Raw genomic sequence first — 42,663 nt, forward strand, 5'->3', positions numbered from 1 at the left:
ATCGGTGACGCGCATGCCCTGGATGAAGGTGCCGACCTTGCCGACTTTCTTCAGGGCCTCGTCGATCTGCGGGCCACCACCGTGGACCACGACCGGGTTCATGCCAACCAGCTTGAGCAGGATCACGTCGCGCGCGAAGCCGTGCTTGAGCTTTTCCTCGGTCATGGCGTTGCCGCCGTACTTGACCACAATGGTCTTGCCGTGAAACTTGCGGATATAGGGCAGCGCCTCGGCAAGGATTTCGGCCTTGAGGGCTGGGGCAATTGCGGCCACCGCGGTAGCGGCAGGCCCAGGGGTGTCGGCGTTCATGGCAAGGGACATCCGTGAGATTCAACAGGTATCATGGCAATTCTGACCGGTGGCGGGCAACTGGTTCCAGGTTTTCTGGCCCCGAATTCGCCACCTCCGGCCGCGGCAGGCGCAGATTTTACAAGAAACCGCGCCGCACGCGTGCGGACGGTGGCGCGAGGGGGCTCAAAACCGGTGCATGCGTCCCGCAGCGCACCATGCCGTTCTATCCGCGCAACAGTCTGTCAACAGTCGGTAACAGCTTCTAACCGTCGCCTCATCACGTAACAGCGCACGTAACAACGCACGCAACCGCGGCAAGAACATGAGCCTGCACCCCGACGACCTGAACGCAGTGCGCCCCCATCTGCTGCGCTTCGCGCGCCTGCAGCTGCGCGACGAAGCGCTGGCCGAGGACACCGTCTCCGACACCCTGGTGGCCGCGCTGGAGCACCCGGAGCGTTTTGCCGGCCAGTCCGCGCTGAAGACCTACCTGATCGGCATCCTCAAGCACAAGATCATCGACACGCTGCGCAGCGGCCGGCGCGAGGTCCGCCTGACCCTGGGCGGCGGCGACGACGATGGCGAAGGGCAGTCCGATCTCGACGCGTTCGATGCCCTTTTCACCAAGAATGGCCATTACCATACGCCGCCGTCCGACTGGGGCAACCCCGACCGCACGCTGGAGCGCCGCGAATTCTTCGAGATCCTGCAATTGTGCGTGGACAAGCTGCCCGCCAAGATCGGGCGGATTTTCATGATGCGGGAATGGCTGGAGCTGGAAACCGAGGAAATCTGTCAGGAACTGGAGATCACGACGACCAATGCCTGGGTCATGCTGTACCGCGCCCGCATGCGCCTGCGCGAGTGCCTGGAACTCAACTGGTTCGGGCACAAGGCGTGACCGTATGACCTGACCCGATCCGCCGGGCCGGAGCAGCCGGGCAAGCTGCCACGCCCCCGAGCGTCCCACCGAAGGAAGACATGCCAGATACGCCACCCCGCCGCTCCCTGCTGCCGAACTGCCGTGAAATCCACCGCCTGACGATGGAGGGGATGGACCGCCCCTTGAGCTGGATCGAGCGCGTGCGCATGCGCGGCCATATCGCCATCTGCGACGCCTGCACCAACTTTTCCGCCCAGATGCGCCTGATGCGCGCCGCCATGAGCCGGCTGGGGCAGGAAGACGAGCCGCCCAGGAACCAGCCATGAGCGATCCGCGCACCGTGCTGACCGGGCAATTGCGTCCCGTCGAGCATTGCAGCGCTTGCGGCGCGGGCTTTGTGTGCGGCTATGCGGCCGGCCTGCCGCAGTGCTGGTGCGCCAGCCAGCCGCTGCTGCCCGCGCGCCGCATCGTGCCTGGCCAGCATTGCCTGTGCCCCGCCTGCCTCGCCCGGCGCCGGCAGGACGCCGGCAGGGTAGCGGAGGAAGGCTGATCAACCCGCGGCCTGCGCGGGCGCGGGCCGCGGCGCGGCGCCCCCGGCGTACTGCATCACCACCACCCCCAGCACCACCAGCAGGGCGCCGGCCAGCCGGCCCGGCGTCACGGCTCGCGCCGCGAAACCGGCCAGGCCGAACTGGTCGAGCAGCAATGCCCCCACCATCTGCCCCGCCACCACCGCGGCGATAAAGCCGCCGGCACCCAGGCGCGGGGCCAGCACCAGTGCCGCCGAAATATAGAACACACCCGCCACGCCGCCGGCCCAGATCCAGGCCGGCCCGCGCGCCGCCGCGGCAAGTGCCGGAAAAGGCGCCTTGAGCAGCATCAACAGCGGCAGCACCACCGCCAGGCTGACCAGCAGCGAGGCCACGGTCGCCCACAGCGGGTGGCCCAGGCTGCGCCCGAGCAGGGCATTGGCGCCCGCCTGGAAGGGAATCACGGACCCGGCTGCAATCGCAACCAGCACGGGAACAAGGCCGGCATAGGCCGGGGAAACGCTGCTAAAACCTGGCATCGGGACATCTCCACAAAGGCTTGATCGATCGCCTCAGTGTGAAATATTGCACCGCGAATTTCCAATTCTCGTTTCATAGGGTTAATATGCGCCGCATGAATGATCTACGCGGTATCGACCTGAACCTGCTGGTGGTGCTGGAAGCACTGCTGGCCGAACGACATATCTCGCGCGCGGCGCTGCGGCTGCACTTGAGCCAGCCCGCCGTCAGCCATGCGCTGGGCCGCCTGCGCCAATTGCTGGACGACCCGCTGCTGGTGCGCGGCCAGGGTGGCCTGGTGCCCAGCGCGCGTGCCCACGAACTGGCCGGACCGCTGGCCGAAGCGCTGGCGCAGGTGCGTATCCTGCTGGGGCCGTCCGGCTTCCAGCCCGCCACCGCGCGCCGCAGCTTCCGGCTGGCCATGTCCGACTACGGCGCCATGGCGCTGCTGCCCGGCCTGCTGCGTGCGGTGCGCAAGGTCGCGCCGGGAATCGACCTGGTGGTCAGCCAGGCCAGCCGCGAGGCCATGACAGCCAAGGTGGCGGATGGCGAAATCGACCTGGCGCTGGGCGTGTTCGGGCCACCTCCGGAGGGTGTGCGCACCACGGCGTTGTTCGAGGAGACCTATGCATGCATGGTGGACGCGGCCACGGTACGCGGCCTGGGCAAGCTCGACCAGGTCGCCTACCTGGCCCGCTCGCATGTGCTGGTGGCCACCCACAGCGAGCGCGTGGACGCCATCGACGCGGCCGTGGCCAAGGCGGGCGGGCGGCGCAAGATCGCCTGCGTGCTGCCCCACTGGAGCGTGGCGCCGGCCCTGATCGCCGGCACCAACCTGGTCCTGACCACGGCGCGCCGCAGCCTGGCGGCGTTCGAGGAGGATCCGCGCTTCGCCGTGTTCGAGCCGCCCTTCCCGCTGCCGGGCTTTGTCTTCAGCCTGATCTGGCACGACCGCACCGATGCCGATCCGGGACACTCCTGGCTGCGCGACCGGGTGATCGCCGTCGCCGCCGGGGACGAGCCCGACGACGCGATCAGCCTGCGCAGCTGAGGCGTAAAGAGCAACGGGGACCCGGGCTGGCCCCCTTGCCCCATCAGTGCTTGTGGTCGCCGTGGGCACCGGCCGCCGGGGCCGCTGCGCCAAGGTCGCGCACCTCGGCGTCGACCTTCTGTTCGACCATCTTGCCGCCCTGCTCGAACTTGAGCGTGAGCGCCACCTTGTCGCCCTTCTTCAGCGGCGCCTTGAGGCCCATCAGCATCACGTGATAGCCGCCCGGCTTGAGTTCGACATCCTGCATGGCGGGCAGGTCGAGCGCGCCGAGCGCGCGCATGCGCATCACGTTGCCATCCATCTTCATCTCATGGACTTCGGCCGTGGCCGCCGCCGGCGTGCTCACGCCGACCAGCTTGGCGGGCGTGTGGGCATGCAGGGTCATGAAGACGCCGGTGGCGGTCTGCGCCGGCACGGTGCCGCGCGCCCAGGCGTTGCTGACATCGACCTGGGCCAAGGCCGCGGTCGAGCACAGCGCGGCGAACAGGGCGGCAGGCACCGCGGCGAGGAATCTGGCTTGCATCGGGATCATCTCCACTGAATCACTGAATGTCGCGAAAGAATCATTAGACCATGCCGGCCCAGGCCATGCCCGCCCGGCAGATAACCGCACAGTCTGGCAGCGCCCCCGGCACCGACCAATGCGGCACGGTGTCGCACACGGGGGGCCGGGCCCCCGTCGTTGTTAAACTCGCGGCATGGACACCACCGCCGCCGTGCCGCCAGCCACGGTCATCCCCCATCCGAGCACCGCACAGGGCGCGACCCCGGTCCGCCACAACCTGGTGAGCCTGCGCCGCCTGTTCTGGCTGCGCTGGGCGCTGCTGGGTGGCCAGGCGGCGCTGCTGGTGTCGTGCGAGGCGGTGGCTGGCGTGATCCTGCCCTACAGCCCGCTACTGGCGATCTTCAGCCTGCAGGCGCTGTTCAACCTGCTGACCGGCCTGCGCCTGCGCCAGCACACCGGCCGCGGGGCCAGGCCGGGCGATGCCGAGTTGATGGGCCAGTTGATGGTCGACCTGACGGCGCTGTCGGCCATCCTGTTCTTCACCGGCGGCGCCACCAATCCCTTTGTTTCCTTCTACCTGCCCGGCCTGGCGATCGCCGCCGCCATCCTGCCGTGGCGCCACGTGGTGGCGCTGGCCTTCTACGCGCTGGCCTGCTACAGCCTGATGCTGATCGAGTACGTGCCGCTGAACCTGCACAACCCGGACAACGCCATCAACTACCACCTGGCCGGCATGTGGCTCAACTTTGTCGCCAGCGCCACCATGATCGCGGTATTCGTGTCGCGGCTGTCCGGCGTACTGCGCCAGCGCGATGCCGAGCTGAACCTGGCGCGCGAGCAATTGCTGCGCGACGCGCGCGTGGAGGCGCTCAACGACCAGGCCGCCGCGGTGGCCCACGAGATCGGCACGCCGCTGGCCACGCTGGCGGTCATCGCCGGCGAGCTGCGCGCCGATGCGGCCGACCCGCGCCTCGGCGCCACGCGGGTATCCGCCTACCTGCCGGACCTGCAGACCATGGAGCAGCAACTGGAGCTATGCAAGTCCATCCTGGCCCGCCTGCGCGACGACCACGAGACCGCGGCGCCGCAGCGCATCGATGCGTGGCTGGATGGCTATGTCGAGCGCTGGCAGCTACGCCACCCGCATGCCCGGCTGGAAGCCAACGCCATTGGCGACGCCGCGGGCCTGCCCGTGGAAGCGGCGCGCGTCGGGCAGATCCTGACGATCCTGCTGGATAACGCCGCGCGCAGCCAGCTGGCTGCCGGGCGCGAGCAGATTCCCCTGCGGCTGGCGATCTCGCTGGACGACCATGGCACGCCGCCAACCCTGACCTTCCGGGTGACCGACCGCGGCCTCGGCATTCCGCCCGCGCAGCGCGCACGGCTGGGAGAAGCCCCGATGGCCAGCATGCATGGCGGCCAGGGCATCGGCGTGTACCTGGCGCAAAGCGCCGCCCAGCAGATGGGCGGCCGCCTGGCCTGGCACGACCACCACGAGGGCGGCACCGTGGCCGAGCTGCGCCTGCCCGCCCCCGCTCCGGAACCCTTGCCGGCGGCGCCTCCGCCAGCTTCACCCCTGACCACGAATCCGCGATGACCGACGCCTTGAACGATCCCGCCGCCGATGGCGCACAGCCCGGCGTCACCGATGCCGCCCCCTTCCTGGTCGTCGACGACGATGCCGTATTCGCCGGCGCCCTGGCACGCGCGCTGACGCGCCGCGGCTACGCGGTGCAGATCGCGCACAACCGCCAGCAGGCGCTGGCCCTGGCCGCGCAAACCCCGTTCGAGTACGTCACGCTGGACCTGCACCTGAGCCCGCCCCCGGAAGCCGGCAGCACCGCGCCGGCCGAGTCCGGCCTGCACCTGGTCGGCCCCCTGCGGGCGGCCTTGCCCGAAGCGCGCATCCTGGTGCTGACCGGCTATGCCAGCATTGCCACCGCGGTGGCGGCGGTCAAGCATGGCGCCGACGAATACCTGGCCAAGCCGGCCAATGTGGATTCGATCCTGACCGCGCTGATGGCGGGCGTATCGGAGGAAGCGGCCGAAGCCGCCATGGAAGAACCGGTGCCACTATCGGTAGCCCGGCTGGAATGGGAGCACATCCAGCGGGTACTGGCCGAACACGACGGCAATATCTCCGCCACCGCGCGCGCGCTCAACATGCACCGCCGCACACTGCAGCGCAAACTGGGAAAACGGCCGGTTTCGCGCTAGCGTCCGGGGCCGCGAACCGCGCTCAGAGGCGCAGTTGCACGTAGTCCCAGCCCAGATCGTCCTCCGGGGACAGGCCTTGCGCCGCCAGGTGCAGGGCATCGCTGGCATGGCGATCGGCCCGCGAGCCGAGATCGCCGGCCTGCACGGCCAGATCCGCCACCGCGGGGAGGTCCTTGCCTGCCAGCACCGCAAGCTTGCGTGCCACCGGCGCAGGCGCCGGACGGGTTGTGACCGAGGGCGCCGCCGCCGGCCGCGCGCACAGGAACACGGTTGCCGCGGCGAGGCCGCACAGCACGCCGAACGAGGACAGTAGCTCGCGTTTCATTTCGTTTCTCCTGCCTGGTTGGTTGGTGAATGGATGCATGCAAAGCGGTAAGCGCGGGGGCTGACCGGCTGGCCGGGTCACACGATCGGGCCGCCGCCACTTTGGCATTGCATTGCAGCACGCACCAGCGTGCTTACGAATGCTTACCAGCCTTACCAGTGTGAGTCACGGACCTTCATTTCTCCTTCACGCGCGCTGAACGGATGCGACAGACGACAAAAAGGGGCGCCGTGGCGCCCCTTTTGCCTGCGGCGGCTGGTGCCGCCCGCATGCCTTGCCGCTTACAGCACGTAGCGCGACAGGTCTTCGTTACCCGCCAGGTCGCCCAGGCGTTCATCGACATAAGCCGCATCGATGGTGACGGTCTCGCCCGAGGACTTGGTGGCGTGGAAGGACAGGTCCTCCAGCAGCCGCTCCATGACCGTGTACAGGCGGCGCGCACCGATGTTCTCGACCTTCTCGTTGACCGAGAAAGCCATCTCCGCCAGTCGGCGGATGCCGTCCGGGGCGAACACCAGCTGCACCTGCTCGGTGCTCAGCAGCGCCTGGTATTGCTTGGTCAGGCTGGCGTCGGTCTGGGTCAGGATGGCCTCGAAGTCGGACACCGACAGCGATTCCAGTTCGACGCGGATCGGGAACCGGCCCTGCAGCTCGGGGATCAGGTCGCTGGGCTTGGACAGGTGGAACGCACCCGAGGCGATGAACAGGATGTGATCGGTCTTGATCATGCCGTACTTGGTGTTGACCGTGGTGCCCTCGACCAGCGGCAGCAGGTCGCGCTGCACGCCCTGGCGCGACACTTCTCCGCCGCCCACTTCGCTGCGGCTGGCGATCTTGTCGATCTCGTCCAGGAACACGATGCCGTTCTGCTCCACATTGGCCACGGCCTTGTGCTTGAGCTCCTCGTCGTTGAGCAGCTTGGCGGCTTCCTCGTCGATCAGCAGCTTGAAGGCTTCGTGCACCTTCATCTTGCGGCGCGCCTTCTTGCCCTGGCCCAGGCCGGCAAACATGGTGCGGATCTGCTCGGTCATGTCTTCCATGCCCGGGGGACCCATGATGTCCATGCTGGGGGCGCCGGCGGAGAGCTCGAGTTCGATTTCCTTGTCATCGAGCTGGCCTTCGCGCAGCTTCTTGCGGAACACCTGGCGGGTGTTGGAATCCTTCTCTTCGGGCTGGTTGAAGCCGATATCGCGCGGCGGCGGCAGCAGTACATCGAGCAGGCGGTCCTCGGCGGCGTCCTCGGCCTTGGCGCGCACCTTCTTCATTTCGGATTCGCGCGCCTGCTTGACCGCCATCTCGGCAAGGTCGCGCACGATGGTGTCGACGTCGCGGCCGACGTAGCCCACCTCGGTGAACTTGGTGGCTTCGATCTTGATGAAGGGCGCGTCGGCCAGCTTGGCCAGGCGGCGCGCGATCTCGGTCTTGCCGACGCCGGTCGGTCCGATCATCAGGATGTTCTTGGGCGTGATTTCCTGGCGCAGGGGTTCTTCCACCTGCTGGCGACGCCAGCGGTTGCGCAGCGCGACCGCTACCGCCTTCTTGGCCTTGGTCTGGCCGATGATGTGCTTGTCGAGTTCGGAAACGATTTCCGACGGGGTCATGGTATGCGACATGGTATCCGTTCAGTGGAAGACGGGCCGGAGCGCGGCGGCCCCCGGTCCCAGGCGGCCGCGCGTCCGGGGACTGCGCGGCCGTCCGACGCTCATTCCAGCGTCTCGATGACGAAGTTGGTGTTGGTGTAGATGCAAAGCTCGCCGGCAATGCCCAGCGACTTCTCCACGATGTCCTTGGGCGACAGCTCGGTGTTTTCCACCAGCGCCTTGGCGGCCGACTGCGCATAGGCGCCGCCCGAGCCGATCGCGGCCACGCCGCCCTCAGGATCGAGCACGTCGCCGTTGCCGGTGATCACCAGGGTGGTGTCGCGGTCGGCCGTGATCAGCATGGCCTCGAGCCGGCGCAGCGCGCGGTCCGAACGCCAGTCCTTGGCGAGGTCGACGGCGGCGCGGGTCAGGTTGCCCTGGTACTTCTCCAGCTTGGCCTCGAAGCGGTCGAGCAGCGAGAAGGCGTCCGCGGTGCTGCCGGCGAAGCCGACCAGCACCTTGCCGTTATAGATGCGGCGCACCTTGCGTGCGGTGCCCTTCATCACGATATTGCCGAGCGTGACTTGGCCGTCACCCCCGACTGCAACCTGGTTGCCGCGCCGGACGCTGACGATGGTAGTGCCGTGATACTGTTCCATGATGGCTTCGCGAGAATATGTCAGGGAGGTAGGTGGCGACGGGTGCGGCCGAATTCAAGGGCCGCTTCGAGAGGCTATCTCCGCGTCCTATGCGGGGCCGGATGCACTCGATCCACTATATACGAGGCTGCCACCGCACGCGCCCGGGCGGGGTATCCGCGGGGGAACGGACAAGCAAAAAGGCCACGCATCGCGCGTGGCCTTTTTGTTGACAAGCTTTGCAGCACTGTCGGTTCGCCTCCCTCTCCCACGCCAGCGTCGGGGCGGTGTCCCCGATCCGACGGTTCAGTCCGCGTACACGCCGGCTTTCTTGATCACCGGGGACCACTTGCCGATTTCCCCCGCCAGGAAGGTCTTCAGCGATTCCGGTGTGGCGCGCTGGGCCGGCACGGCCTCGGCGCCCAGCTCGGCCATCTTGGCGCGGAAGGTCGGGTCCGTCACGGCCTTCTGCAGCGCGGCGGAGAGCTTGTCCACCACCGGCTTGGGCGTGCCCTTGGGCGCGTACATGGCGTGCCAGATCTTCACTTCGACGCCCGGCAGGCCTTGTTCGGCGGCGGTCGGGATGTCCTTGAAGGCCTCCACGCGGCGGCTCTGCATGGCGGCATAGGGCTTGAGCGCCCCCGCCTTGAGCTGGCCGGCGATATTGGTGGTCTGGTCGCACATCAGGTTGACCTGGCCGCCCAGGATATCGGTCAGCGCCGGCGCCGTGCCCTTGTAGGGCACCGTGGTCAGATCGGTCTGGATCGCGCTCAGGAACAGCAGGCCGCACAGGTGCGAGGCCGAGCCGATGCCGGCGTTGGCCAGCGACAGCTTGCTGGCATTGGCCTTGATGTAGGGCAACAGCTCCTTGAAGCTGGCGGGCGGCAGGTTCTTGTTGCCGACCATCACCATCGGCACGTCGGCGATCTCGCCGATGGTCTCGAAGTCCTTGAGCGGATCGAAGCCGAGATTGCGGTACAGCGCCGGCGCGGTCGACATGCCGATATGGTGGATCAGGATGGTGTAGCCGTCGTTCTTGGCCTGCGCCACCTTCTTGGCGCCGATGGTGCCGCCCGCGCCGCCCAGGTTCTCGATCACCATCGTGGTGCCCAGGTGCTTGGACATGATCATGACCAGTTCGCGCGCCACCTTGTCGGTCGGGCCGCCTGCGGAGAACGGCACCACCGCCGAGACCGGCTTGCTGCCCGGGTATTCCTGCGCCTGCGCGCCCGCGTGCATTCCCATCATGCCGACCGTCAGCGCGGCAGCCACAAACTGTGCAACTCGTTTCATGCTATCTCCTGGATACCCTTCTTTTCCCGTTCCGGCACTGCCCCGGCCGGAGCGGCGCACCCTGTCGGGCGCGGCCGCCCCTGCGCCGCCGGCCCGATCCGGGCGGCAGCGCCGACCATGACGCGGGCACAGCGCATACGGCCGCCGCAGCTTGGGCCGCGCGACCGGAGCGCAATGCTATCAATGTCGAAAAGTGGCAAATATCCGGAATAACCCGTTAAGACATTTCATCGGCCCGCCACGCCAAATGTATCGAACTCGCCTCAGCCAGCCCAAAAAAGGATCAGCAGAAGAAAGCTAGCATTTCCGCCTGCAGCACCTCGGGCGCCTCCTCGGCAATGTAATGTCCGCAAGGGACCGCCCGGCCGCTGACATCGCCGGCCACCTCCTGCCACAGCGGCAGCGGCTCGAAGCAGCGCGCCACCACGCCATGCTCGCCCCACAGCACGCGCAGCGGACAGCCGAGCAGACGGCCGGCCTCGCGGTCCGCGCGGTCGTGGTCGAGATCGATGGTGGCGGCCGCGCGGTAGTCCTCGCACATGGCGTGCACATGGGCCGGATCCCGCATGGCGGCGGCATAGGCGGCCATGGCGTCAGGCACGAAGGGGCCCAGGCCGGCGTGGCGCAGGCCCATCAGCCTGTTGAGGTAGAACTCGGGCTCGGCATTGATCAGCGTCTCCGGGAACGGCGCCGGCTGGATCAGGAAGAACCAGTGCCAATAGGCGGCGGCAAACGCCATGCTGGTGCGCTCGTACATGGCCAGCGTGGGCGCGATATCCAGCAGCATGGCGCGCGCGACCCGGCCGGGGTGGTCCATGCACAGACGATGCGCCACGCGCGCGCCGCGGTCGTGGGCGCACAGCGCGAAGCGGGTAAAGCCCAGGCGCGCCATCACCTCCACCTGGTCCTGCGCCATCGCGCGCTTGCTGTAGTTCTCGTGGCCGGCGCTGCCCGCCGGCGCGCTGCTGCTGCCATAGCCGCGCAGGTCGGTGGCGATGACGGTGAAACGGTCGGCCAGCGCCGGCGCCACCTTGTGCCAGATCAGGTGGCTCTGCGGATGGCCGTGCAGCAGCAGCAGGGGCGGGCCCGAACCGCCGCGCACGCCGGCGATGCCGACGTCGCCGATCTGCATGCGGAAGGGTTCGAAATTGGGGAACAGCAGGGCGCTGGCGTCGTTCTGCATGCTGGGTCTCCTCGTAGCGCACGAAAGCGCGGCGGAAAATAGGGCTGCGCCGCGGCGCCCATGCCTGCCCATGCGCCTGCCGTGCCGCCTGCTGGCGATGATAGACGCAAACCAGGCGGGCGGCGTGGCGCTGGCGCCTCGCGCCCCTTGCCGCGCCCTCGCCAATATCGCTTGCGGGTACGCAGTTGACGCAACTGAATTGCATCACCGCTGGCCCTATGGTTAAATCGGTGCATGAGCAGCAGCCCCTCCCCCACCCAGGCCATGCCTTTCCCCGCCATGACGCCCGCGCCGGCCACCCTGGACGCAGCCCACGAGCGCCTGCGCGAGCTGGGCGCCCGCGTGACCCAGCCGCGCCTTGCCATCCTGGCCTGCCTGATGGACAGCGATGAAGCGCTGACCCACCAGGCCGTGATCGACCGCCTGCCGGCGGCCGGCGAAGCGATCGACCGCGTGACCGTCTACCGCGTGCTGGACTGGCTGGTGGAGCAGGGCCTGTCGCAAAAGCGCGCCGGTCCCGACCGCGTATTCCGCTTCAGCCTGGTCGAACACGAGGCGGCGCGCGCGCAGGTGCACAGGCAGCACAGCCACTTCCACTGCAACCGTTGCGACCGCACCTTCTGCCTGGACGGCGTCAGCGTCCCGGCGCAAGCTGCGCCCAAGGTCCCGAGCGGCTTCGCGGTGGAGCATGTGGAACTCACCGTCAGCGGCGTTTGCGCCGAATGCGGCGCCCGAACACCCGGCCGGCACGGCTGAGCGGCGAGCCCGCCACCGTGCACCACGGCACAAGCCACCCAAACACCACAAACACCACTTACCCGCGCGCGACAGGCCAAGCGGCGCCCATTCCCGGAGAAAAACAATGTCCAAACTGATTCCGGTCACCATCCTGACCGGCTTCCTCGGCAGCGGCAAGACCACCCTGCTCAAGCGCATCCTGAGCGAGCAGCACGGCATGAAGATCGCCGTGATCGAGAACGAGTTCGGCGAAGAAAACATCGACAACGAGATCCTGGTGCAGGATGGCCGCGAGCAGATCGTGCAAATGAGCAACGGCTGCATCTGCTGCACCATCCGGGGCGACCTGGTGGCGGCGCTGTCGCAGCTGATGACCCGCCGCGACGCCGGCGAGATCGAATTCGACCGGGTGGTGATCGAAACCACCGGCGTGGCCAATCCCGGCCCGGTGGCGCAAACCTTCTTCATGGACGACGAGATCGCCCAGCGCTATCTGCTGGACGCGGTGATCACCCTGGTGGACGCCAAGCACGCCAACCTCCAACTGGACAAGCAGGAAGAAGCCCAGCGCCAGGTCGGCTTTGCCGACGCCATCTTCGTCACCAAGGCGGACCTGGTGGCAGAGGCCGACATTGCCGACCTGCGCCACCGCCTGCTACACATGAACCCGCGCGCGCCCGTGCGCACGGCGCATTTTGGCGAAGCGCCCATTGACACAATTTTTGACCTTCGCGGTTTCAACCTGAACGAGAAGCTGGAAATCGACCCGGATTTCCTGCGCGCCGAGGCAGAGGAACACGATCACGACCATGCGCACGGCCACGGCCATGACCACGGGCATGGCGAGCATTGCGCCGACGACTGCGGTCATGACCACCATGGCCATGGCCACAACCACCACCATCACCACCGCCACACGGACCGCATCGGCTCCTTTGTCTTCCGCAGCGAAAAACCCTTCAATTACGGCAAACTGGAGGAATTCCTGTCCGGGATCCTGTCGGTCTATGGGGAAAACCTGCTGCGCTACAAGGGCGTGCTCTATATGGACGCGGTGGACCGGAAGGTGGTTTTCCAGGGCGTGCACCAGCTGATGGGCAGCGATATCGGCGCCAAATGGGGCGACGAAACCCCCGGCACCAAGATGGTCTTCATCGGTGTGGACCTGCCCAAGGACGCGATCCTGAAGGGTCTCGCCACCTGCCTGGCCTGAGTCCGCCGGCCATCGCCTCCCGCCCCTGCCGCCCCCCTTTGCCGGCGGGGCGCGAGAACTCAGGGGAAACTCCCCGCTTTTCTCCCATATCTCCAAAATTTTTGTTCAAGTACAATAGGCTGGATTTAGTGCGGGAAACGTAGCCTATGGGTAGTCCATGGCCATGCTGCCCGCGCAATGCAGGGCGGCGGTCGTCGTCAGCATGAGGCGGGCTGCCGGCAGGTGCGGTCGCAGTGCTTCATGCGGAGACCGCCCTCCGCTTGGGGCACCCGTCACGCGCCGTCACCGATCGACGCGAGAGGGAGGTGTCCCGTGGTAGCCGCAACGAAAACGAAAGAAAGCCGCAGCAAGGCCAGTAGCGCTGCGGCCCAGACGCCGAAGGCGCAGTCCATGGAGGCTGCGCCTGCTCCCCGCGGCAGTACGGTGCATGCCGATGCGGGCGAGGCTAAGGGAGGCACGCAAAGCAGCAAGTCTGCAGCCAGCCAGAGCGAAACGTCCGCACCGCGCAAGCGGCCGGACACTGCACCCGAGCGGACCAAGACGCCGCCGGTCGCATCAACAAGAGAATCAGCAGCAACCATGAGCAGCAATAAACTTCTGACTGAAGCTGAAATCCTGAAGATGGGCGACAAGGATTACATGAACGAGGCGCAACTCGCCTTCTTCAAACATCGCCTTGAGCAGCTGCGCGACGATATCCTGAAGAACGCCGATCAGACCACCGAGCATCTGCGCGAAACGGTCATCGTGCCGGATCCGGCTGACCGCGCCACCATCGAGGAAGAACACGCCCTTGAGCTGCGCACGCGCGACCGCGAGCGCAAGCTGCTCAAGAAGGTGGAGCAGTCGCTGGCCCGCATCGAGTCGGGCGACTACGGCTGGTGCGAGGAAACCGGCGAGCCGATCGGCGTGCCGCGCCTGCTGGCGCGCCCCACCGCCACGCTCTCGCTCGAAGCCCAGCAACGCCGCGAACTGCGCCAGAAGCTGTTCGGCGATTGATCCGGGCCCGGCCCCGCGTTGCCAGACGGCCCGGTTTTCCGGGCCGTTTTGCTTGCGGGCCCGCTGGCGGCGCCTGCGGCCCGCGGGCTGGCGGCCTTGGCGCGTTTCGTCTTTGTGGTGTCACAGGCACGGCCTATCATTAGGCACGGTGGGGTTTCCGCGGTCCGCGCGCGCCCCGAATCGCCTGCTTTCCCGCCCGCTTTCTGATACAGTCGCAACTTTGTTGCAATAATGCGCACCGGTCTGCCCCGGCGCGCCTCGATGCCATGGCCGATCGCCTGCCCGTCACCGTGCTGTCCGGATTTCTCGGGGCCGGCAAGACTTCCCTGCTCAATCACGTACTGGCCAACCGCAAAGGCAAGCGGGTGGCGGTGATCGTCAACGACCTGGCCGACGTCAACATCGACGCCCGCCTGCTCGGCGACGGCATGCTGGCGCAGGCCGGCGAGCGCCTGATCGAGCTGACCAACGGCTGCATCTGCTGCACCCTGCGCGAAGACCTGCTGACCGAGATCGGCAAGCTGGCGCGCGAGGGCCGCTTCGACTACCTGCTGGTCGAATCGACCGGGGTGGCCGAGCCGCTGCCGATCGCCGAAACCTTCACCTTCGAGGATGAGCACGGGGTGGCGCTGGACGCCATCGCCCGCCTCGACACCATGGTGACGGTGGTCGACGCCGCCCACTTCCTGCAGGACTTCAACGAAGCCGACTATCTCCAGGAGCGCGGCCAGGCGCGCGACGAGGACGACGACCGCACCGTGGTCGACCTGCTGATCGAGCAGGTCGAATTCTGCGACGTGATCGTGCTCAACAAGCTGGACCTGGTGAGCGAGGCCGAGCGCGAGCGCCTGGCCGGCATCCTGCATTCGCTGAACCCGCGCGCGGCCATCGTGCCGGCCAGCTTCGGCAAGGTGCCGCTGGACAGCGTGCTCGACACCGGCCGCTTCGACTTCGACGCCGCCGCCGCGGCGCCGGGCTGGCTGGCCGAACTGCGCGGCGAGCACGTGCCGGAGAGCGAGGCCTATGGCATCGGCAGTTTCGTCTACCGCCGCCGCCGCCCCTTCCATCCGCAGCGTTTTGCCGACCTGATCCACACCGAGTGGCTGCGCGAGCATGGCAATGTGCTGCGCTCCAAGGGTTTCTTCTGGCTGGCCACGCGCATGCACGCGGCCGGCACCTGGGGCCAGGCCGGCGGCGTGTGCCGCCACGGCGGCGCCGGCGCCTGGTGGGCCGCGCTGGATTCCGCCGAATGGCCGGACGACGAAGCGGGCCGCGCCGAGCTCGAAGCCGACATGATGGTGGACGGCAAGCCCGCCCCCTTTGGCGACCGTCGCCAGGAACTGGTGCTGATCGGCCAGGACCTCGACCGCCCCGCGCTCGAAGCGCTGCTGGATGCCTGCCTGCTCACCGATGCGGAAATGGCGGCGGGCCCCGAGGCCTGGGCCCGTTACCCCGATCCCTTCCCGAGCTGGGACGACGCCTTCGACGACGAGGACGACGGACATGACCACGAGCATGGCGAGGACTGCGGCTGCCATGACCACGGCGGACATGGCCACTGAATTCCCGCAGCGCCTGCAAGCCGTGCAGCGTCTCCAGCAGCGCCGTGCCCGCGGCCTGGGCCTGTGGCCCGCGCTATGGCTGGTGTTGTGCCTGCTGCTGGCCCAGCATGCGGGCCTGACGCACCGCATTCATCACGGCGGCCTGTCCGGCCAGCCGCTGCAGGCGCTCCTTGGCGGCAGCACCGCCGAAGCGGCCGGCACCGCGCCGGCGGCCTGGTTCGCCGATGACCCGGCCGCCGGGGACGACACCGGCACCGCCGACAGCTCCGGAAGCTTGCCCGCCGGGACCCAGGTCCCCGCAGATCCGGCCCCCTCGCTCAGGCTGGCCGGCCATATCTGCCTGCTGTTCGACGGCGCCACCGTGGCCGCCAGCCACTGCGGCACGCCGGTCATGCCGGCGCTGTCGCATCATCAGTCACCGGTCCCCTCCAGCGTAGGCTGGCGCCGGCCGGACCTGCAGCATCCCCAGCCCTTCCGCTCGCGCGCGCCGCCGGCCGCCCTCGCCCCCACCGTCGCCTGAATCCGGGACGCGGCAGCCCGCTGCCGCCCTCCCGCCGCCTGACGCATTGCGTCGCGCGGGCGCATTCCGCCTGTCCGCAGCCTTTCGCGCGCCCGCCTGCGCTGCGTGCTCGACCCCATTCAAGAAGAACGCGAGCCATGTCTTTCCGTTTCCAGCAAGAAAATACCCTGCGGCGCAAGCCGCTCGCCGCCGTCGCCGCCCTGATCGCCTCCGCCTGCAGCGGCGCCTTCGCGCAGAACGCCCCCGCCCCCGGCGCCACCACCACCCTGCGCGAGGTCGTGGTCACCGCCAACCCGCTGGGCAGCGAACTCAACGACCTGGTTGCGCCGGTCTCCACCCTGGGCGGCGATACCCTCGCCGTGCGCCAGGGCAGCACGCTGGGCGACACCCTGGACAAGCTGCCGGGCGTGTCCTCCAGCTACTTCGGCCCCAATGCCAGCCGCCCGATCATCCGCGGCCTGGACGGCGACCGCATCAAGGTGCTGCAAAACGGCGGCAGCACCATCGACGCCTCCACCCTGTCCAACGACCACGCCGTGCCGGTGGACCCGCTGGTGGCCGAACGCATTGAAGTGGTACGCGGCCCCGCCGCGCTGATGTACGGCGGCAACGCCATCGGCGGCGTGGTCAACGTCATCGACAACCGCATCCCCAAGGAACCGATCCAGGGCATCGGCGGCGCGGTCGACGCCAGCGCCACCGCCGGCGGCGACAGCGCGCGCAACGCCAGCGGCCTGCTCGAAGCCGGCAATGGCCAGATCGCCATCCACGCCGACGCCTTCGCCCGCAAGACCAGCAACCTGCGCATCCCCGGCTATGCGCGCAGCGCCAGCCTGCGCAACAGCCAGCCGCTGGAGGAAGGCCAGAGCGAGGCCTACGGCCGCCTGCCCAACAGCAGCGCGCAGCAGTCGGGCGGCTCGCTGGGCGGCGCCTACACCTGGGCCGATGGCTTCGTCGGCGCCAACTACAGCGAATACCACAACGAATACGGCACCCCGGCCGAGGATTCCGTGCGCCTGCAGATGCGCCAGCAGCGCTTCGCGGTCGAAGGCGAGGCGCGCAACCTGGCCGGCAACACGGGCGGCTTCATCGAATCGGTCAAGAGCAAGTTCAGCTATACCGACTACGAGCACAAGGAGATCGACGCCGGCCAGACCGGCACCGTCTTCAAGAACAAAGGCTGGGATGCCCGCATCGAGGCAAAGCACGCGCGCATCGGCCGCATGACCGGCGTGATCGGCACCCAGTTCGGCTCGACGCGCTTCTCCGCGCTCGGCGAAGAAGCCTTCGTGCCAAGCACGGACACCGACAATGCCGCCCTGTTCATCTTCGAGGAAATGCCGCTGAGCGCCGGCGGCGACCTCAAGCTCAACCTGGGCGGGCGCATGGACCACACCCGCGTCAAGGCGCAGGCCAACGGCAACGAGCGCTTCGCCGATGCCAGCCGCAGCTTCAACGCCGGCAGCGCCTCGGCCGGCCTGCTCTACAAGCTGGCCCCGGCCTGGTCGCTGACCAGCAACCTGGCCTACACGGAGCGCGCGCCCACCTTCTACGAGCTCTACGCCAACGGTCCTCACGTGGCCACGGGCTCCTGGGAACAGGGCGACCCCAACGCCGCCAAGGAGCGCGCCACCTCGCTGGACCTGGGCATGCGCTTCAAGTCGGGCCCGCACAGCGCCAGCCTGTCGGGCTACTACAGCCGCTTCTCGAACTACCTGGCGCTCACCAACACCGGCACCGCGCGCGACGCCGAGGGCGACCTGGTGACCCCGGGCAGCGCCGGCGCGCTGCCGGTGATGCAGTACATGGGCGTGCCCGCCACGCTGTATGGCTTCGAGGCCGAAGGCCGCGCGCGCGTCTGGCAGAAACTGCTGACCGGCAGCGACACGGTGGACCTGGAAGCCCGCGCCGACTACGTGCATGGCGAGAACCGCAACACCGGCCAGCCGTTGCCGCGCCTGTCGCCGCTGCGCCTGGGCGGCGCCGTGGTGTACGGCGCCGGCCCCTGGGGCGCGCGCGCGGACGTGACCTACGCCGCCCGGCAATCGCGCGTGCCGGCCAACGACACGCCCACCGACGCCTACACCCTGCTCGGCGTCTCCATCACCTACAAGTTCAAGATGGCGGGCACCCAGACCCTGGTCTACCTGCGCGGCGACAACCTGACCAACCAGGACGCCCGCAGCGCCACCTCCATCCTGCGCGACATCGCGCCGCTGGCAGGACGCAGCGTGAAGCTTGGCGTGCGCACGACGTTCTAGGCGGGACCGCGGGGCGGCCCGGGGGCCGCCCCGCGTGGTAACAATCTTGTACCGGCACCGGCATGACGGCGCACGGGGGATAGAATCCGCATGGTGCGCGCGGCACACGGCCGCGCGTCCGTCGACCCTCCCGAGCCCGCCCATGTCCGGTACCGAACCCGCGAACGCCGCCGTCCCTGCCTTCACCCGCCCGCGCTGGCTACGCGACCTGCTGCGCTTCCTGCCGCTCAAGAGCCAGTTCGTGCTGTCCGGCAATGTGCGCGACCTGCAGGCCTGCGAGGTGGCGCCCGGCACGATCGCACCGCAGCCGTTCGCGCTGGCCGTGCACGGCGCGCTGCGCGAAGCCGGCTACGCCCATGTCTTTCTCTACGATCCCATCGCGGGCTTCCAGGCGCTGTGCGCGCCCGGCGAGGACAGCAAGCCGGCCGAAGCCATCCTGCAGCAGTTCGGGTTGACCGTCAGCGAGGGCCGCGCCAATGCGGGCATCGACCTGCTCGGCACCACGCTGGAACGCTTCACCGCCCACCCCGGCGAGCCGCTCGCGCTGATCGTGGATTTCGCCTCGCGGCTGCTCACGCGCGGCGACAACCCCAGTCCCGCCGAACACCAGTTGTTCACCCGCGCGCTGGTGCTGTCGCACCAGGCCCGCTCGCGCCCCGCCGGCGCCGCGCGCAAGCCCTTCTTCAACAGCATCCTGTGGGTGGTGGACAAGGAGGGCGACCTGCCCGACTGGCTGCTGGTGGGCAACCCGCGCCTGCGCCATATCCCGGTGGCCAGGCCCGACCACCACGCCCGCCGCGCGCTGGCGCCGGCGCTGCTGCGCGGCCTGGCTGGCGCGCAGGATGCCGATGCCCAGGCCATGCGGCAGGCACAGCAGGATTTCGTCGACGATACCGAGGGCATGCTGCTGCTCGATCTCAATGCCATCGCGCAACTGGCGCGCGTGGAGGGCGTGCCGCTGGCGCAAGTGGCCGACGCGGTGCGCCGCTACAAGGTAGGCGTGACCGAAGACCCCTGGCTGAAGATCGACCGCAACCGCATCCGCGGCGCCGGCGAGTTCATCGCCCGGCGCGTCAAGGGCCAGGACCACGCGGCCACGCATATGCTCGATATCGTCAAGCGCGCCATGACCGGTGTGGGCGGCGGGCGGCGCGGCGGGCGGCCGCGCGGCGTGGCCTTCCTGGCCGGGCCCACCGGCGTGGGCAAGACCGAGCTGGCCAAGACCGTCACCAGCCTGCTGTTCGGCGACGAGAGCGCCTACATCCGCTTCGACATGTCCGAGTTCAGCGCCGAGCACGCCGACCAGCGCCTGATCGGCGCGCCGCCCGGCTATGTCGGCTACGACGTGGGGGGCGAGCTGACCAATGCGATCCGCGAGAAGCCCTTCGCCGTGGTGCTGTTCGACGAGATCGAGAAGGCTCATCCGCGCATCCTCGACAAATTCCTGCAGATCCTCGACGACGGCGTGCTCACCTCGGGCCGCGGCGACCGCGTGTACTTCTCCGAAGCGCTGATCGTGTTCACCTCCAATCTCGGCATCTACCGCACCGGCGCGGATGGCGAGCGGGTGGCCAACGTCAGCCCGGCCGAGCCCTTCGAGGCCGTGCGGGCGAAAGTGCGGGCCGAGATCGAACGGTATTTCAAGCTGGAGCTGAACCGCCCGGAAATCCTCAACCGCATCGGCGAGAACGTGATCGTGTTCGATTTCATCCGCACCGACGTCGCCGCGCAGATCTTCGCGCAGATGGTGGACAACGTGCTGGCCGACCTGGCGCGCCAGGACCTGCGCCTGACGCTGGCCGACGGCGCCTTGCAGGCATTGCGCGAACGCTGCCTGGCCGACCTCTCCAACGGCGGGCGCGGCATCCGCAACCAGGTCGAGGCGCACCTGCTCAACCCGCTGGCGCGCGCCCTGTTCGACCAGGACGCCCGGCCCGGCGAGCGCTTCGAGATCGCCGGCCTGACCACCGGCGCCTTCACGCAGCTCAGCCTGCAACGGCTGTGAGCGATGCCGAGTCGGTGCCTGACCTGTCGCCCGACGTCTCGCCGGACGTGTCGCTCGACCTGTCGCGCCTGCATTTCCCGGTCACCACGCTGGGCCCCGGCCGGCGCGTCGGCATCTGGCTGCAAGGCTGCTCGATCCGCTGCCCCGGCTGCATCTCCGCCGATACCTGGCAGGCGGGCGGCGCGCGCAGCGCGAGCGTGGCGGCGCTGATGGCAACGCTGGCGCCCTGGCTGGCGCAGGCCGAGGGCATCACCGTCTCGGGCGGCGAGCCCTTCGACCAGCCGGACGGCCTGCTGGCGCTGCTGCGCGCGCTGCGCGCGGCCAGCGCGCTCGACATCCTGGTCTACAGCGGCCATCCCCTCGAGTCGCTGGCGCCCGTGCTGGCGCATGCCGACGGCCTGATCGACGCGCTGATATCCGACCCGTTCGCCCTGCACCTGCCGCAGACGCTGGCGCTGCGCGGCAGCGACAACCAGCGCCTGCACCTGCTGACGCCGCTCGGACGCGCGCGCTTCGCCGCCTTCGAGCGCCCGCTGGCCGCGCACGACCGCGCGCTCGACCTGATGTTCGACCACGACGGCACGGTATGGCTGGCCGGCATCCCGCGGCGCGGCGACATGGGCCGTCTGCGCGCGCTGCTGCAAACCCATGGCCACGCCGTGACGACTACCGAAGACCGCGCCGCCGGGCGGTCCGAATACAACGAAAATCCCCAGCCATGATGCGCTTTTGCCCCAACTGCCAGACCGAACGTTCGCTGGCGGAAATCTTCTGCGAAGGCCTCGTCGGCCAGGCGCCCTGCGGCTGGGACCTGTCCGGCGAAGCGATCCAGGCGCCGGGCTGGCGTCCCGCGCCCGCGGCCCCGCCCGCTGTCGTCCCCGCCTCCGCCGCTGCCCCAATGCAGCAAACCGCGGTCGCGGCGAGCGTTCACTGCCTCAATGGCCATGCCATGGCCGCGGACGACCTGATCTGCCTGCAATGCGGCGCCGACCCGGCCGGCGAAACCGGCACCGGCGCCCTGCCAGCCGCCGGCAGCAACACCGGGGCAGCGCAGCATGCCGCCGCCGCGCCGCAAGGCGATGCCGTCGAAGACATCGGCACCGTCATCGCCGGCTGGCGCCTGTTGCGCCGCATCGGCAGCACCGACGGCGTGCGCGCGCGCTATATCGCGCAGCAGGTCGATACGGCGCGCCATGCCGTACTGACGCTCTACCGCGCCGGCGCCGAGCCCGACCCCGCCGTCTACCAGCTGCTGCAGCGGCTGCCGCGCGCCCACGTGCCCGAGATCCTGGCCACCGGGCGCTGGCGGGACCGTGCCTATGAAGTCGCCGAGGAACTCAGCGGCGGCACGCTGGCGGATCTCGGCATCGTGGCCGGCGACCTGGCGCGGATCCGCCATATCGTGCGCGAACTGGGCCAGGCCCTGCATGTGTTCTCCGAAGCCGGGCTGCGCCACCGCGACCTGCGCCCCGGCACGCTGCTGGTGCGCCAGCGCGAGCCGCTCGACCTGGTGGTGAGCGGCTTCGGCTCGGCGCGGCTGTCGGACTTCGACCTCGACATCGTCTCGCCGCTGGAAACCTCGCGCTATATGGCGCCCGAGGCCATCGCCGGCGGCGTGGCGGCGGCCTCCGACTGGTGGAGCCTGGGCATGATCCTGCTGGAGCAGGTCACCGGCGGCGCCTGCTTCGACGGCATCCATCCGCAGGCCTTCCTGATCCATGTGCTGGCCAACGGCGTGGCGCTGCCCGACGACCTCGACCCCGCCCTGCGCCTGCTGCTGCGCGGGCTGCTGGCGCGCGACCGCAACCAGCGCTGGCAATGGCCGCAGGTACAGGCCTGGCTGAACGGCGAGGCGGTCGCCGCCCCCGCGGAAGGCGCGGAGGATGCGCCCGAGCACGACAGCGGCGCATCCAGTGCCATCGAGCTGGGCGGGCGCCGCTATCGCAGCCCGGCGCGCTTCGCACTCGCCGCGGCCGAAGCCGGGCACTGGGACCAGGCTGCCGACCACCTGCGGCGCGGCGTCATCGTGACCTGGGCGCAGGACGCCGCGCTGCCCGCGCAGCGCCTGTCCGGCCTGCGCGAAGTGGCGCGGCATGAAGGCCTGGAGGACGATTTCCGGCTGATGCTGGCGCTCAGGCTGCTCAACCCCGAGATGCCGCTGATCCTGCGCGGCGACATCGTGACGCCCGGCTGGCTGCTGCAGCATCCCGGGCAAGGCTATGCGCTGCTGAGCGGCGTGGCGCCCGACCTGCTGTCCCGCTTCGACAACGAGCACTGGCTGGTCCGCCTCAAGACCCGCGCGGCCCAGGTCCGCCAGCGCGCGCGCAGCCTCGAGATCGAACTCGACGAGGACAGCCTGCGCATCCACCTGCTGTCGACCTCGCGCGCTCGTCTCGCCGCGCTGTGGGAAGCGCGGCGCAGGCTGCTGCCCGACAGCGGCCACCCTGGCGTGCTGTCGCTGGCCGAGCGCCGGCTGATCGGCGAGGAAGACCTGATCGTGCTGCTGTCGGCCGCGCCGGGCCTGTTCCGCTCGATCGATGCCATCGTCGCGGACGCGGCGGCGCTGGCGCGGCGCGAGGACGTGCTGGCGTTCGACGAAGGGGCCGCCCGCGCCTGGCTCGAGCAGGGCCGGCAGGCGATCTGGCAGGCCGTGGACGCCCGCCTGGAAGGCTTCGCGCGCAGCGGCGTGGCGGCGATCGACGCCTGGGCCGGACAATTCCGCCTGGAGCGGCGCCTGCCGCTGGCGCAGGCGCTGGTGCTGCTGGCGGTGCCCGCCGAGCAGTGGCTGGCGCCGCAGAAGCAGCAATACGTGGCCGACATCCTGGACTTCTTCCAGAAGAAGGTGGCCACCGCCGTGCTGCGCGGGCCGCTGGTGCGCATGGGCATCGGCAAGACCACCGCGCGCATCGACCTGGGCGAACTCCACAGCGCGCGCCGTCCCGCCGGCGCCCTGCTCGATCACCTGCTGCAGCGCAATGCACAGCCCGTGGCGCTGGACCCGGCGCTGTTCGGCGAGCGTCCGGAACTGGAACTGCGCCTGCAAAGCCTGTACCGGCACAGCACGCTGTACCGGCGCGACACCGGCATCGACGGCCTCTACCTCGGCTTTCCCTTCCTGCTGACGCGCGACGCTCGCGGCAACACCAAGACCCGCATCGCGCCCGTGCTGCTGTGGCCGGTCAGGCTGCTGCTCGAAGTCGGCAGCCGGGGCCAGGTGGCGCTGGCCTTCGACAGCGAGCGCGAGGAAGTGCGGCTGAACCCGGCGCTGGAAGCGCTGCTCGGCCCTGAGCCGGGCCGCCGCTGGCGCGAGACCGCCGACGAACTGCTGGGCCGCTCCGCGCTCAAGGCCGGCGAGGTGATGGATGCCTTCGGCACGCTGGCCAGCGCGCGCGAACGCGTGCTCGGGCGGCTGCCCGGGCTCGACACCGAGGTCGAGCCGTACCAGGACGCGCTGTCGTGCGCGGCGGTGCTGTTCCACGTCACCTTCATGGGCCAGGCGGTGGGCGAGGACCTGCGCCAGCTCAAGACCCTGCCGGGCGGCGGCACCGGGCTGGAGACCGCGCTGCGCCTGGGCGCCGCCAATGCTGCTGCGCCGGCGGCCGAGGCAACGGAAGCCGGCGCCGCCGCAACGGACGATGCCGGCCAGCCGCCCGAGCGCGACCGCTATTTCACCGTGGCCAGCGATCCTTCGCAGGAGGCCGCCGTGCTGCAGGCGCGGCAGGCGCCAGGCCTGCTGGTCGAGGGCCCCCCCGGCACCGGCAAGAGCCAGACCATCGTCAATATGGTGGCCGATGCGCTGGGCCGCCAGCGCAGCCTGCTGATCGTGTGCCAGAAGCAGGCCGCGCTCGACGTGGTGCGCAAACGGCTGGTGGCGGAAGGGCTGGAGCAGCGCATCGTGATGGTGAGCGACGTCAACCGCGACCGTGAACCGGTCATCCGCGGCGTGCGCGAGCAGCTCGAATCGCTGTGGAAAACGCCCGATGCCGGGCCGCCGGCATGGCGTGCCCAGCGCGAGCGCGTCGCCGCGCGCATTGAAGCGCTGGAGGGGGAACTGGACCGTCATCAGCAAGCGCTCCACCAGGTCGACGCACGGATCGGCCTGAGCTACCGCGCGCTGCTGGGTGAACTGCTGGCGCTGGAGCAAGGCGAGGCGCCGCTGGACGTGCCGGCGCTGCGCGCGCAGCTCGAGCCGCTGGACACCGCCAGCCTGGCCGCGCTGGAGGAACGATGCGCGCCGCTGGCACGCTACTGGCTGCCGGCGCGCTTCGAGGGCAGCCCGCTGGCGCGCCTGCGCCCCTTCGCCACCGACCGCGCCACCCTGGCCGACTTCGCCGAAACCCTGGAGCGCCTGGTACAGACCGAACAGGCGCGCGCCGACGTGCTGGCGCGCAACCCCGCGGCATTCGACGTCGAAGATCCCGGCCCGCACCGCGCCTGGCTCGCCGTCCACGGCGACGCCCTGCTTGCGCTGGACGAAGCCCGCCGCGCCGACCTGGCGCGCTGGCTGCCGCTGCTGCGGCCGCTGGCCGCCGTATCCGCCAGCGCGCCGGCGCCGGCGCCCGCGGGAAGCGCCACCTCGCGCGGCGCGGCGCTGATGGCGCAGCTTGCCCAAGTGGGACAGCAACTCGCCGCCTGCGCGCAGGACGCCCACGATGCGGTGCTCTCGCCCGCGCTGGCCACGCTCGAGGCCGGCGAACTGGCCGCCGCCGTGGCCCGCGCCGCGCACCTGGCCACACCGGCTGGCCTGCTTGGCCGGCTCAGCGTGTCGCGCTGGCTGCACCGGCGCAGACAGATGGCCCTGCTGCAGCGCTGCAGCGGCCCCGCCGCCGCCGGCCCGGACCGCCTGCCGGCGCTGGCGCAAGCCGCGCGCCTGGAACAGCAATGGCGCACGCCCCGCCAGGCCCTGCGCGAGATCCTGCAAGTCCTGTCGCTGCCCTTGCCCGCCGACGATGCCGGAGCCGCGCTCGCCGCGCTGTGCGCCGACGCCCAGGCAAGGCTGCGCGATGCGGCGGCCATGTGCGAACGGCTGGCGCAGGCCCCGTGCCCCGAACCCATCGAGGCCGCGCTCGGCAGCGGCCGCCGCGAGACCGTGGTGGCGCTGCTGGCAGGCTACCACGCCGCCTTCGCGCGTTGCGAGGCGCGCCGCCTGAGCCTGGCCGCGCTGCAGCGGCTGGCCGGCTGGTGTGAGCCAGAGTGGGTGGCCGCGTGCACGGAAGCCATCCACGGCAACCGCGACAGCGCCCCGCTGACCGCGCCACTGGCCGCCGCCCTGCCGACGCTGGCGGCATACCAGCAGTTCCGCAGCCGCGCCGGCCAGCTCGGCGCGGCCGAGCTGGCGATCTTCACCACGCTGCGCGACAAGCAGGCGGCGCTCGCGTCGATACCCGCCGACGCCCTGGAGGCCGAAATCCGGCGCCTGCTCAACCGCGAAGCGCGGCTGGCCTGGAAGCGGCAGCTGGAATTGCACCACCCCGCGCTGCTGCTCGAGCACGGCGAAACCGCGGCACGCGTGAGCGCGCTGGCCACCGCCGACGTCGAGATGCGCCGGCTGAACCGCGCGCTCCTGGTGCAGGGCATCGAGCGCGGCCGCGTGCGGCCGCTCAAGGACTGGGAGGACATCACGCGCCTCACCGGGCGGCGCGCGCGCCGGCTGCGCGAGTTCATCGAACTGGGCGCGCCGCTCGGGCTGATGGCCTTGCGCCCGGTGTGGCTGATGAACCCGGACGTGGCCAGCCGCGTGCTGCCGCTCAAGGCGGGGCTGTTCGACACCGTGATCTACGACGAGGCCTCGCAGATGCCTGTCGAATACGCGCTGCCCACGCTGTTCCGCGGCCGCGTCGCCGTGGTCAGCGGCGATGAAAAGCAGATGCCGCCGACTGCCTTCTTCTCCAGCCGCATCGAGAGCGACGAGGCCGAACTGTTCGACGGCGAGACCCCGGACGAAGACGCCGACGAGACCGTGCAGGAAGCCTTCGACGAGGTCTGGAACCGGCGCGAGATCAAGGACTGCCCCGACCTGCTGCAACTGGCGCGCACCGCCCTGCCCAGCGCCACGCTGCAGATCCACTACCGCTCGGCCTACCGCGAGCTGATCGGCTTTTCCAACGCCGCGTTCTACGGCAACCGGCTGAGCGTGCCGGTGCGCCATCCGCGCACGCGCATCCTGCAGGACAAGCCGCTGGAGCTGATCCGCGTGGACGGTCTCTACCAGAACCAGACCAACCCGGCCGAGGCCGACAAGGTCGCCGACCTGCTGGCGGCGCTCTGGCAGGCGCCCTTCGCCGAACGGCCCTCGGTGGGCGTGGTCACCTTCAACCGCAAGCAGGCCGACCTGATCGCGGAAGTGCTGGAGGCGCGCGCCTCCAGCGACGCCGCTTTCCGCGCCGCCTACCGCGAGGAACGCGAACGCAGCGAGGGCGGCGAGGACATGGCCGTGTTCGTCAAGAACGTGGAGAACGTGCAGGGCGACGAGCGCGACATCATCGTGTTCTCCACCACCTTCGGCCGCAACGGCCAGGGCAGCTTCCGCCGCAACTTCGGCGTGCTCGGCCAGAAGGGCGGCGAACGCCGCCTGAACGTGGCCGTCACGCGGGCGCGGCGCAAGGTGGTGATGGTGACCTCGATGCCCATCTCCGATATCTCCGACATGCTGTCCACGCGGCGCGCGCCGGCCATTCCCCGCGACTTCCTGCAAAGCTACCTGGAATACGCCCGCACGCTGTCCGATGGCGAATTCCCGGCCTGCGAGGGATTGCTCGGCAGGCTCAACGGCGAGCGCGCCGCCGGCCCGCTACACGAAGGCGGCAGCGATCCGGCCGACGCGCCGCAGGATGGCTTCAAGGCGGCGGTGGCCGGCTATGTGCGCGGCCTGGGATGGCAGCTCTCGCCCGCCAGCGAAGGCGATGCCTTCGGGCTGGACTACGCCATCGAGGATCCGCGCACCGGCCTCTATGCGCTGGGCATCGAATGCGATGCGCCGCGCCACGCGCTGCTGGCGCGTGCCCGCGCCCGCGAGATCTGGCGCCCGTCGGTGCTGGCGCGCGCCATTGCGCGCGTGCACCGCGTGTCCTCGCACGGCTGGTATCACGATGGCGACGGCGAGCGCGCGCGCCTGAAGGCGGCGATCGAGGCCGCCATGCGCTCTGGCATGCAGGCAGAGGCGGGAGCGAAAATCCGGGACACCGCCGGCGCGGCGCCGCAAGCGCTCGCTGACAGCGGCGCGGCCAATCGCAACGTCACCGCCGATGCCGATGCGGCATCGGCAGGAGTCCGGTCATGAGCGGCCCCAAGGTGGTGAGGGTGATCACCCGTGAAGAACGCATCGCGCGCGGACGCGACCAGCTCGCGCAGCTCGACCATGCCATCGCCCACTGGAGCCACGAGGGACAGCGCCTGGGCCAGCTCGAACAAGCCACGCTGGAGGCCACGCGCGCGCGCCGCGCCGCGCTGCAGGCGCTGCTGGACGCCGACGGCTTCGACGCGCTGCAGCGCGGCGCCGCGAGCGAGATCGCCTTCCTGCAGAACGATCTCGAGGTCTGCCGGCAGCGTGCCGTGGCGCACGCAGGGCAAGCCCGCCAGCAGCAGCGCCAGCTGGCGCAGAATGCCGCCACCCTGCGCCGCGCCGATACGCACCAGGCGCTGCCGGCTGACCTGCTCGACGCCTTGCGCGCCATTGAAGGCGGCGCGCTGACCGGCGCACCGGCGCAAGCCGCGCTCGCGCGCGGCTTCACCCTGCTGTCGCCCAAGGAAGAAGCGGACTCGCTCAGCGCGGCGCAGCGCGCCCTCGCCAATACGCTGGCCGATGGACTGGGTGGCCTTGCCACCGAAACGCTGGCCCAATGGCAGGCGCGCCAGCCCGCCGCCATCGACGCGCGCCTTGGCCAGATCGATCTTCACCTGGCCACGCTGGAAGCGCTGGATGGCCCCGAGGCCGCCGCCGGCTTCCAGGCGCGCGCCGCCAAGGCGCAGGGGGAAGCCGCCGCCGCGCGGCGCAGCATGCTGCTGGACAGCCTGTTGCTCGACCTCGCCGCCGCGGCGCGGGAGCGCCAGGCGCGCGCCGCGCTGCTGCTGCGCCTGGAAGCGCTGGCAGCGCGCTTGCACAGTCTTGGCGAGATGAACGACAACGCCAGCGCGCTGGCACAAGCCATCGGCGATGCACGCGGGGCCGCGGACCTGGGTGCGATGCGCGCGCAATGCGAGCGCGCCGAGGCCCTGTTCGACGCCATGCTGCAGCAGCAGGCCGCGCTGGCGCGCCGCGAGGCGGTGCTGGCCGGTCTTGCCAGCCTGGGCTACGAAGTGCGCGAGGGCATGGCCACCGCCTGGGCCGAGCAAGGCAAGGTGGCGCTGCGCAAGCCGGCCACCCCGGGCTATGGCGTGGAACTCGGTGGCGACGGCGCCCGCCTGCAAGTGCGCGCCGTGGCGTTTTCCGCAGCGCGGGATACCGGCCGCGACCGCGATATCGAGACCATCTGGTGCGGCGAGTTCGCGCACCTGCAGGCGCTGGTGGCGCAGCGCGGCGGCGGCATCGAGATCGAACGCGCGCTGCCGGCCGGCGCAGCGCCGTTGCGCGTCGCGGCGCTGGCGGACGAGGACGCCGCGCAAACCGCCGCCGCAACGGCGGCGCCGCTGCAACGCACCTTGCCGCGTACTTGACGGGCCGCGGACCGGCCGGCGGATCAGGGAATGCCGTTGCGGCCGTGCCGCGCGAAGCCCTCCCGCCCGCCAAGCCGCTCGAAGTAGGCCGCCACCGCAGGGTAGGCAGGATGCTGCAACGGCGTGCCGTACCAGCGGTTCACCGAGAGACCGACGGGAATGTCCGCGAGGGTGAAGCGCTCGCCTGCGACATAGCCGCCGGTGCGTTCCAGCTGCCGCTCCAGGATGCCGATGTGCTTCGACCAGCCGGCCACCGAGGCCGCGAGCGCGGCGGCGTCCTGGTGCAAGGGCGATTGCCTGACCAGCGCCATGAATGCATAGCGCCAGGCGTTGTTCAGCTCCGTTGCCTGCCAGTCCATCCATTGGTCGATCCGCGCGCGCGCTTTCGGGTCGGCCGGATAGATGGCCTCGCCACCGTGGCTTGACGCCAGGTAGCGGATGATGGCGTTCGACTCCCACAGCACGAAGCCGTCGTCGTCGATCACCGGCACCATGGCGTTCGGGTTCAGGGCGAGGAATTCTGCCGTATCTGTGGCGCGAAAGCCGGAGCCCCAGTCCTCGCGCACGTACGGCAGGCCGAGTTCGTCGCAGCACCAGAGCACCTTGCGGACATTGATGGAGGAGGCTTTCCCGAGGATCTTCAACATGAGTCTGCGTAGCCGTTGGCGAAGTGGATGCGGCATCCAATATACGGCCCGGCTGTCAGGCCGCACAGGCACAGTTGCGCCGATTTGCGGCAAGCCAGTCGGTCGGCCAGGGCGTGATCCCGCTCTACTTCCAGATCAATGTCTGGGCGGCCAGGAAGGGCTACAAGGTCATTCCCCGGCAGGACGAGAGGACATACGCGTTCGCGATAACCAGGGGCGCCTGAGCATATGGCACCGGACGCCCCGCCTTTCGCCTTCCGCTAGGGCTGGGGAAAGGTGATGAACTGGGCCGACGACCACACCTTGCCGTCGTCCCGTTCACGGCCATGGAAATACACCGGCCGGAAGCCGAACGGGCCGTTGACCGGCTCGACGTCGACGCTGCCGCTCACGTCCACCGGCAAGGCCGCCTCACTCAGCCGCTCCAGTGCGACGAAGAGTTCCGTGCCGCCAAGCTCCAGCCGCAGGCTGCCACCGGCGAGCAGCTCCGCGCCGCTGACCTCCCAGCGGAAATCCGGTGCATGCGCGAAGGGATTGCGTTGCAGCGGATCGCCCACCTTGACGAAGCTGTCGATCTGGCCTTCGATCAGGAAGCGCGCGGCGGCGAGGTTGCTCACGTCGATCTCCACGCTGTCCGCATCGCCATAGGTGTCGCTGCGAAAGCCGATATCGGTCGCACCGTCGCGCCAGCAGCTTTCCTCCAGATGCTCGAAGCCGTGTGCGCCGAAGCGGTTGATGGTGCCGTTGAGAATGCGGATGCGGCCTTGCCAGGCAGCCCAGCGATAGCGGTCGCGAATCCGCGCGCCACCCCAGCGCACGCGGATCAGGCGCTCGGAGTAGCCCGCCTCGCGGTGCAGGTCGCGCTCCCACACCAGGCCGTTGTGGTCGTACGCGGCGAGGTACTCCCAGCCGCTTTGCCCGAGGAAACGATAGTCGAGCCGCGCCGGGCCCCGGTGCGAGGCAGGCAGCGTGAAGGCATCGCCCTGCACGAAGTCGCCGCAGCGCACCAGCAGCGCCGTGTGTTCGCCCGTGCTGGCCCAGGTATGCCGTGCCCGCAGGGCGCGGCCGATGGCCTGCCGGTCCAGCCGCCCGGCCAGCACGCCGGTCAGTCCGCCGCGCACGCCGAACACCTGCACGCCCGGCGGACCGCCGCCGGGCCGGCCGCGATGCTCGTCGCCGCTGGCCGCCACGCCAAGCCGATAGCCGCGCGCGATCACGTCGCGGTACAGCCAGTCGAAATGCCCCCAGCTGGAGGCAATCTCCACCAGCCGCTCCAGTTCGGGATGATGCCAGTCCGGGATATAGCGCCGCCCGCCCACGTGGGGCATGATCAGGTGCTGCCCGGGCGCTTCGATGTAGGCGTCCCAAAGCTCTTCGACCGGCCAGCGCCCCAGCTCGGCGGCGGTGCCTTTCATGTCCTCGTTCCACACCAGCGTGCGATTGTGTTCGCCGCGGGCGTTGTAGGGAAACCCTGGCTTTTCGTCGCCGAGGAACACCACATTGTGGTCGCCCCCGGCGGTGGAACTGCCGCACCATTCCTGCACCGGGTAAGCGACGAAGCGTCCGGGCTCGTTGAAGGATTCGACCGCTTCCAGCCCGAGCTGCCAGTTGGCGTCGGTGATCTGGAAATCGTTGACGGTATAGCCGAACACATCGATGCCGCCGACATCGCGCGCATAAGCCACGTTGTAGGCCGGGCTGTTGGTGCCGACGGTGTCGTGGGCATGCACGTGCAGGTCGGCGTAGAAGGCGCGCGGCGCCTCGGCCGCATCGAAGAGGGTCAGCCAGGCCGAGCCCCTGGCGACGCGTGGCGCATCCGGCAGGGTGGCCTCCAGGCGCAGCGTGCCGGCGCTGCCAGGCAGGTCGTCGATGCCGATGGAGGCCCAGCCATCGTCGGGCAGGGCATGGTCGCGCCGATACACGAGTTCATTGCCCGCCCACGCCGCCAGCCGGATCGCGCCACCGGCGGCGGTGCAGATATTGCCCCACCGGTCCATCAGCGAAGCGCGCACCGGCAACGGCGTGCCCGGCCGCGCGAAGCGCGGTGCCTGCAGCAGGACCTGCGCGGGCTGGCCGGCGTGGATGTCGATCTCCACGTCGCCCGGCACCGCCACGAAGCGCGAGGTGCCGAGCGGGTCCACATACAGGCGGAAGCGGAAGCTGTCCTCGATGAAGGTCTGCACACGCGTGCCGGGTCCGCCGCGGCGCCGGTCGCCGAGACGGATCTGGATATGGTCGCCCGCGTTCAGGTAGCCATCGACCACGTCGACGATGATCGCCTTCTGGAACGGGCGTTCATGGCCCTTTTGCTCGAAGCGCACGTTGAGCGCCTGCACCGTGGCAGGGCTCTGGCCTGGGACCAGCGGCGCGGCCTGGTACTCGGCGCTGAGGTAGTTGGCGCCGCCCGGGTCGGAGGTCTGGAACAGCGCCCAATCGGAATAGAACTTGAAGGTGGCCTTCAGCCACGCGCCATCGGCCACGCCGGAAGCGCCGACCTCGTAGTCGAGGACGATCTCCGTCCACTCGCCCGCCTCCAGCCGGCTCACCGAGCAGCTCACGCGGCCGGCGAACGGCAGCGCCTTGTTTTTCTCGTACAGGCCGGCCGGCGCATGATGCGCGCCCAGCCGCCCGCGCAGCGCCGCCGCGCGCGCCGCCAATGATGTTCTGTCGTTCATGGGGAAATTCCGGTTTCAATGGAAAGGCCACGCCGCCGTGGCATCCCACACCGGGATGCCAAGGTAGGCGTACCAGGGTGCCATGACCAGCAGGCCGTAGGCGATACCGATCAGCACCGACACCACGCCGACCCTGGCGTAGTCCGCCGTGCTGAAGGTGCCGCTGCCATAGGCCACCACGGCAGCGGTGATCTGCGTGGGCAGCACGTAGGCAAAGCTGTCGCTGTCGCACACCAGCAGCGTGAAGGCGGCGGGATGCAGGCCGAGCCTGGGCGCCAGCGCCAGCATGATGGGCGCGATCATCGTCACCGCCGCCACGTTGGACAGCATCGCCAGGCGCGCCACGTGCGTGCCGAGCATGACGATCAGCAGCGCCAGCCACCACGGATGTCCGCTGGCGAAGCGATAAAGCCAGTCGGCCACCCACGGGGCCAGGCCCGTCTCGCTGATCGCCGCGGACAGGCTCAGCGCGCCGGCCAGCAGGAACAGGGTGCCCCAGATGGTGCGGCTCTGGATATCCTTCCAGCCCAGCCCGGTCAGCCCCGGCACGAACAACGCCGCCAGCCCGAGCAAGGCCACGATCTCGGACTGCAGGCCATGCCACGACTCGGTCGCCCACAGCACCGCCACCGCGGCGAACACGGCCAGGATGGCCTTGGCATGCACCCCCGCCGGCGGCAGCGCGGCGCGCTCGGCGGCGATCGCGGCCTGGCCGCCCGGCAGGCGCACGGCCCGCGAGCCGAAATAGAACTGCACCCACAGCTGGGTCAGCACGAACATGCCCAGGTAGGGCCATTGCAGCTTGAACCAGTCGAGATAGGAGATAGGCAGGCCGAGGTTCTTCTGCAGCAGGCCGACGATCACCAGGTTGGGCAGGTGCGCGGTCAGGATGCACATGCCGCTGATCATCGAGCCGTACACCAGCGACTGGATCACGATGGCCTTCTTCGCGTTGCGCTCGCGCGGCGAATCGCCGAACAGGCCGACGATGCCGTTGACAACCGGCAGCAAGGTCGCCGCGCGGGCATTGGCCGCCGGCACCAGGAAGCCCAGCACGAAGTTGACGACGAACATGACCCAGATCACGCCGTTGGCGGTGCGCGTCTTCAGCTTGTCGAGCAGCAACAGCGCGATGCGGCGGTCCAGCCCGGCCGCCTGCATGATGGCGGAGAAGATAAAGGCCGCCAGGCACAGGAACACCACCGGCGTGGCAAAGCCGCTGGCCGCCCTGGAGAAGGGCGTCACCGCATGCGCCAGCACCAGCAGGGCGGGAATCAGGATGCCGCTCACGCCCACCGGCATGGCCTCGCTCATCCACACCAGGCTCGCCCAGGCCACCACGGCCAGCGTGGCGCGGCCAGCGGGCGGCAGGCCCGCCGGTTGCGGCAGCACCAGCAGGATGACGAAGAAGGCGGCCCAGGCCGCCACGAAGCCGAGCTGCGCCTTCAGCCGGGGACCGGACCCGAGCCGGAGCGGCGGCAAAGGCAGGTATGCTTGCCACCCGGCACGCGGCGGCGATGGCGGGTTGAGAGGGTGGTTCACGGCGGCTCCTTGGCGTTTGCCCGATACATGCGTAAGACGCCGCACTGATCAGTCCGGCCTTGGAAGCCAATAATACGTTTTAATACAAGATGTCCAACGAAGGCATTGGCATATTGTTATTCTGTTTTTTATAAACCATTGATCCACCAAGGTTTTACATGAGTATCGCGCGAGAGAACGCCACTTCGCTGTATGAGCAGATCGCCGATTTGTTGCGCGATGAGATCCAGGCACGGCGCTTCGAACCCACCGGCAGGCTGCCTTCCGAGGCCGCACTGGGCGAGCGCTTCGGCGTCAGCCGCGTCACGGTGCGCCTGGCTATCGGGCGGCTGGCGGAGGACGGGCTGGTCGAGCGCAAGCAAGGCAAAGGCACCTTCGTGGCCGACAAGCGGCTGCGCCAGGGCCTGGACACGCTGCGCGGCTTCTACGATTCGCTGGTGCTGCAGGGACAAGCACCCGAGATGCGCCTGGTCTCGCTGGAACGGACCGCCGTGCCGCCCTCGCTGCGCGGCAGGTTTCCGGCTGGCCTGAAGCACTGCATCGCGCTGCAGCGGCTGCACCGGCTCGAAGGCGAACCGATCGCGCTGGCCTGCACGCATATCGCCTGCGATGCCGCGCTTGGCTGGGACGAGGCCGAGCGCAATCCGTCCTACACCCTGATCGGGCAGTTGCTCGGCATGCCGGTCGACCGGGCCGACCTGGTCATCCGCGCGCGCTCGGCGGGACAGCAGCTGGCGGCCGTGCTGGGAACCTCGCGCACGCATCCGCTGCTGGAACTGGAACGCACGTCCTACCTCGCGAACGGCGCGGTGTGCGAACACACCTTGTTCTCCATCCGCTCGGAGCGCTATGAGTTTGCGCTGAACAGCGCGGGGGGTGTGCGGGTACCCGCTTGAACGGCCGGATCATGCGCCGCGCGGCGCGGGCGGAAGCCCCCGCCATGCAACCGGAGAGAGACCGATGACAAGCGCGAGGAACGCAAGCTGCGCGAGATAGAACGAGGCAGTCCACTGCGCGTTTGCCGCCACGTAGTACGTGTTGTGCAACACATCGCTCAGGATGATGGCCGCCGTCAGCCCGATCCCCGCCCGCGGCCCGGCAAACAGCAGTATGGCCGCGAGCGGATCCAGGGCCGTCAGCGCGCCCCAATAGGTGCGGCTCGCCAGTGGCGTGCCATCCCCGTACCCATAGTCCCACAGCAGACCGTGCGCGAGCGCGGCATGCACGTGGTTGAAGGTCGCGCCGGCCAGGCATACGGCAAACAGAAGGCGAATGGCGAAGGATGCGCGTTTCATTGCCACGGTCATGTCGTCGGCGCTCCGTGGCTACCGTGCCACGGGCCATTCCCCGCACGCCACGATCCCCTCCTGCGCATAGTCCGCCCATGGCACCTCGTGCGACTTCCAGATATGCATCTCCGGCCGCTGGCCGGGATCGTCGTCCAGCGTCGCCACCCGCAGGATCACATGGGGCTGCGCCGGCCGGTGCGCCACCAGATGGGTCCCGCACCGGCCGCAGAACAAACGGTCCTTATCGGGCGAAGACGCGAAGGCCCGCACGAATTCCTCGCCTTTGCGCCAGCGGAAATGCTCGCGCATCACCCGCGCGGTAGCGGCGAAGGCGGCCCCATGGGCCTTGCGGCATGTCCGGCAGGAACAGTTCGCGATCGGCCCGTCGAGCTGGTCGATCTCGTATTCGATGGCCTGGCACAGGCAACTACCCTTCATCTCGCGCCTCCTTGTCCTCCAGCTGTTCGGGACCGGCATCGCCATACCAGGGCGGCACCAGCGAATACATCGCCGCCGCGCATGGCACGCCGTGCAGCACCAGCCGGTTGCGCGCGATGCATTCGAAGCGCGCGCCGATCTTCCGCGCGACGGCGCGGCTGACCATGTTATGTTCCGCGGCGACGACCTCCAGCCGCGTCAGCCCAAGCCGGTGAAAGCCATAGCAGGCCATCAGCTCCGCCGCGCGCGCGCCCAGCCCCTGCCGCTGCCGGCTCTGGCGGATCCAGTAGCCCAGGTTGCCGAAGTTGTAGTCGCGGTTGATCTGGTTGATGGAAACACCGCCGTACAGCTCCCTGCCGTCCGGCGCGAACACGCCGATGTCATAGGCGTCGCCAACGCCGATGCTCTCCGTGCACATGTCGACCCAGTTCTCCGCATCGCGCACGCTATAGCCCGCGTGGCACCACGGCAGCCACTTGCCCACGGTGTCGAGCGATTCGTGCACGGCGGCGACGAACTGCGGCACGTCGGTATAGCGGAAGGGACGAAGGAGGAAACCTTGGCCGTGGAGGGCTTGCATGATGCGTCCTTGCGGCTTGCTCATCGTAGGAAGCGGCGCGCGCGCGTATCCGGCGGCACGTGCCCGCCGGCGCAGGCATCGGCTGACGGCCGCCACCGCGTCATCAGGCTTTGCTCGCGGCGGCAATCAGCAGCCGCGCCTGCACCCGCGCATGCAGCAGCGCCATGTCGGCATGACGCAGGCGCGGGTTGCGGCTCAGCACTGCCATCACCTTGCCGGACTGCTGTGCCGATGCGGCGCCGGCATCGGCGGCGGCGCGGTCGATCAGCACATCGAGCTCCAGCTCGGAGAACGGCCGCGCGATGCGTGCGGCGAGGCTCAGCGCGGTGTCATCGAAACGGGCGCCGTCGTCGAAATGGATATGGCCCTCCAGCGTCACGGCAAGGCCCTGCGAATCGAGTTCGCCGAAACGCAGTTCGCTGACGTCGACGGCATGGTGGCGGCCTTCGACATAAAGCGAGCCGTCGATATAGCCGGGCTCCGGGTTGAGCGGAAACACCATGTGTTGGCCCGCCAGTTGCTCCAGGCTGTGCGTCGGCAGGCTCAGGCCATCGAGCCGGATCGCAGTGCGCACGGGTGCGCCCCCAAGCACGAAGGGCGCCAGCTCGATCTCCAGGTCCGCACCGCTCGCATGGATCGCAGAGGGCGAGAGATGGGCGATCAGGGGCTGGAGCAATGCGACGGGGAAGGCTGGCATCGACGGTTTCCTCGCAAATGGTCTGGGCGGTGCCTACATGCTACGACGTCTTGGACGCGGGATCAAAAGGGAAAGGAAGGGAAAGGAAGGGAAGAGACGAGAAAGGAGGCGATCCCGCCGCCCTGATCGCCCGCGGGCACGCCGCGCTCAGTCCCGGTTGACCACGTCGCCTTGCTCCAGCGCCAGCGCGCCGCCGGCGGCGAGCGACGCCAGCATGCGATCCAGGATCTCCGCCATATCCTGCCCGGACATGAAGCGCGCGCGAATGCGCTGCATCAGCGGCGCCTGCGTCATCCACGCCAGCAGCGCCTCGCGCGGCATGCGCTGCTGTTCCAGCAACTTGAACTTCACCAGCACCTTGACCGCATGCGTGGCATTGCGCCCGGCATCGGCGCGCAGATAGGCCAGCCGGCCGCCGGCGCGTTCGAGCGCGGCGGCGACATTGGCGAAGGGCCGCCCATGGCCGGGAATCACCACGCGCGCATCGAGCATGGCGATGCGCTCCAGCACGGCGGCCTGCTCGACGAAGCCGCTCTCGCCATCGAGTTCCGGGAAAATCACGCCGAAGCCGTTTTCCCATAGCGCATCGCCGGAGATCAGGATGCGTTCCTGCGGTGCGTACAGCATCACCGCATGCGGGTCATGGCCGGGCGCGGCCACCACCTGCCAGTCGATGCCGCCGAGACGCAATGCGTCGCCGTCCTGCAGCACGCCGTCGAAGCCGAAGCGGTCGCACTGCTGGCCGGTGGCGCGGTAGCTGAGGGCATCCACGTCCCACGCGCGCACCGCCTCGGCCTCCGCGGCCGGAATCAGCGTGCGCGGCTGCCAGCGCTGCTGCAGGACGGCGTTGCCGCCACAGTGATCGGAGTGCAGGTGCGTGTTCACGAGGCGCCGCAGCGCCCGCCCGCCGAGACCGGACTCGACCAGCGCCAGCGTCTGCGGCGCATGCGTGACATAGCCGGTGTCGACCAGCGCGGTATCGTCGCCATCGACGAACAGGATATTGTTGGCGGATAGCCAGCCGCGTTCGAAAACGCGCATGCTGGACGGCAGGGCTGGCGGCGTGAAGGTGGATGGCATCGGCTCGTCGGTATCGGCTATCGGCTATGTATTGCGGCGCCCGGCTGCGGCAGCCGGCGCGGGGGCGTCGGCGCGGCCCGCGCCCACCGGCAAGGCGGCGGCCGCACGAAACGCGTCGGACGAAAAGAAGGGATCCTGGCCCAGGCGCGCCGCCAGCATGTCGAGCGCATCCAGCCCCCAGAACAACTGGCCGCCAGGATCGCCCGGCAGCACGGCGGTGGGCACGCCGAACACGCCGCGCGCCAGCGCCTCGTCCCCGTGCTCGCGCAGGCGTGCCTTGACCGCGTCCTGCGCCAGCGCGGTGCCGGGTACGCCCAGCGCGCTGCACAAGGCATCGAATTCCGCCTGCTGCTGCGGCACCCGCCCCTGCTGCCAGACGAAGCGGAAGATGGGTGCCAGCGTGGCATGCGAGAGCCGGCCCTCCAGTTCCAGCGCCACCGCCAGGCGCAGCAAGGGCAGTGGATTGAAAGGGTGGATGGCCGGCATGGCGAGCCTGATGCCGCCGCGGTGCGCGATCCAGGCAACATGCTCGAAGGTGAAGCGGCGCTTGGGCGCGATCTCCGCCGGGCCGACATTGCCCCAATGACGCAGCAGCCCGGCGAACAGCACCGGCACGTAGCGCACCGCCGCATCGGCCGGCAGGGCCTTCGGCAGCCGCTCGAACGCGAGGTAGGCGAACGGCGAAATCGGGTCGAAATACCAATCGATGGCAGTCGTCATGGCCGGCTCGTTCGGGATGGTCATTCGGGATGGTTGCCGTGGGAGCGCGTGGCGGCGTTCGCCGCCAGCCGTGCCGCGCGCTGCGGCAGCAACGACCAGATGCCGCGTTTTGCCGCATCGTCGCTGCCGGACCAGCCCGCGATCTCCTCGATGGTGCGCAGGCAGCCTTCGCAGTAGCCGCTCGCCGCATCCATGCGGCACACGTTGCGGCAGGGCGACGGCACCGGCTCGGCATGCTGGGCGGCCTGCGCGCCGCGCGTCAGCGCCGCCAGCAGCCGGGTCTGTTGCGACATCGTCCTATGTCTCCCGAGTCTGAAACCCGTTGCAAAAATAAGTCAGCCAAGAAGGCGTGGGAGCCTGGGAGCGAAGCGCAGCAAGGCTGGAGCCTTGCGAGCATTGGCGACGACGGAGCGCGCGTCTTATCGGCTGACTCATGCGACGAATCTGTGATTCCGGACACCTGCCCCCTCTCGCTCTTGCCGTGCGGCGTCACGCGGATTGGCGCTGCGCCACGTCGGCCACCTCGGCCCCGGTCATGCGCTGCAGCTCTTGCGGCGTGAGGTTGAACACCGCATGCGGATGGCCGGCGGCAGCCCACAGGCTGTGGTGGTGGAACAGGTCGCTGTCGAGCAGCATCACGGGCGCGACCGCGTGGCCGATCGGGCAGACGCCGCCGATGGCGTAGCCGGTCTTCTCGCGCACGAATCTGGCGTCGGCCTTGCCGAGCGGGCCCACCACGGCGGCCACCTTGGCTTCGTCGACGCGGTTGCTGCCGCTGGCGATCACCAGCACCGGCGCGTCGTCAGCGACGCGCCGGAAGATGATGGACTTGGCGATCTCGGCCACCGAGCAGCCGAGGCCGGCAGCCGCTTCTGCCGAGGTCTTGCCGGTCGCCGGCAGCATCACCACCGGCTTGTCGTGGCCAAGGCCGGCCAGCAGGCCGGCGACGCGCTGTGCGGCTTCGGGCAGCGCGCCGGCGGAGGTCTCGGCGGCATGGCCGGGAGCGGGATGGTTCATCTCGTTCATATCGATACGGTCCTCAGACACAAGCCGTCGCGGCGGCGTCGGCGGCGCCCCACTTGGTCAGCAGCGCGCGGCCGACGCGCGAGCTGTTGGCGCGGCCGATGGACTGCGAGATGAAATCGCCGGCGCGTACCACCTGCTCCAGGTCGATGCCGGTGTGGATACCCATGCCGTGCAGCATGTAGAGCACGTCCTCGGTGGCAACGTTGCCGGTGGCGCCCTTGGCGTACGGGCAACCGCCGAGGCCGGCCACCGAGGCGTGGAAGATCGAGACGCCGACCTGCAGGCTGGCCAGGATATTGGACAGCGCCTGGCCGTAGGTGTCGTGGAAATGGCCGGAGAGGCGGTCGATGGGAAACTCGGCGGCCACCGCGTGCATCACTTCCTGCACGCGTCCCGGGGTGCCCACGCCGATGGTGTCGGCGATATCGATCTCGTCGCAGCCAAGGTCGCGCATGCGGCGCACCACGTCGACCACGGCGTGCACCGGCACCTCGCCCTGGTAGGGGCAGCCCAGCGCGCAGGACACGCTGGCGCGCAGGCGCAGGCCCTTGTCCTTGGCAGCGGCGGCCACGGGTTCGAAGCGCGCGATGGATTCCGCGATCGAGCAGTTGATGTTCTTCTGCGAGAATGCCTCGCTGGCGGCGCCGAAGATCACCACCTCGTCGGCGGAGGCGGCCACCGCGCCTTCGAAGCCCTTCATATTGGGCGTGAGCACCGAATACAAGGTGCCCGGACGGCGCTGGATGCGCGCCATCACCTCGGCGCCGTCGGCCATTTGCGGCACCCATTTGGGCGAGACGAAGGAAGCCGCTTCGATATTGACGAAGCCGGCATCGCTCAGGCGGTTGATCAGCTCGACCTTGACCTCGGTCGGCACCAAGGCCTTTTCATTCTGCAGGCCATCGCGCGGGCCGACTTCTACGATCTTCACATAGTGGGGCAGTGTCACGGTGTCTCCTCTCATTCGGTTGCGGCGCACACGCCCCGGGGCGCATGCGCGGTGTTTCTGGCTGGCGGCCGTCCTGCCAGGGCGCCTGCGCGGCCCACGCCGCCGCCGCGCCCGGCTGGCTCAATAGCCGCGCTGCAGGTCGACCACGCCGGCAATCGGCTGGCCTGCGCCCAGTGCGCGGATCTTGCCGGCGATCTGGGCAATGCTGTCTTCGCGCAAGGTCAGCGCCGCGATATGCGGCGTGACGGTGATGCGCGGCTCGGTCCAGAAGGGATGCGCCGCCGGCAGCGGCTCGGTGCGGAACACGTCCAGCGTGGCGCCGGCGATCTGGCCCGACTGCACGGCCGCCAGCAGGTCTTCCTCGACCAGGTGCGGACCGCGCGCCACGTTGACCAGGTAGGCGCCCTTGGCCAGCTTGCCCAGCAGGCGGGCATCCAGCACGTTCTCGGTTTCCGGCGTGAGCGGCAGGACGTTCACCAGCACCCGCAGGCCATCCAGGAAACCCGCCTGGCCGGCCTCGCCGGCAAAGCCCTGCACCCCCGCGATGTCGCGCGCCGTGCGGCTCCAGCCGCGCACCGGAAAGCCGAAGCCGGCCAGCGCCTGCGCGATCTGCGCGCCGAGCGTGCCTACGCCCATCACGCCCACGGTGAAATCGGCGCGGCGGTGCGGCTTGAGGAAGCGCCAGGTGCCGGCCTGCTGGGCCAGCGCGTATTCGTCCAGGCGGCGGAAGTAGCGCAGTACCGCGTGCGTCACGTATTCGATCATCTGCGCGGCCATGCCGGCATCGTCCAGGCGCACGATGGGCACGCCGGCGGGCAGCGCGTCGGGATCGGTGTCGCGCAGGCGCAGGATGCCGTCCACGCCGGCACCCAGGTTGAACACCGCTTTCAGGTCGGTGCGCCCGCGCAACATCTCCAGCGGCGGGCGCCAGACCACGGCGTAGTCCACCTGTTCGTTCCTGCTGTCTTCCCAGGTCAGGCATTGCGCTTCGGGAAGGGCTTCGGCAAAACCGTCGATCCAGGGCTGGTAACGGCCGTCCGGCACATACAACTGCAACTTCATCTCATCTCCACTGTATTTTTTCTTGCCCTTCCATTTTCGCAGAGGATTGGCGCCGCCTGCGGTTTTCTTGTCGCAGGCGCCACCCGCAAGCGGGGCGGCTCAGTCGTTGCCCGCCGCGAAGGCCAGCAGCTGCGCGCCTTCGCCCACCTGCTCGCCGACGCCGTACAGCACTTCGCTGACCACGCCGTCGGCCGGGGCACTGATGGTGTGCTCCATTTTCATCGCCTCCATCACCAGCAGCGGCGTGCCGCGCGTGACCTTGCTGCCGGCCTCCACCATCACCGCGATCACCTTGCCGGGCATGGGCGCGGTCAGCTTGCCGCCCTCGCCTTCGCCTTCGCCGGCGTGCGCGAGCGGGTCGAGCCAGGTCAGCGCGACATGGCGCTTGCCGCTGAATACATGGAAGGTATCACCTTCCGCATGGACCTGCCCATGCGCGCGTCGCGTGCCGAGATCGACACGGATATCGCCGGCGGCGCACTGCGGCCTGAAGGGCGCGGCCTGGTCGGCAAAGAACAGCGTGCTGCCGCGCGCGTCGGTGGCCAGCGTCACCTCCACGGTGTGGCCGCCCGCGGGGCCGGCCACGGAAAAGCCCAGCGCGCGCTGCGTTCCGCCATTCAGCCGCCACGCGCCGGCATGGCTCCAGGGCGAGTGCGCATCGGCCGGATCCACGCGCCGGGCGCGGGTTTCCGCATCGAGCAACGCCGCCACCGCCAGCGCGATCACCTCGATGCCCACCGGCGGCGGCGGCGGGAACAACACGGCCTGGTTGCGCTCGATCAGGCCGGTGTCGAGATCGGCCGTGGCAAAGGCCTGCGACGTGACCAGCCGCTGCAGGAAGGCGATATTGGTCGACAGGCCCACCACGTGATATTCGGCCAGCGCCTGCGCCATGCGCGCCAGCGCTTCCTCGCGGTCGCGGCCCCACACGATCAGCTTGGCGATCATGGGGTCATAGTACGGGCTGATGGTATCGCCCTCGCGCACGCCGGA

The 42,663-nt window shown here is 69.4% G+C and carries 39 protein-coding genes (1 of these 39 cut by a window edge); 17 read left to right on the top strand and 22 right to left on the bottom strand.

Annotation, left to right across the window (positions count from 1 at the left end):
* Nucleotides 1–321, bottom strand: partial view of an acetylglutamate kinase gene (argB, locus tag AC3FOF_RS19695; RefSeq protein WP_017226062.1) — the beginning only. The gene continues 609 nt to the left of window position 1, outside the view; only the first 321 of its 930 coding nucleotides appear in the window; its start codon is at nucleotides 319–321; its stop codon lies beyond the left edge, outside the window.
* Nucleotides 322–613: 292 nt separating this feature from the next.
* Here argB and AC3FOF_RS19700 point away from each other — a divergent pair, with 292 nt between their 5' ends.
* The 3 genes from AC3FOF_RS19700 (at nucleotide 614) to AC3FOF_RS19710 (ending at nucleotide 1,724) form a co-directional block, all read left to right on the top strand.
* Complete coding sequence (locus AC3FOF_RS19700; protein WP_488727539.1) at nucleotides 614–1,192, top strand: sigma-70 family RNA polymerase sigma factor; 579 nt, start codon at nucleotides 614–616, stop codon at nucleotides 1,190–1,192.
* Between the two features lie 80 nt (nucleotides 1,193–1,272).
* Entirely contained in the window at nucleotides 1,273–1,500 is a 228-nt protein-coding gene (locus AC3FOF_RS19705) for a zf-HC2 domain-containing protein (RefSeq protein WP_035809951.1), read from the top strand.
* Nucleotides 1,497–1,724, top strand: a complete 228-nt coding sequence (locus tag AC3FOF_RS19710; protein ID WP_276266885.1) for a cysteine-rich CWC family protein — start codon at nucleotides 1,497–1,499, stop codon at nucleotides 1,722–1,724. The genes AC3FOF_RS19705 and AC3FOF_RS19710 overlap by 4 nt, the downstream gene beginning before the upstream one ends.
* Here AC3FOF_RS19710 and AC3FOF_RS19715 read toward each other — a convergent pair whose 3' ends face one another.
* Nucleotides 1,725–2,243 (bottom strand): DMT family transporter, encoded by a 519-nt coding sequence (locus tag AC3FOF_RS19715; RefSeq protein WP_488727540.1) that lies wholly within the window; start codon nucleotides 2,241–2,243, stop codon nucleotides 1,725–1,727.
* A gap of 95 nt (nucleotides 2,244–2,338) precedes the next feature.
* Here AC3FOF_RS19715 and AC3FOF_RS19720 point away from each other — a divergent pair, with 95 nt between their 5' ends.
* Entirely contained in the window at nucleotides 2,339–3,274 is a 936-nt protein-coding gene (locus AC3FOF_RS19720; protein WP_276266066.1) for a LysR family transcriptional regulator, read from the top strand.
* Nucleotides 3,275–3,317: 43 nt separating this feature from the next.
* On the opposite strand, the gene AC3FOF_RS19725 is transcribed toward AC3FOF_RS19720, so the two are convergent.
* Complete coding sequence (locus AC3FOF_RS19725) at nucleotides 3,318–3,797, bottom strand: copper chaperone PCu(A)C (RefSeq protein ID WP_488727541.1); 480 nt, start codon at nucleotides 3,795–3,797, stop codon at nucleotides 3,318–3,320.
* Nucleotides 3,798–3,972: 175 nt separating this feature from the next.
* On the opposite strand from AC3FOF_RS19725, the gene AC3FOF_RS19730 reads away from it, so the two are divergent.
* Both AC3FOF_RS19730 and AC3FOF_RS19735 read left to right on the top strand, forming a co-directional pair.
* Nucleotides 3,973–5,376: an ATP-binding protein gene (locus tag AC3FOF_RS19730; RefSeq protein ID WP_488727542.1), complete on the top strand. Its 1,404-nt coding sequence runs from the start codon at nucleotides 3,973–3,975 to the stop codon at nucleotides 5,374–5,376.
* A complete protein-coding gene (locus tag AC3FOF_RS19735; protein WP_276266069.1) occupies nucleotides 5,373–5,996 on the top strand; it encodes a response regulator transcription factor in 624 nt (207 codons plus the stop codon). The genes AC3FOF_RS19730 and AC3FOF_RS19735 overlap by 4 nt, the downstream gene beginning before the upstream one ends.
* A gap of 22 nt (nucleotides 5,997–6,018) precedes the next feature.
* Here AC3FOF_RS19735 and AC3FOF_RS19740 read toward each other — a convergent pair whose 3' ends face one another.
* The 5 genes from AC3FOF_RS19740 to AC3FOF_RS19760 all read right to left on the bottom strand — a co-directional run bounded on the left by AC3FOF_RS19740 (nucleotide 6,019) and on the right by AC3FOF_RS19760 (nucleotide 11,015).
* Nucleotides 6,019–6,321: a hypothetical protein gene (locus tag AC3FOF_RS19740; protein ID WP_017230354.1), complete on the bottom strand. Its 303-nt coding sequence runs from the start codon at nucleotides 6,319–6,321 to the stop codon at nucleotides 6,019–6,021.
* Nucleotides 6,322–6,602: 281 nt separating this feature from the next.
* Nucleotides 6,603–7,934: an ATP-dependent protease ATPase subunit HslU gene (gene hslU, locus AC3FOF_RS19745; protein WP_017230355.1), complete on the bottom strand. Its 1,332-nt coding sequence runs from the start codon at nucleotides 7,932–7,934 to the stop codon at nucleotides 6,603–6,605.
* 89 nt (nucleotides 7,935–8,023) lie between these two features.
* A complete protein-coding gene (hslV, locus tag AC3FOF_RS19750; protein WP_006162714.1) occupies nucleotides 8,024–8,560 on the bottom strand; it encodes an ATP-dependent protease subunit HslV in 537 nt (178 codons plus the stop codon).
* Nucleotides 8,561–8,845: 285 nt separating this feature from the next.
* Nucleotides 8,846–9,832 (bottom strand): tripartite tricarboxylate transporter substrate-binding protein, encoded by a 987-nt coding sequence (locus AC3FOF_RS19755; protein WP_276266070.1) that lies wholly within the window; start codon nucleotides 9,830–9,832, stop codon nucleotides 8,846–8,848.
* A 283-nt stretch (nucleotides 9,833–10,115) separates the two neighbouring features.
* Nucleotides 10,116–11,015, bottom strand: coding sequence for an alpha/beta fold hydrolase (locus tag AC3FOF_RS19760; RefSeq protein WP_488727543.1), 900 nt, complete (start codon nucleotides 11,013–11,015; stop codon nucleotides 10,116–10,118).
* A 234-nt stretch (nucleotides 11,016–11,249) separates the two neighbouring features.
* Here AC3FOF_RS19760 and AC3FOF_RS19765 point away from each other — a divergent pair, with 234 nt between their 5' ends.
* The 10 genes from AC3FOF_RS19765 to AC3FOF_RS19810 all read left to right on the top strand — a co-directional run bounded on the left by AC3FOF_RS19765 (nucleotide 11,250) and on the right by AC3FOF_RS19810 (nucleotide 28,965).
* On the top strand, nucleotides 11,250–11,771 hold the full coding sequence (locus tag AC3FOF_RS19765; RefSeq protein WP_488727544.1) for a Fur family transcriptional regulator: 522 nt from the start codon (nucleotides 11,250–11,252) through the stop codon (nucleotides 11,769–11,771).
* Between the two features lie 106 nt (nucleotides 11,772–11,877).
* Nucleotides 11,878–12,966, top strand: coding sequence for a CobW family GTP-binding protein (locus AC3FOF_RS19770; RefSeq protein WP_276266400.1), 1,089 nt, complete (start codon nucleotides 11,878–11,880; stop codon nucleotides 12,964–12,966).
* A 312-nt stretch (nucleotides 12,967–13,278) separates the two neighbouring features.
* On the top strand, nucleotides 13,279–13,965 hold the full coding sequence (dksA, locus tag AC3FOF_RS19775) for an RNA polymerase-binding protein DksA (RefSeq protein WP_276266401.1): 687 nt from the start codon (nucleotides 13,279–13,281) through the stop codon (nucleotides 13,963–13,965).
* 266 nt (nucleotides 13,966–14,231) lie between these two features.
* Nucleotides 14,232–15,527: a zinc metallochaperone GTPase ZigA gene (gene zigA / locus AC3FOF_RS19780; RefSeq protein ID WP_488727545.1), complete on the top strand. Its 1,296-nt coding sequence runs from the start codon at nucleotides 14,232–14,234 to the stop codon at nucleotides 15,525–15,527.
* Complete coding sequence (locus AC3FOF_RS19785) at nucleotides 15,502–16,047, top strand: hypothetical protein (RefSeq protein WP_488727546.1); 546 nt, start codon at nucleotides 15,502–15,504, stop codon at nucleotides 16,045–16,047. The genes zigA and AC3FOF_RS19785 overlap by 26 nt, the downstream gene beginning before the upstream one ends.
* A 137-nt stretch (nucleotides 16,048–16,184) precedes the next feature.
* A complete protein-coding gene (locus AC3FOF_RS19790; RefSeq protein WP_488727547.1) occupies nucleotides 16,185–18,308 on the top strand; it encodes a TonB-dependent receptor in 2,124 nt (707 codons plus the stop codon).
* Between the two features lie 142 nt (nucleotides 18,309–18,450).
* Entirely contained in the window at nucleotides 18,451–20,313 is a 1,863-nt protein-coding gene (locus AC3FOF_RS19795; RefSeq protein WP_488727548.1) for an AAA family ATPase, read from the top strand.
* Nucleotides 20,310–21,035 (top strand): 4Fe-4S cluster-binding domain-containing protein, encoded by a 726-nt coding sequence (locus tag AC3FOF_RS19800; RefSeq protein WP_488727549.1) that lies wholly within the window; start codon nucleotides 20,310–20,312, stop codon nucleotides 21,033–21,035. Before AC3FOF_RS19795 ends, AC3FOF_RS19800 begins: the two co-directional genes overlap by 4 nt.
* The gene (locus AC3FOF_RS19805; RefSeq protein WP_488727550.1) at nucleotides 21,032–27,592 is read left to right on the top strand and encodes an AAA domain-containing protein; all 6,561 of its coding nucleotides are present in this window, start codon (nucleotides 21,032–21,034) and stop codon (nucleotides 27,590–27,592) included. The genes AC3FOF_RS19800 and AC3FOF_RS19805 overlap by 4 nt, the downstream gene beginning before the upstream one ends.
* Entirely contained in the window at nucleotides 27,589–28,965 is a 1,377-nt protein-coding gene (locus AC3FOF_RS19810; protein ID WP_488727551.1) for a hypothetical protein, read from the top strand. The genes AC3FOF_RS19805 and AC3FOF_RS19810 overlap by 4 nt, the downstream gene beginning before the upstream one ends.
* A 23-nt stretch (nucleotides 28,966–28,988) precedes the next feature.
* On the opposite strand, the gene AC3FOF_RS19815 is transcribed toward AC3FOF_RS19810, so the two are convergent.
* From AC3FOF_RS19815 to AC3FOF_RS19825, 3 genes are all read right to left on the bottom strand, one after another.
* Nucleotides 28,989–29,612, bottom strand: a complete 624-nt coding sequence (locus AC3FOF_RS19815) for a glutathione S-transferase family protein (RefSeq protein WP_488727552.1) — start codon at nucleotides 29,610–29,612, stop codon at nucleotides 28,989–28,991.
* A 260-nt stretch (nucleotides 29,613–29,872) separates the two neighbouring features.
* On the bottom strand, nucleotides 29,873–32,287 hold the full coding sequence (locus tag AC3FOF_RS19820) for a hypothetical protein (protein WP_488727553.1): 2,415 nt from the start codon (nucleotides 32,285–32,287) through the stop codon (nucleotides 29,873–29,875).
* A 15-nt stretch (nucleotides 32,288–32,302) separates the two neighbouring features.
* A complete protein-coding gene (locus AC3FOF_RS19825; protein WP_488727554.1) occupies nucleotides 32,303–33,829 on the bottom strand; it encodes an SLC13 family permease in 1,527 nt (508 codons plus the stop codon).
* A 158-nt stretch (nucleotides 33,830–33,987) separates the two neighbouring features.
* Between AC3FOF_RS19825 and AC3FOF_RS19830 the strand changes: the two genes are divergently transcribed.
* A complete protein-coding gene (locus tag AC3FOF_RS19830) occupies nucleotides 33,988–34,725 on the top strand; it encodes a GntR family transcriptional regulator (RefSeq protein ID WP_276265265.1) in 738 nt (245 codons plus the stop codon).
* Between the two features lie 9 nt (nucleotides 34,726–34,734).
* Here the strand turns inward: AC3FOF_RS19830 and AC3FOF_RS19835 are convergent, their stop codons facing one another.
* The 11 genes from AC3FOF_RS19835 to AC3FOF_RS19885 form a co-directional block, all read right to left on the bottom strand.
* Nucleotides 34,735–35,136: a hypothetical protein gene (locus tag AC3FOF_RS19835; protein WP_488727555.1), complete on the bottom strand. Its 402-nt coding sequence runs from the start codon at nucleotides 35,134–35,136 to the stop codon at nucleotides 34,735–34,737.
* 18 nt (nucleotides 35,137–35,154) lie between these two features.
* Nucleotides 35,155–35,556: a GFA family protein gene (locus tag AC3FOF_RS19840; protein WP_017229990.1), complete on the bottom strand. Its 402-nt coding sequence runs from the start codon at nucleotides 35,554–35,556 to the stop codon at nucleotides 35,155–35,157.
* On the bottom strand, nucleotides 35,546–36,136 hold the full coding sequence (locus tag AC3FOF_RS19845) for a GNAT family N-acetyltransferase (protein ID WP_035816412.1): 591 nt from the start codon (nucleotides 36,134–36,136) through the stop codon (nucleotides 35,546–35,548). Before AC3FOF_RS19845 ends, AC3FOF_RS19840 begins: the two co-directional genes overlap by 11 nt.
* 103 nt (nucleotides 36,137–36,239) lie before the next feature.
* Nucleotides 36,240–36,833, bottom strand: coding sequence for a hypothetical protein (locus AC3FOF_RS19850; RefSeq protein ID WP_276265263.1), 594 nt, complete (start codon nucleotides 36,831–36,833; stop codon nucleotides 36,240–36,242).
* 147 nt (nucleotides 36,834–36,980) lie between these two features.
* Nucleotides 36,981–37,913 (bottom strand): MBL fold metallo-hydrolase, encoded by a 933-nt coding sequence (locus tag AC3FOF_RS19855; protein ID WP_276265262.1) that lies wholly within the window; start codon nucleotides 37,911–37,913, stop codon nucleotides 36,981–36,983.
* A gap of 24 nt (nucleotides 37,914–37,937) precedes the next feature.
* A complete protein-coding gene (locus tag AC3FOF_RS19860) occupies nucleotides 37,938–38,633 on the bottom strand; it encodes a 2-hydroxychromene-2-carboxylate isomerase (RefSeq protein WP_276265261.1) in 696 nt (231 codons plus the stop codon).
* Nucleotides 38,634–38,653: 20 nt separating this feature from the next.
* The gene (locus AC3FOF_RS19865; RefSeq protein ID WP_017227805.1) at nucleotides 38,654–38,926 is read right to left on the bottom strand and encodes a DUF1289 domain-containing protein; all 273 of its coding nucleotides are present in this window, start codon (nucleotides 38,924–38,926) and stop codon (nucleotides 38,654–38,656) included.
* Between the two features lie 196 nt (nucleotides 38,927–39,122).
* Nucleotides 39,123–39,659, bottom strand: coding sequence for a YbaK/EbsC family protein (locus AC3FOF_RS19870; protein WP_488727556.1), 537 nt, complete (start codon nucleotides 39,657–39,659; stop codon nucleotides 39,123–39,125).
* A 13-nt stretch (nucleotides 39,660–39,672) separates the two neighbouring features.
* Nucleotides 39,673–40,608, bottom strand: a complete 936-nt coding sequence (locus AC3FOF_RS19875; RefSeq protein ID WP_017227803.1) for a hydroxymethylglutaryl-CoA lyase — start codon at nucleotides 40,606–40,608, stop codon at nucleotides 39,673–39,675.
* Nucleotides 40,609–40,728: 120 nt separating this feature from the next.
* Nucleotides 40,729–41,670: a 2-hydroxyacid dehydrogenase gene (locus AC3FOF_RS19880; RefSeq protein ID WP_276267283.1), complete on the bottom strand. Its 942-nt coding sequence runs from the start codon at nucleotides 41,668–41,670 to the stop codon at nucleotides 40,729–40,731.
* Between the two features lie 99 nt (nucleotides 41,671–41,769).
* The coding region (locus tag AC3FOF_RS19885) for an acyl-CoA carboxylase biotin carboxyl carrier protein subunit (protein ID WP_488727557.1) at nucleotides 41,770–42,663 on the bottom strand (894 nt) is incomplete at its 5' end.

The organism is Cupriavidus sp. 96C5-1, assembly GCF_057798855.1.

Excerpts from the sequence above, each read along its gene's own strand:
- AC3FOF_RS19855 (WP_276265262.1), bottom strand. The coding sequence starts at position 37,913 with ATGCCATCCACCTTCACGCCGCCAGCCCTGCCGTCCAGCATGCGCGTT.
- AC3FOF_RS19710 (WP_276266885.1), top strand. The coding sequence starts at position 1,497 with ATGAGCGATCCGCGCACCGTGCTGACCGGGCAATTGCGTCCCGTCGAG.
- AC3FOF_RS19850 (WP_276265263.1), bottom strand. The coding sequence starts at position 36,833 with ATGCCAGCCTTCCCCGTCGCATTGCTCCAGCCCCTGATCGCCCATCTC.
- AC3FOF_RS19795 (WP_488727548.1), top strand. The coding sequence starts at position 18,451 with ATGTCCGGTACCGAACCCGCGAACGCCGCCGTCCCTGCCTTCACCCGC.
- AC3FOF_RS19755 (WP_276266070.1), bottom strand. The coding sequence starts at position 9,832 with ATGAAACGAGTTGCACAGTTTGTGGCTGCCGCGCTGACGGTCGGCATG.
- AC3FOF_RS19810 (WP_488727551.1), top strand. The coding sequence starts at position 27,589 with ATGAGCGGCCCCAAGGTGGTGAGGGTGATCACCCGTGAAGAACGCATC.
- AC3FOF_RS19845 (WP_035816412.1), bottom strand. The coding sequence starts at position 36,136 with ATGCAAGCCCTCCACGGCCAAGGTTTCCTCCTTCGTCCCTTCCGCTAT.
- AC3FOF_RS19820 (WP_488727553.1), bottom strand. The coding sequence starts at position 32,287 with ATGAACGACAGAACATCATTGGCGGCGCGCGCGGCGGCGCTGCGCGGG.
- AC3FOF_RS19840 (WP_017229990.1), bottom strand. The coding sequence starts at position 35,556 with ATGAAGGGTAGTTGCCTGTGCCAGGCCATCGAATACGAGATCGACCAG.
- AC3FOF_RS19765 (WP_488727544.1), top strand. The coding sequence starts at position 11,250 with ATGAGCAGCAGCCCCTCCCCCACCCAGGCCATGCCTTTCCCCGCCATG.
- AC3FOF_RS19880 (WP_276267283.1), bottom strand. The coding sequence starts at position 41,670 with ATGAAGTTGCAGTTGTATGTGCCGGACGGCCGTTACCAGCCCTGGATC.
- AC3FOF_RS19700 (WP_488727539.1), top strand. The coding sequence starts at position 614 with ATGAGCCTGCACCCCGACGACCTGAACGCAGTGCGCCCCCATCTGCTG.
- AC3FOF_RS19705 (WP_035809951.1), top strand. The coding sequence starts at position 1,273 with ATGCCAGATACGCCACCCCGCCGCTCCCTGCTGCCGAACTGCCGTGAA.
- AC3FOF_RS19715 (WP_488727540.1), bottom strand. The coding sequence starts at position 2,243 with ATGCCAGGTTTTAGCAGCGTTTCCCCGGCCTATGCCGGCCTTGTTCCC.
- AC3FOF_RS19835 (WP_488727555.1), bottom strand. The coding sequence starts at position 35,136 with ATGACCGTGGCAATGAAACGCGCATCCTTCGCCATTCGCCTTCTGTTT.
- AC3FOF_RS19790 (WP_488727547.1), top strand. The coding sequence starts at position 16,185 with ATGTCTTTCCGTTTCCAGCAAGAAAATACCCTGCGGCGCAAGCCGCTC.
- AC3FOF_RS19805 (WP_488727550.1), top strand. The coding sequence starts at position 21,032 with ATGATGCGCTTTTGCCCCAACTGCCAGACCGAACGTTCGCTGGCGGAA.
- AC3FOF_RS19815 (WP_488727552.1), bottom strand. The coding sequence starts at position 29,612 with ATGTTGAAGATCCTCGGGAAAGCCTCCTCCATCAATGTCCGCAAGGTG.
- hslU (WP_017230355.1), bottom strand. The coding sequence starts at position 7,934 with ATGTCGCATACCATGACCCCGTCGGAAATCGTTTCCGAACTCGACAAG.
- AC3FOF_RS19865 (WP_017227805.1), bottom strand. The coding sequence starts at position 38,926 with ATGTCGCAACAGACCCGGCTGCTGGCGGCGCTGACGCGCGGCGCGCAG.
- AC3FOF_RS19770 (WP_276266400.1), top strand. The coding sequence starts at position 11,878 with ATGTCCAAACTGATTCCGGTCACCATCCTGACCGGCTTCCTCGGCAGC.
- hslV (WP_006162714.1), bottom strand. The coding sequence starts at position 8,560 with ATGGAACAGTATCACGGCACTACCATCGTCAGCGTCCGGCGCGGCAAC.
- AC3FOF_RS19870 (WP_488727556.1), bottom strand. The coding sequence starts at position 39,659 with ATGAACGAGATGAACCATCCCGCTCCCGGCCATGCCGCCGAGACCTCC.
- AC3FOF_RS19830 (WP_276265265.1), top strand. The coding sequence starts at position 33,988 with ATGAGTATCGCGCGAGAGAACGCCACTTCGCTGTATGAGCAGATCGCC.
- AC3FOF_RS19860 (WP_276265261.1), bottom strand. The coding sequence starts at position 38,633 with ATGACGACTGCCATCGATTGGTATTTCGACCCGATTTCGCCGTTCGCC.
- AC3FOF_RS19730 (WP_488727542.1), top strand. The coding sequence starts at position 3,973 with ATGGACACCACCGCCGCCGTGCCGCCAGCCACGGTCATCCCCCATCCG.
- AC3FOF_RS19725 (WP_488727541.1), bottom strand. The coding sequence starts at position 3,797 with ATGCAAGCCAGATTCCTCGCCGCGGTGCCTGCCGCCCTGTTCGCCGCG.
- AC3FOF_RS19735 (WP_276266069.1), top strand. The coding sequence starts at position 5,373 with ATGACCGACGCCTTGAACGATCCCGCCGCCGATGGCGCACAGCCCGGC.
- AC3FOF_RS19740 (WP_017230354.1), bottom strand. The coding sequence starts at position 6,321 with ATGAAACGCGAGCTACTGTCCTCGTTCGGCGTGCTGTGCGGCCTCGCC.
- AC3FOF_RS19785 (WP_488727546.1), top strand. The coding sequence starts at position 15,502 with ATGACCACGGCGGACATGGCCACTGAATTCCCGCAGCGCCTGCAAGCC.
- zigA (WP_488727545.1), top strand. The coding sequence starts at position 14,232 with ATGGCCGATCGCCTGCCCGTCACCGTGCTGTCCGGATTTCTCGGGGCC.
- AC3FOF_RS19760 (WP_488727543.1), bottom strand. The coding sequence starts at position 11,015 with ATGCAGAACGACGCCAGCGCCCTGCTGTTCCCCAATTTCGAACCCTTC.
- AC3FOF_RS19720 (WP_276266066.1), top strand. The coding sequence starts at position 2,339 with ATGAATGATCTACGCGGTATCGACCTGAACCTGCTGGTGGTGCTGGAA.